We start from the raw sequence: 57,671 nt of genomic DNA on the forward strand, positions 1-57,671 counted from the left end.
TATTACAACCATCACAGGTATCAATGGGGATTAAAAAAGATGACCCCTGTTCAGTACAGGAATCATCTATTGTCTGTTGCCTAAGCCTTCTCTTTTTTAAGTGTCCTTGACAAGGGTACCAGTTTATAACGCTATCAGGAAGGCTGTTCATTTCTTTTTCGCATATCCCATTCTACCACCCGTAGGCATACACCCGGGTTCCGATTCTTGCAATAACGGTCTTCAGTCTTTGAGTGTAGGCAAAATCCAGCGTTTCTATATCGTCCGTTTTATATGCGGATGTCGTGCTCCCCGGTTTTCGTCTAGTGTTGAGCAGCGCAATGATCTCCGCCCCAGTACGAATCCCCATACCGTGAGCAAAGTAGGTTCCGTCCGGAAGTAAGATCGCATTCTCTCCTCGCCATTCCGGCGCCATGGGATTGAAATCGGGGTTTATAAAATAAAGCACATCCCCCGGATAGGCTTCAACCGCCGGGATAATCCGAAGATCGCTGTCATATTTCCAATCATAAAGAAGTAAATCGGCAAAATAAGTATTGAACGCAGGCTCACCAATCGAATCCAGCACGCCTTTATACAGCACGATTACCATGGCCGTAGCGCATTCAAAAGCATAAGCCCATCCGTTCCGAAAAATATCGCGAATGCCCTCGGCCGGCGTTACTCCGCTCCGCAACCTAAAGCCACCGTTTGGTTCCCGGTTCCAAAGCGCCTCATTACACCGCGAATTTTTAAACGTAGCAAATTTAGCGCCGCTGGCATGGAGTGCCCTGGCCGCTTCTACAATCGCGCTTCTCGTCTTTAATTCGAACTCCAGTTCACCAATGGAACCGTAGCGGTAAGTCACCTGGCTTTGCTGTTTGCCCTGCAGAATCTCCTGTTCTACTCCGGTCAATTGAAGCTGCCCGATCCGTTCAGCCTCGCCCGGCGGAAGAATAATCATGTGGTCCACCTCGCAGATCGCCGGAAGTACTTGATTCCGGGCTATATCCTAGTTGGGTTATTGTACGCGGGTAAGGACCGGTGCGTGCCTAAAATGTTCCTACAATCGTTACTCCAGGTTACAAATACTCCACCGGATGGTCTTTCAATCTCCAGCCTTTATTCTCCTCGTAAAAAAATCGCAGGGTAATCGACTCCATGACCTCGTCCACATCGGGTACCCTAAACACAAATTCTTTCCTGTCCGCTTCATCCACGGAAACCTCGGCTAGTTCAGCCTCATCCCAGTTCAATAAGGAGCCCACTTCATAAATCGTATAGACTAGACGGCCGTCCTGCGCTTCAACCACACTGGACTCTATCATTTCTTGTACCAAGGATTCGGTGAAAATCCGTTCCAAATATTCGCTGATCTTCTCCCTCGAATTCAAGTCCTTACAGAAATAATATTGAAAAAACTCCTCATCGGCGAGCCTTTCGTCAAAGGATGCACATTCATTTCCGCCGGCACTAAAGACGGTGAAATAGACATTGATCGCTTCGTCCCTTAGCTGAAGTGCTATTTCATCAGTTAAGGGTGGTACTTCTGCCTGCGGGTCCATATCTCGGTCCATACCTTGCCCTGACAAGGGCTTAAAACTATCGAAAATTTTACCGAGATCTTTCATCATTTCATCGTATTTCCGAGCATCTACGGCCGCTTCTTCCCTGCCCTGATATATAGCCTCAGTCGGACCGCTCGCCACAATGACCATTCCATTGCAAATTCCTACTTTCGAAAACGGCAGGCCCTCTTCCTCTCCTCCGTTATCCCACCATACATCCCATTCTTCCACGGTTCCGTAAATATATAATTCAAACAGCGTAGCCTTCTCAATGTCCCTGTTCTGCGGAAGATAGTAAACTTTAATTACGTCAAAGTCTTCTACTACCTCGTATTTGGAATCGTCCCAGGACTCGGGAAACTCAATTTCAAAGCCTATCTGGTCGTTTAAATATCTTTTGTTCTTTTTCATGGTTTCCGACAGCTTATATTTGGTGATCCCCCAGCTGTCAATCTTGTGATTGGTGGCGGAAGCTTGGAAATAGTAATCATCGATTGAAAATTCATAAACCTCGGTGTTTACATCTTCGCTATCAATGTACCCCAAACGAACCAATTCTTCAGGATCATATAACTTATAATTTTGTCCATATGCCTTTTCCAACCGCTCCGTGCCATCACCAACCTTAATTCCTTTTGGAGCCGGCTCATCATTATCAAAAGAAATTGAATATAAAAGTAAGTCCTTATCAAAAGTAAGGCTTACCTCTTCTGTCCAAATGTATTTATTTCCCCAATCCCATGCATTAAAGTCCCTAGTATTTTCAATTTCATTAATAATTTCGATATCGTTTTCTTCCAGGTGCGTCATTACTTCTTCCAGAGTCATGTCTAAATGAAATAATGCTAGATACTTAGATTCCGTTACATCGTTAGTTTGTTCTGGAGTTTCAGTAGATATTACGGTTTTAGTATTGGCGGATTCATCTTGAGTATCGTGATCAGAGCGGGCTTTACACCCACCAATGGAAATTAGAATACAGCTTAGCAGTAGCAATATTATTAACCTATTCAAAACATCCGCCCCTGTTCCTCACTTTTCCATTCGAATCATGCATCACATTCAATCTGTAATATATATGCTCTTCGCCATCTCTAACAGCAGTTCACGATTTTTGCTGTAGAACGTTGAAGTGACAGCAGCGTAGAGTTGCACTCTAATTTCACTTCCATATAAATGATAATACCCACCATAAGTATGAATATCGTTGCATCTTTTCCTCATATAGGTAAACGCCATCTCAAGCAGGAGACTCTTCTAAAATTTCCAACTTGATGGATAGTCTACTTCAAATCCATATTTATCATTCGAATAATCAGACATTGTAGTACCCGCTGGATCTCCTTCATTTTCTGTAACCTCCGAATCAATATCTTTATTAATCAAGATAACTAAATATAAATATAACAAGAAAAAATGCTCCAATGCGTCTTTTCATGAGAGGGTCACCTACTTGTACCAAACTGCAACAAGAATGTCGTCCCAATATTTAGATCCGACTTCAATTCTAAATGTATCGTCCTGAAACTCTTTATCTTCTAACGTTTCATCTCGTTTATCCTTATGTTTTACATATTTCATTATAGAGTCTACAACGTCACTATCAATTCTTTGGCGCAATACTTCCTCCAAGTCCTTGACTTGCTGATTGTAATCTACGCCTTCGCGTCCAAAATCGATATTTAGTTGAATAATAATTGCTTTTTTCTTTACCTCACCTTCATAATCATCATAAAATGCATTTGCTGTTAATCCTGATTTATAAGCACCATAATAGCTAAAACCCTGTGTCTTTAGTTTTTCACTCTTACCTTCCACGTTTCTAGATGCTTCCCAAGCGTCCCAATCAAACGTCCCATCTGATTTCGTAAAATCAGCAGACTGATTTGTCTCCTCCGCCGCAAGACTTGTCGTTATTTTTACGGTGTAAAGCTCTGGATCCCACTTCACCTTAGTCCCGAGTGCTTCACTAACAAAACGCAAAGGTACGAACGTTCTGCTTTCTTTCCGTTGCGCTACGGTATCCATTTGCTTTGTCTGGCCGTTTACGGTAAAGGCCTTCTTCCCTAATGTAAGAACGATGATATCTTCTCCCAACTCTAAGGTTACTTTCTGAGTTTGACCGTTCCATCCAACTTCTGCTCCTAAAGCCTCACTAACAAATCTTACGGGAACCAGGACTCGATTGCTTTTATCCACAAAAGGCTGCGCGTCTGGGAACGGAATCCTGTTTCCATTTACTTCAACACTTAGAGAAAGCTTAGCAGCCGAAGATAAAGCGGGTATCATAGTAAGCACTAGTATAAGATATATAAAAATAAATCCTGTTTTTTTGAGTTTCATGGTAATAATAATCTCCTTTATTTTTTGAATACAGGTCATCCTCTTCAAAACTATTGCTATTCCAAATTAATCTCTTCATCGTCCAAAATGAACTGTGATAACCGGGTCGAATATAAACGTATATAATACCTCTCAAAATCACTTTTTAAAACTATACCGGGTTAGAAATTCCAACAGCTCAACCGAAGCCTCACTCTTAGGCATCATCTCAAGTGAAACTAATAAGTCATCATAGGATTTGACTAATTTTTCTGAAGCCATAGATAACTTTTCTTCGTCTTCTGTGTATAACACTTCTAAAGAATTATTTTTGTAAGCGTCACGAAAATCCGATAACTTCGTAATTAATTCATTAACCCGATCCTCGCTTAATATCTGACCATTCTCCATCTCCAGCCTTCTAAGGTACATTAAAATAGGGGCATCGATCACACTCCCCTGTCTGCTAGAAAAGTGAGACCACATGGTTCCTCCGCCTTCTGATATATAGCGTAATTCATACCATGCATCGTGTAGCTTCGATATATTTAACCTCAGACTAGTTACAAGTTCTTTGAGCGACGAATTGTTTACTAAGGATTTATCCACTTCTCTTGAAAAGCAATTCCCCACTTTTGCGTAATATTCATCTAATGCTGCCTCAGAGAAATCAGAGGAACTTTCTAGGAATGATTCTTCGATTGCGTTCACAATTTGGTCCATATCTGTTAGTTCTATAATTGAATCACTACAAACAATCGTGGTTGACTCTACATTCTCATTGTTTTCCCTAAAATCTTCACTTACTTCAAATGTCCTCAAGATGGCTTCCACCTCTTTTTCCATGGCTTCATACTCCGCTTTCTCTCTATCGTCACTTGGGTAGTCTTGAATTTCTTGAGTGACAATGACCCAATCCTCATTTTGTACAACCATTTCATACTTCTTTTGCTCCAGGTTACTCATGTCGATCCATTCCACCATATTAAAAGAAGCCAGCTTGATTAGAGGATACTCCTTTTCTTTCCCAAGATATAAAACAGTTTGGCTATCACCTATCTCTTCTAAAGCGATTCTGCCTTTCCAGCTATCTGGAAGAGTGAAAGCTCCATAGTAGTTTTGTATGACATTCGGACTTAGTAGCGTAGGCTCATTATCATAATATCCCCATGAACTGACTTTCATTTTAGCGGAGTCTTCAAATATGTTTTCTGTGGTGAAAATAACACTAACTCCCTCCAATGGATAGGTGATACTATAAAATCTTCTTCCCGATTCCGAATCTGATTGTGCTGTTATCATAGTTTCACCGGCTTGCTTCATGATATCTGAAAACTGCATTTTTCCTCTCAAACCTTTAAAGTTAATAGGACTCGAGTCTTCAATCTCAATATCGCTTACGGGGATTCCCTCTTCTTCGGTTAAATGGAATACTAGCCCTGCTTCATTTAACTTAAGCCATATTGAACCGGTAGATTGATCCTTTCCTGAATCCGGGGTTTCATTAAAATCTTTTTGCAGTGTTTGAATAAGTGTGTCTTCATCCATATCAAAATACTTTATAAACTGAGTAAAAAAATTCGGGGTGTTGAGATCCACTGAGGAATCATACTTTTTACTATCAACATGAACCGCAAGAGATTTATTCGAATCAACCTCTTTAGGTTCAAGTATCTTTTCTTTAGAGTCACATGCAACTGTCATAGTTAAGACTATAAATATTAAAGTTAAAAAATATGCTGTATATTTCATTTTATATTCCCTACCTTTTTTTCCTTTTGGCCATAAATAGTTCCGTCATCTCCAATTATTCGGCGCACTGCTATTGGTTTTTGCTTTGTCAGCCAATAACCTTCTAGTTTTGAAATTTTCACATTGCTACCTTTCTTATTATTTTGACCACTTTCATGTATAATCTTACCGTCTCCTAAATAGAGAGCCACATGACCTACTTGAGATGAGTTGGCACCAGTAAATAAAATAAGATCTCCCTTCTTTAATTGTGAAACGTTGAATTTCTCTCCCATATCCTCTCCCCATATTTTCATTCCTGATTTTATTTGGGTAGCTGTATTAATTCCAATATCAATATCGTCTCCAACCCCTAAGTCTCGTAGAACAGTCCTATAGACAGCTGAAGTAAAATCTGAACAATCCATTCCCTTTGGAGGGGATTTCGGATCTAAATAAGTTGGTCTCTTTTCATCCAAATAATAAGGAACTTTTCCTACAAACTCTTTTGCCAAATTCAAAATTTCGTCCCTTGCATTATCGGCTTTTATGTTGGGCAAGTGGGGCTGGTTTGAGATAACAGGAGGCGCTGTTGATTCAGTTTTACCTTGACCCTCAACATTCATAATAGACAGCAACATGATCGCCACTCCTGGATTGCTATCCTTAACTGGACCATATGTGAATTTTCCGTCAGAATAGTACTTGCCCTCTAGCGGAATATTGGTACCACTGAACACGTATACGCTGTTTACAGAATGATTTAAATAACCAATACCATTGTAAAACTCAGCAAAAGCCATCATTTTAGGAATATCTTTTGAAGAACTGGTTAAACCAACATTATCCCTAACCTTTTTTTTCATATTTATAGCATCTATTGCGGCATCTTCCCAATTTGAAAATAAAATTCCTTTTGGCACATGCGTTGTTTTCTTTCCGAGCGGGTCGCCATTATGCAGATATGTACTAAAATCACCTGAACCTTCCCTCCAATGTATGGCAGCAATTAGCTCAGGAGGTACTCCAGTTTTTACTGATACTTTCTCGTATCTTTCTTTAAATTTCGAATAATGGGATTTAAACTTTTCTAATGAGTTTATCACTTCTTTATTAGTTAAATCCTTCGTAATATAAGGAAGTATTTGTAGATTTCGTTCATACAAAGCTATAATTTTCTGTTTGGATCCTTCAATCTCTTTTATAGCTTTATTCATTTCTTTCAAAGCATTTGCGTCAATTAATTTATTTTCTGATGTAATTGTAATCTTTTCTTCCAAGTTCAAAGCCTTCCCTGCAGCTCCCACACCAGTCCACAAATACTTAAAATCAACCCCGTCAACCATTTCAGGGGAAAGTGAATACTTTTCTTTTAAAATTCTCCGAAGCTTCTCCGCATACTCATGGGCTCCGTTCATCTCATTCTTCATGTTCTTGGCCTTATATTCCCACCAGGCGACTTGAGCACGGCCGATTTCCTTCAATTGCTCGTGAATTTCATCGAGTTGTTTTTGCGCCCAGGCACCCTTAGATCCACCTTCCATAATCAAGCCTAACAAATAATGGTACTGGTTATCTTGCGGCAAAAGTACCGGGATAAATTTATCGTCTTTCATAATCTGAAAGGAAGGATCGTATGAGCATGCCTCTAGCTTGCTTCCTTTATAAAGAGCCGTCAAATCAACTCCCTCCTTATAAAGGTCTTCACTAATTCCGTACCTCTTCAAGATTTCACGCTGATTGAAGGCTTCTTTATGAGCATTATTCATAAGCGGAATATTTCCAAACGTTTTATATACAGCATGTGCTACCTGGGCACGAGCAATCGTATTTCTGGCTTTAAAAATCTCGTCGAGTTTCTTTTTCGCTTCGGTTTGTTCCTCTTCCGTACCTTTAAGAGCTAGTTCATGTAGCCTTTGAACCACTGGATCCTGAAATAACGGATCATCCAAGTAAGCCTTCAATCCTTCTCCAGATAGTCCTCCTCCCTTGATGTAGTAAGAAGACGGAACAGGCGGTATGTATTTTTGTTTCATCGTTTTCTTTGCTTTTTCCTCATCACGCCGATAAATTGTTGCTGCTTGTATTAAAACATCCGACTTTTTAGTGAGTCTGGAAGTGACTGAAGATGCCAGTTTTCGAATCTCTTGAAGGTCTGCATCTACCTTATCTAGAGCCCTTTGTACTTCACGTTCCGGATAATCGCCTCGTATCTCGCGGGTCAGTTGGGTTATATCCTTAAAAAGATATTGCTCCCGATCCCCTATCGTTCCACTCAATTTCTTAAGCATGGCAGATAATTCTTCAAGCTTCGCGGGATCTATCTTAATACTGCTCATTCAATCGATCCTTTCCATCAACCTACATCATTCATAGAAAATAAGACGCGTCATCTGTAAATATTTAAAGTCCAATGCCTGTTCTTCTTATGTCTTAGTTTTTACATATTTCATAAAAATGCTAGGTTTAGTGTAAATGTACCTGCTGAAAGCTCAATCACTCACCTATTCTTATTGAAAACAGTAACTACGATACTTGAGTTAATACTCGAATCTACATATATTTCATAATTATCGTCCTTAAATATTTTTAATGGCAGTTCCGGTTCTTTCTTTTTCTTTGTTTTCACATAATTCATGACTGATTGAACGGTTTTGGCTTCTACCTTTTGGGACAAGATGTCCTCCACTTCCTGAATTTGCATCCCATAGTCGGCACCTCTAGTTGAAAAGGTGATACTTAAGATGAATAGGGCAGTGTGCCCTGTTCCTGAACCTTCCCATATATCTAATTCAGACCCCGTATTTTGTTTCACCTTGAACCCATGAATGGTTTCCTCATAAACTTCATCCTTCGTCTCATCCGTCTCCGGATTCTTAACCTCCTCAACAAACCCCGATGTACTGATATACACCGTGCTTGATGCTGAGTCCCATTTCACGGATGCGCCCAATCCCTCACTCACAAAACGAAGCGGTACGAAGGTTCTTCCGCCCACACGATTCGCTGCAGTATCCATTTGCTGTTTTTCCCCGTTGATGTCATACTCCTCTTTGCCCAGCAACAAGGTCAACGTGTCTGAACCCAGCACAACGGTTACCGCTTTGGTAGCGGCCGTCCAGTTTACCTTCGCATTCAGTGCTTCACTCACAAAGCGCACTGGCACTTGTACCCGTTGGGCTTTATCGACATAAGGCTGTTCATCCGGAAAATAGATGAGTTCCCCGTTGACTTCTACACGCAATTGCAGAGGTGCGGCAGAAGCCATAACTGGGATTACGCTCACCAAGAATAAAATCAAAGCCACTACTGTACCGATTTTTCGTATCATTTTCTCTCCCCCTGAATATTCACTCCTGGAATAAAAAAAGACGCGGCAACAAGCTTATCCTGTCGCCACGCCTAGAGGTTAGTTATTCAAATCATCAAACATCGAGCCGATTACGGTTACTTCAATATTGTCCAGCAAGTCCACCCCTTGAAGGGTACCTAACTTTTTATAGGTATGATCTCCTCTGGAAAGAGTCGTATCTGCTACCCATGCTTTTACATAATACTTGCCGTTCTGCATATTGGCATGAGTATAGATCGCAGTATTCTTTGGATTGATTTGAATCGTAACTTTCGTCGTTTCTGTAATCTTGTACATTTTTTTCTGGCCGTCTTTTACAAATTCACGATAGTTATAATAAGTATTGCTGCCTAAGGTGGAAGAATCGGTGTAGCCCTCCATTACCATTTTCCAAAACTTATGGGTGGTTCCGGCTTTTTGCATGGAGGATTCAATCTCCTCAACTTCCTTCTTAAACCTCTGTTCATTCTTGTCGCTTCGATCCAACACCTCTAACAGGACCTCGCCGTTTACGCCTTTTGGATTCTTGGCCGACAAAATCCCGGGAACCGTTTTAAAGCCGCCGCCTTTAGGATCCAGTGGGTCATTTGCGATATTCACCGCAGTTTTCTTGTTGTTGATATAGATCAGATTGGTTTCATAGCGGAAGGAGTCGATTAGCGTGTTTACCAAATCCTCATGATCCTTGGTATCCGCGTCAGACTGCTTATAAGTAACGGTCTTTACGTTAAAGGTGTAGCTTCCGGCCGGATTGAAATAATAACCGGATTTGATCGGATAAGCATATTTTTGCAGATCACGGTCCGTTGGAAATACTGCTTTATCATAAAGCTTCTTGTTGTTTTTCTTGTCTTTTGCCGCTTTTCTGGCTGTCGCATATTCCTGCGCCATCGTCTTCTCCGATTTCCAAGCGATATTAGCGCTCGCCTGCTGGGTGAATACACGCTGATATTGACCTGGAACGGCAATTCCGTTGTCATTGGCATCAGGCTTTATTCCGTTTGGTGCATAGGGCTTCCCGTTCTCGTCCAAATGGTACATCCATCGGATTACATCGTAATTATAGGGTTCATTTTCCCAGTACATGTCCTTTTTGAATGTTTTGTCCGCGGTGGAGTAATTAATTTTATTTTGAAAGGTCTGCTCCGGGATTTCCTTCAGGCCGTTGTAAACATAAACATCGTATATTTTTTTGTCAGTCCCTGGAACTTGAAACGGAGCTGTATCAGTTCCTTCTACCGTGCGATCAGTACAATGTGGATTCCCCTCTTCATCTTTAATGCAATCCTCTACTGTATATTCATAGTCTCTACTGACAGAGCCTGAATAGGATACTGTCCCATCTCGGCGGATAGGATCTTTTGGATCGGGAGCAGGCTTCTTCCACTTTTTGTTCTCTGGATCATCCCCAAAGTCCTTGCGATGAATCGTAGCTTCGAAGACAGGGCTCCTAGAAATAGTTTCGCTCCACTCATTAACTTCCGGATTGTTCGTTACTTTATGCTCCCTGAACAAATCCGGAGTATCATTCGATACATTAAGCATTCCTGTAGCAGGTCCTGTCCAGGATGCATCAGGAAATGGAAGCTTTAAAGTCGCAGTCAAAGGGTTATTAATCAAACTGAATCTATCTTTTTGCGAAAGGACGTCATAACCGAGCCCAATAGGTTTAATTACTTTGACCGCTATTGGATTAGAATCCAACTTGTTATTTCCTAATAAGGCTTCCTCCGGACTTTTCCCATCAGAATTAACTTTAAATTGGATTCTGACCTCATTATTTGGCATAACGAATTCAGCGAATAACACTCTACTTTGGTTCTTTACTAATTTAATTGTCCCCGAGGAACTTGATGAATGCCCCGAAAACTGTAGACCATCATCTTGTGAGGTTAAAGCTGTGCCTCCACTGGTAATGGACCATTCATATTCAGGAGTCACCGGGTCAGGAAAGGAGGATTGTACGCTTACGGCAACCTTTACTCGATCTCCGGCAACCGCTTCTTTGGGCAGTGAGTCAAACTTGGCGGATATATCTTTATCCTGCAAAATAAACGGTGCTAAAGGGATGTCTAAATAAGTTATTCCTATAGAGCTATCGATATAAATAGTTCCAAAACCCCAAGAATACTCCGTTGGCGGCTGAAGTACGTGAACATAGTGCGTCCAGTTTCCACCTTGGGAAGGTTTAGCACCGTCATCATATACTCTTCTGCCTAAATACTTTTCATTTTTATCGTTATAGATAAAATCGTCATAAGTATGCTTTCCACCATAGTTTATCGTTAAACCTGTAAGAATAGATTGTTCAAAAGTACCATCTTGTAAGTATTTATTACCAGTGTCAGAGTACTGGTCAAAGTCAGTTTGAGTTATCCCATAACCTCTAACTTTCGGATTGATCCATGGTTGCGGAATTAATTTAAAGTCCTGAATTTTTTTACCACTCCAACCAGCGAACCATCTTACACCCTCTGTAGGAACGGAATGTCCGTCTATTGAATAACCGCTATATTCTCGCATTTTTTGACCTTTATGATTCAAATATGCCCCATGGTCACTACCATAAACGATTTCAAACGTATTGGCTTTGGGTTCTAGTTTATCTCCTTCGTTAGTAGCCATATTAAGTCTCTTTTGAATTAGATCGGTACGCAGGTTTAACCTATTGCCATTTAGAGTAATATAATCTTTATAATAGTCTTTCCCTAAATCATAGAGAACGTCCATATCTTCATTAATCTTCTTCAAGACGTCTTTAGGAGAAGAAATTACATTAGCAGAGGTTATAGGTGCATGTAAAGTAGAAAAAGAACTAATTACAATTAATAGCATCAATGTCCATATCAGACTTTTTCTCATAATGAAAGCCACCTACCTATAATGTACAGTAATTCCAATATTGGAGTTTATACTGGAGCCTACCATAATCATATATTTGTTGTCTTCAAAGGTCTTCATTTTTAATTCTTGTTCCACTTTATTTTTAGTTTTCACATAATTCATGATAGCCTTAACCGTGTTTTCATCGATTTTCTGTGATAGAATTTCTTCTACTTCCTGAACTTGCATTTCATAATTTGCCCCATTCTTTGCAAATCGAATATTTAGTGACAAGAAGGCATATCCTTCATCCAGGTATTCCGAATTTTTCGTAATTCTTAATTGAGACCCCGTATTATGCTTTACTTTAAATCCTTGAATTGTTTCCTCTACGATTTCATTTTCCGTCTCCGGCTTCTTAACATCATCAACAAATCCCGATGTGCTGATATACACCGTGCTTACCTTAGAATCCCATTTGACGGATGCGCCCAATCCCTCGCTCACGAAACGAAGCGGTACGAAGGTTCTACCGCCCACACGGTTTGCGGCCGTATCCATTTGCAGTTTCTTTCCGTTGACGTCATATTCCTTTTTGCCCAGTACCAGGGTCAGCAAATTGGAATCCAATTTAACGGTTACCGTTTTTGTAGCGGCCGTCCAGTCTACCTTTGCATTCAGTGCTTCACTTACAAAGCGCACCGGCACTTGTACCCGTTGGGCTTTATCGACATAAGGCTGTTCATCCGGAAAATAGATGCGTTCCCCGTTGACTTCTACCCGCAGTGCCAAAGGAGCCGCCGAAGTCATCATGGGAACTGCACTCACCAAGAATAAGATCATAGCCATTACTGTACCGATTTTCCGTTTCATCATTTACCTCCTATTAGTTTGGAATAGATGCTATTTTTATTTCTATTTTTCAATATCCATCAACTGCAAAGGGCTCATCAAATATATAAAGCCGCGTTTGCCATTTATTTTCCGAATTCATGTTCTTTGCTATAAAGTAGCGTGATAAGAGATGTTCATTGCTTCATCGCATCTCTTATCACGCTATAGGAATTACTTGCCGCGAAGCTGATTTGCGAGATCTTGCTCGCTTTGTTCCTTGATGGTAGCGATTTGATTCACTTGGTCGCTAATTTTGCCTACACATTCAACCAGCTTCATCAGGCTGTTTTTCTTCAAAGTTTTGAATTCATCGATAAAAGTGCTGGATGATTCACCTTTCCACCAAGAAGATACGCCGTCGATTTCCTTTTCAAGCTGATTCAAAAGGGACTCCAGATTCGAACCTTTGTTCTTGATCGAACTGGCTACGCTTCTGGCTTGCTCAGGACTAAACTGTTGGATTCCACCTGCCATTATTTTCACCTCCTTTCAAGCAAAATTGTCTTACCTAACAAAACTATATAAGTTGAATAAAAGAATGCGATGCAGGCAAGGGAGTAAAATGATTCCGAAGAAGCGGAGCGGTCGCCTTTGGTTCCGGATTTCTGCCGACTCAGATTCTATAAGATCAAGAGAAATCTGGAACCAACAGCGATCATAGGAACATTTTACGTACTGGCCCCACATTCATTTCAGTAATTCAACTTATATATCAATACCTCATTGAAATCGAGCGTTTCGGCGAACTGAGCTCGGCTGCCTTTTGTTGGCGGGCCAGATCCGCCTCCGAGACCTTGGAAGCCAGCGTGTAAAGATTGGTTTTCAAGCTTCCCAGCTTTCCAGTCATGGATGTAATTTCTTGGTTGATCATCTTGTACTCGTCCCGAAGCGTATTCCCCGCCTCCCCCTGCCACCAAGACTTGGAGTCGGCGACTGAACTTGCGCAGGTCCCGGACTCACGCCGGATATCGTACGAAACCGAATCCGCATTGATTGCTTTCTTTTGAATATCGCTCGATGATGGCATGACGCCATCCCTCCTTCATGGTTCACTGGCCGAGGCGGGGCATTTCGTTTATGCCAGTACCTTCTTTTTGGATAATGTCGCCGTCCGGATACCCGTGTATTTATTTTTCACGATAAAATAACCGTCTCCAAGTTCCAGTTCTTTCTCCTGGGTTCCGTAAGGGATTCTCGTATTGTACAGATTCTGATCCTTTAAGCTCCCAAGCAGCAAACCGGTTTGTTCCTCCCGCAGCGCCTTACCGAAGCTGTCCCAATTGCTGGCCAAATCGGAGGTTAAGTCGGCTGCAAGCACAGCTATTTTCAAGCCGCGTTCTTGCTTGACGATTCGCTCCAGCAGCTCCTTAAGCGCATACTGGTCTCCGTCGGTAAATTCGCTTACTTTATCGATAACAAATACGATCTGTTTCCACTTTGCATAAAGTGTAGTCAGGCTGCCTCCCGTCTGTCTTGTCGCGACGAGCTCCGAACGGCGTTCGTCGATCTCCCGTTTCAAGTCTTCAACCAGACTGTACATGTCTTCCACTTGGGACAAATCCCGGACATTCGGGTATTCCATCATTTCGAAGAGCCCCATCGAATTGGAATCCAGTGCATACACATCCAACTGATCCGCGCCCAGCTTCTCATTCAACATACTGATCCAGGCAACCAGTTGAGTGCTCTTGCCTGCCATCGAATCTCCGGCGATCATCAGGAACGGCGTAGCCATCAAATCCACGCAGACCGGCTGCAGGTCATGATCAGCCAGACCAATGGCAAGCTGTGGAACCCCTTCATTGATTTCGGCAATATCGATTTTGGACGGCATTACCGGAACTGGCGCCGCAATCGGGATAAGTCCCTTGGCAGCCAATCCTTCAAAGGTAGAGATGACCTGTTCCATCTCCCGCTCCCGGAATTCCGGAACCGCGGTTTGGAATTCCAGCGGCGGTTTACCGCGGACAAGAGCCCGGCCTGCAATCTTCGCCGGTTCCAATCCTTCCGTCCGCCCGACAATCCCGTCATATTCACTCTTATCCGTAAGCTGCAGCGAAACGGCCATTTTGAAATTGACGGACAGCTTGTATCTGACCAGCGCGGCATTCGTAGCCGAAGCTACAAGGAATATGCCGTATTTCAGACCTTCCCGGGACAACATGATCATTTTTTCGTCGATCGTCTCGTACGTTTCTGACAATGCAAAGTAGTTATCAATAATGACTACGATGGCCGGTAATTGTCCGCCCTGGTTCCGGTAATCGATAAATCCGTCGCTTCGGGCGTCCTCGTACAGCTTTTTCCGTTCATCGATGAGGCGGAACAGATAGAGCATAAACTGATTGATTTTTGATTCCTGTTCCAGCGTCATCACGCCGCCGCAGTGGGGCAGGCGCTCAATTTGCTTAAAGGAGCTGCCTCCGAAATCCATAATGTACAGATGGACTTCGGACGGCGAATATTTATGAGCCAGCGACATGCATAAGGTTCTAAGCAGGTAGGTTTTTCCGGTTCCGGGAGCACCGTACACAAACAGATTACCTTCATGGGCAAAATCGATGGAAAGTTCAGCTTGGAGCTGACTTCGCGGATCGTCCAGCAAACCGATGGGTGCGCTCAGCAGTTCATCTACCGGTGCCCAGCGCACGGACGAAGCTTGGAATCCGGCCTCCGACGCGTACAAATCGTCCATGTACACACTTTCCGGAAGCGGTGGCAGCCATGGACCTTTGAGCGGATGAATTCCGCTGCGCTCCGAGAACGAAATAATATGTTCGACCATCGTCTTAAGCTGGCTCGGCATTTCTTTCTTGGCGATTTTCTCTTCTTCCAGCGGATAGATCTGCTCGGCACGACCGTGAAGTGAAATTTCGTAAATTCGCTTCGTGCGATTTTCGCTCTTTTGCATTTCCCCTTCGGGATCGTAATCCGCTCCGGAATAAGCCGACTGGAACAACTCGAATATCTCATCGTTGCCCACTTGGATAAAGGCACGTCCAGGCTCTTTGATCATGGCCGCATCCGGCCGTTTAATCACGTCTTTGCTGTCCGCTTCATCCTGTACTTTCAGACATATTTTGAACTTGGAGTTACTCCAGATTTGATCGTCAACGACACCCGCCGGCTTCTGAGTCGCCAAAATCAGGTGAACGCCAAGGCTTCGGCCAACCCGTGCCGTACTGACCAACTCTTTCATAAAATCAGGCTGATCCTGCTTCAGTTCGGCAAATTCGTCCGCAATCATAATCAAGTGCGGAATCGCCGGCATTCGGCCATTTTCATTACCGCTATAGTACAACTTCTGGTATCTGTCGATGTTGTTTACGCCGTACTCGGAGAACAGCCGTTGCCTTCTCATTAATTCGCTCTTAATGGATAAAAGAGCCCGGGTAGTCTGGTTCCCGCCCAGATTCGTAATCGTCCCGACAAGGTGAGGCATGCCTTGGAACACATCCGCCATCCCGCCGCCCTTATAGTCGATCAGAACGAAAACGACATCATGCGGATGATAATTCATCGCCAATGAAATGATGATGCTTTGCAGCAGCTCACTTTTTCCGGAGCCCGTCGTACCTGCGACCAGACCATGCGGACCGTGACCGGTCTCATGCATGTCCAGGTGAAACAGCGTTCCTCCGGCTTTTGCCCCAATTGGAACACTCATGCCCTTAAACGGTTTGTTCCGCTCCCAACGGGAATACAAATCGACTTCCCCCGTTGTTTTCGCCTTCACCATCTCGAGCAGCGTCAGCGAAGTCGGCAGCGAAAAATTCCCGGAAGAATTTTTGATCCGCAGCGGCGCCAGCTTGCGTACCGCCTCGGTAAGCTGCTGTACATTGACGATATCCGGATTGAACGTCGATTTCTCCCCGGATTCGCGGTCCGCCAGTTCGCCGGTTTTCCCTTGCACCAGGATGACCTGTTTGCAGTTCATCGGCAGATAGGCCTGATTCTTCGCGATATAAACCGACGATAAGCCGAGTGAAGCACACTTGTTGTACAGATATTTGTTGATCGGTTCTTCTTCAAGTAAGGTTGGATCTTCAATAATAAAAATAAAGTGCGGCAGCGGAACCCCGCCGATGTTTCTCTTCTCCCGTTCCTTGAACAGCCCGTTCAATTCACCCAATACCGCATGTGCGATCGCCTTGCCGCAGAGCAGAAATCTGAAGTCCAGACTGTCATTCCACAGATGCGGCAGCTGCCTCAGCCAATTCCATTTCTCGAGGCCCTCTTCGGAAGCCAGAACGACGATACGGACATCATCGTAACCATGATGCGTGATCAGCTGCAGCAGCATTTGCGTAACCACAGCGAACGTCTTCTCGTCCTCCCCGGCAACGCCGCAAATTTCGGAAGCGATTAAATTAATGGACACCGGCACGCCTTGCACCCGATCGAACTCCAGAGCCAATCTCTGAGGTTCCATAAGCAGCGGATCGCTTTCCATAATGATCGCTTGTTTGGTGTAATTGATGCGAAGCGCGGATGGAACACTCCCAACACCCAAGCGGAGAGAAAGGAAATCCGGAGAAGACGGCGTTCTTTCCCAAAGCCGGTTGTCGATCTCCTGGATTCTTTGCAAACAGGCGGCAGGGTCAGGACTCATCTCGTTCATCGCCTTAATCTGCTGCTCTCTCGCCAGTTGAAGCTCGCTTCTGGTGTCGGCGATGAATTGCAGATACTTTTTCTCGCGTTCCTTTTTCTTCTTCTTGTACTTCTTGATTTGTGAAGCAGCCGTAGTCAAAGACACGATTAAAGTCATGACCGTCATGGCGATCGACAGCATCATAAACATCGACTGGGAAGTCAATGCCAGCAGCATCGTAATGACGAGCATAACCGCCGGAGGAGCCAGCAAGGCAAACCAGGCAATTTCCGGCTTCTCATACGCATGAGGCGGATTGGGAATTTCGATTTCCCCGCCCGGCATTTCCGGTAAAAATCGGGGTTGACGGCTGAATTCATATTTTTCGTTGATCATAAATACCTCACGATATCGTTATGACTTTGGCAGCCTGCCCGCCTGACAGGGACATTCGGTACCACTCTTGCCGGCTGCAAAAATAAAGACGATCCTCCAGAATGTGCAGATAATCGGCGGCTTCTCCGCAAATACGGATCTTGCTGCCCGATTCGGGATCGATCCGGTAGATGGAATTCTCATTGCTTCGATTCGCGCAGTAGATATAGCGCCCGTCCGTATTCAGACTGCTAGGGGATATATCCTCGTACACTTGCGTCTCCCCGGAATGCAGATCAAGCAGGGTCAGCAGGTAACGGTTTTTTTTATCCGCAAAGATCAATTTGTTTCCCGTCTTGATCATATGGACTGCTACCAAATCCGATATCAGCTCTCTACCGCTCCCGGTCACGCTGCAGGCCCTGATTCCTTGCTGGGTAACATAGAAGATCCGCTCCCCTTCAACCAAAAAGGATTCAACCGGCTCATCCGTAATCCGAGTTTCGTTCTTCCCGTTTAGGAGACAACGATAGAGCTTCTGGTCTGTCTCGCTAATGTAATAAAGCCAATCCTCGGATCGGGTCAGCCCATACACCGGACGATCCGTAAGCTGCGAGGAAACCTGTGTGGCGATATCCATTCTAAAGAGCCGGTTACCTTGGGCCTGATTGCTGTAGTAGATCGAATCGTAGGAGGAATTCATAAACCAGAACACGCCTTCGGCCAACACCGTCTCCCCCGTCTCCTCATTAAGGACATAGGTTCCGGAATAATTGCGAAGATCGGTTAGGAACAGGCTCCCTTCCTTTTTCAAGGCCAGTCCGCCATTATGCAGATTGCAGTTCATGGTATTCATCCCTTCTACACAAGTGTAAGCAGTGCCCCATCCACAACGCCCTCTTCCTCCAGCGTTCGGGCGGGGTCCAGAATTCGGCCCAAAGGCTCCGCCTGCAGCCGGCTCTCCGGCCCGGTCCACAACCCGAGCGCTTCGGACAGCATGGACAACAGCTCTTCCGGGGTAACGAATACCGGAATCTTAAGCTCTTTCGTCATTTGCGGCCCGGCCTGGAAAGTAATCATGATATAGTCCACGCCGTCACATCCTTTGGGTTAGTTTTTGATGGAGAGGATGAGGGTGCGCTCGGAAGTGAGCTTCGTGGCTACATCCTCTCCTGCCTTCTCGGCCAGTTGAAGATACTTGGATTTGAACTTGTATTCGGTTTCCGCTTTCATTTTGACCGTCGTTACTTTTTGTTCCGTCTCCCAGTCCTCTTCCTCTTCAAATTCGAGAGAAATGGAAAAATCGTTGTACTTGTCGTCATTGGACTTGAATTCTAGGAAGTATGAATTTTCATCTTTGTTGGTCCAAGTAAGATTTAGCGCGTCTTCAAAAGCGCCGGCAAAGTACTTGGCGAAGCTTTCCTCATTGACCGTAGCGTCCAAATCCCTCTGGAATTGATATTCCAGGCTGCGATCCTTCGCAGCGCGTGCCGCGTTCGTCAATGCCGTCCCAATAGAAATTTTCTCTTTGGTAATACTCATGAACTCACTCAGGGGCTGCAGAAGCACGGACACTAGAATGACTGCCAAAATTCCTATCGCAATATTCCTCATGGCTCCTCGTAACCGTCCAGATATTCATAGTAAGGCAAGTCTTTGTAGTGTTTCAGTCCGGTCGTCTTCAAAGTAAATGAAACTGGAATTTCCCGCTCAAGTTCCTTTCCCCACAGCTTGATGCTTAAAGGGTAAACCGCACTGATTTTGACGGTCACCGATTCTCCGCGTTGTCGGTACGGCTTTTCCTCTTCCGACAGTTCTTCGTAAAACGAAGCGTCTCTGCCTTCTGCGGAATGATCGTCCGTATCGCTATCCCGCTTTTTCACGGAGATCTCGATCTGATCCGCCTTCTTGCGATAGATCGGACGATCTTTTAACTTTTCGAGAACATCGTCCTTATACTCTTCTTTTAGATAATTGTCGCTGGCAACCACTTGCGTAACATTGAAGGTTTCAACGATCAATGTCGTGTACCATGGAAAGAAGTAAATAAAGTTCGTAAATAGCATGATCGCGACGGTCACCAACATGGAGATCAGGATTGCCTTGGCAAAGGCTCGCATTTAGTTCACCTGCATCAAGAGTTTTTATTTGATCTGCTCATCGATCAATCCCATAAATTTATCCCAGATTTCCGTAATCCAGGTGTTCAGGAAGCTGTCCTTAATTAACCCGACAACAGCCGCAATAACGACGATAACCGCAACCGTAATTGCAATCTGCTTAACTCCGATATCTCCAGTTTCGTCCTTCCATAACGATTGCTTTTTTGTTTTTACAAGCTCAGGGTTCTTTTTCATTTAAAATCCTCCTCATTCACAATTCTTCTATTGAAACATTTTGATTGAATCCAATACCGTAAATAAATAATAGATAGCAATATAGATAACCAACACCCCGATCAGCACCAATTGGATCCGCGAATTCGTCCGCTGCCTCCGCTCCAGATCCTCCTCCAGTGCTAGAATCCGGTAGCTGTCCACCTCGTTCTTCAGATAAACCATCTGCGAGATGTTATCGTAGCCTTTCAACCGGGTCTCCATCAGATCGCAAAATTTAATGATGTAATGGATCGGTACCCGCTTCTTAAGCTGCTTCAACGCGTACTCTTCGCCGTACTCGATATTGTCGAGCATGACGCCGAGTTCCTCCTGCATATCCCTGTTCGCGTTGGGCAGATAATCCCGGATGACATCGGCCAAATAAATATTGACCGACTTCGAATACTGGTAGTAAACCATGCTGTAGAAGGCGGGGAAGTCGAACGCAATGTTCTTGTTCTTCTTCTCGATCTTCTTCTCCATTTCCGAGACCGGATACATCCAGCCGAGGACGATAAAGATGGCGGTAACAAACCCTAACAATTGGTTCGCGGTCATGAGTACCATAGTGGCAATCACCCCGGCCAAAGCGTAGAATAGCTGCTCCGCCCGAAGCTCCTCCGGCTTCATTGTTAAATCGAGCCGATCGATCATCTTCTGGAATCGGAGTTTCTCCGCATTCCCCAGAAGCTTGCCGACATACTTGGTAGAGAAGTTCCGCTTGAAATTCTGGAACTTCTGGTCGAGCTGCGCATTCTTCCGTTCCTTTATGAACTTGCGATTCCGCTTCTTCTGTTTGCCGTGAACGGGCCGGAAGAAGGGGTAAATAAATACCTTCACCAGATAAATTACAGCTATGAACGCAGCGAGCTTCGCCAGAAAACTCATTTGGCATCACTCCCCGGTCCGAGGTTGCCCTGCAGGGCCTGGGTGCGGGCGAAGCTAATGCAGATAATACTGATCATGAACGTGTTAATGACTTTGCCGAAGGTTCCATACAGCATGAACTCCCGAAAATCCTCGACCGATAAAGCATATAGGAAGAACAGCACGATAATGACCGTTTTGAGCAGAAAATCCCGGTTCATCTTCCGGAAAATCCGGTCTTTCCGCGCATTAATCTCCCGGAGCACCGCATTCTCGTCTACAATGTCCAGGAAAATGTCCGCCATCCCTTTCCGCTCGTTGTATTCGAACACGATCGCCTTCTTCGTGAAGTTGTCGAACTTCGGACCGAGCTGGCGGTTAAGCAGCGTAATCGCCTGCTTGAAGGAGTATCCGTTATTCTCGCAGTTATCGATGAACTGTTGAAAATAAGGCCGGATGCCGGGCTTTATGTATTCGTCGCTCTCCATTACCTTTTTGATCGCGACCAGCACCCCTTCTCTCGCCAAAGGGCAAATGATGTCTTCGGCATCCATGATGCTCTCCATCTTCTCCGCCTTGATCGCCTTGGACTGCATTACGAAATATGTAAGCAGGCCGATAAAGATCGCCACCGTCACAACTACGGCCAAGGTCACATTCTGCATAAAGATGACGACGACGAGCACCACGATCGCAAAGCAGATACATAGCAAGGAGGTGAAGCTCTCCAGCGTAAGCGGCAGGTTAAAATCCAAGATCAAGCCTTCGACCAGCCGGTTGTACTTGGCGTACACATTTTCCTTCCGCTTGACGATCCGCTCTTTTTTGATCCGCTCCAGATAACGCTTCGTGTTGTACCTGCCCAGGTGCTCGGCGAGCGTATCCAGCAGGCCCAGGAAAAACCGTCCCGTTCCTTCAAAGAAACGGACTTCGAACACGGCATTGAAGACGATGAATGCGGTTATACCGAAGAATAAACTAATGATTGAAGTTGTATCCATGGAATCCGTACTCCTCTATGTCATCTTCCCCTGGCGGCGTGGTCAGGAATTCAAACCGGCTGCGCTTGATACCTGCCTTGATCATGGTCTGCTGGACCTTCTCGGAAAGCATGCCGACACGCTTGTGCTTCCCGACGATTTTCAATACCCGATGGGTTCCTTCTTCCTCCAAAACGTCCTCCGAGATGAATTTATAAATCGGGTTGACGATCGGCTCCAACCCCTCGGAACCAAGCACTTCCGAGATAGACGTAACCTTCCGCGTGCCGTCGGCCAGCTTCTCCTGGAAAACGATGAACTTGACGGCGCTGCAAATGTTTCGTAAAGCAAGTTCCGCCGGCTCATTCGAAGCCATCAGATAGGCGGTCAGGAACCGGTAGATCGCTTCCCGGTCTCCCTCGGCGTGCAGCGTAGTGAAGAAGAAGTGACCGGTCTGCGCCGCCCGGAGCGCGGTAGCGAATTCCCCCGGCGTTCGAAGCTCCCCCGGTCCGATCCAATGTGGCGACTGCCGCATCGCGTTGATCAGCAGGTTTTCCATCGTGGCCGGACTGGCATCGTCGTCGTCCGGAACCGATTCGTACTGGAGCACGTCGTTGATGATCCGTCCGTGCTCGTGGTTCCCTTCCCGTCTCAGCAACCGCATTTCCGACGGGTTCTCGATCGTGATAATCCGGGATAACGGGTTGATCTCCTTAACCATCATTTCGTTTAGCGTCGTCTTCCCGCTCCCGGTCGGACCGACCGTAATCCAGGACAGATCCGCCTTCGGCAGAAGAGACAGCAGCTTGAACATGTTTACGGAAAACGACTCGTTTTTGATCATCATTTCCGGGGTAATACTTTTCTTGCTGAATTTCCGGATAACCACCGCAGGCATATCGTAAGGCGAAATATCCGCATGCGTGGCGTTGACGCGATAACCTTCGATCGTTCTGGCATTGACCATCGGAATTTTCGGCGTGAGCCGGACCTTCGAAACCCCGAGCAGCTTGGAAATAATCCGTTCCAGATGCTCCCTGTCGATGAAATGCTGATCCCACGGCAGCGTCTTTCCGCCGGACTCGACAAAAATCTGCTCCGTGCCGTTGATTCGGATCTCATCGATCGCCGGATCTTCCATCGCTTTCGTAATCGGCCCGTAATGGGTGATTTCGTCGATCAACGCCCGCTTCAGATCCACAAGCTCGTAATAACCTTCGACGACCGGACGCTGCGAATCGACGAATTCGTTAATATACGACTTGGTCATTTCCCTTTTTCGCGCGGGATCGTGTTCCCGTCTGAAAGCGTGAGTCGCTACTTTCGTGATATATTTCTGACACAGCTCGAGTGCTTCTTCGAACAGAATCGTGGTGTACTTGTTCTTCAGATCCTCCATGTCTTCTTTTTTGGAAATCTGATGACTTACTTTCTGCTGCATATCGCTGATTTTCGCGCGAGTGAGCATATCTGTTTCGTCCCTCCCTTACTGGTTGCCTAGGATGTCCGCAAGACGCCTCATCCCTTTAAGAAAATGCCTGTTGACCAGCGGGTTATCCCTCACGTACAGCTTGCCTTCGAGAGAAGCGGCGTACGCCGCCTTGACCAGCGGCAGCGCCGCGACGATATTGAAGCCGAACTCCTTGAGTCCCTTGTAATCGTAGTTGATATCCTGCATGTTCATGAGGATGACGCTAGTAAACTTCGCCGTGCTGATTCCGACCGATGAGGCAAAATCAAGCATCCGCACCATATTGCTGGAGGCTTCGATCCGCTCGGTGGCGGTAAAAAAGCCGATATGCGAATATTTCATCGCACCCAGACAAAACTCCAGCGGCGGGTTATTCGGAATATCCAGCAGGATAATATCAAACATACCCTTCAGCGTGTCGATGACCCGTTCCAGATGCTCGAATTCGAAGTCCAGATATTCTTCGATCAGATCATGAGGACTTGGAGATAACAGATACAGCCGTTCATATTTCGTTGCTTGAAACTCTTCCCGGAAATCCACCTTGTCGCTCTTAAGCACCTTGATCAAACCGCTGGATTTCTTGCTCGGCTTGGCATCCAGATAATTGTGCAAATTCGGGTTGAACACCTTCAGATCGACGATACAAGTATTCAAGCCTTTCTGGGCCAGTAAATATCCGAGATTGCTGATGATCAGCGCATTGTCGACCATGTCGCAGGCCGGGATGAATCCGACCACGCTGTAGATCAGCTTGCTCTCCTGCATCTCGGTACCGACCAGATCCTTGGCTGAAATTTTATTCAGAACGTCGTCGAGCTTCAGTCCTTCGTTTCGATCCATGATTCCACCTCTCTTTGCAGGGTAGGCAGCTCATCCAAAATCACCTGGCTGTTCTTACGGCTCAGAATCGTGATCAGGTACTTTTTGCCTTCATATCCGTTGAATTTGGCGAAATTATTGATCTGTTCCCGTGTCCCTTCGAGCAAGAGAGATCTTGGCTGAATGCTCTTCAGGAACTCATCGCTCTTCATTACTTCCTGGCGTTTGTTCTCGCTCAGCTTGAGCACTTCCTTGTAGACTTCATAAATCGAGTGGCTGCTGGAATTGAGCATATCCCGGATTTCGATGCTGTCGAACAGAATCTCCGTACGCACACCGGAGCCGGAAACAAATCCGCCGTTCGGATTGCCCGTCCCGCCGCCGGACTCGTCTTCAAAGGAAACACGAATCCGCACATTGTCTCCAGGCATCAGAATGTCGCCGCCTGCCTCCAAAAAGTTATATGGCAGAGTGAGTACTTCGTGATCCTCTTCGAGCTCATACAGCCATTCGTTCTGCTTTGGCTTCTCATCCATGAGTTGATCCTTGTACAGGACGCTCTTGTCGCGCAGATAATACTTGGTGAATTTATCCTTTACGTTGTCGATATCCTCGGCCAGAATCATATCGTCTGTATATTCCTTCCGGATGATCGAATATTTCTGAATATCCTTTTCTGTCAATGCAACGTACGCCGGGACACCGCCGTCCTGATTGATTCGAAGCACTTCTACCGTGTCTTTGGCCGCCTCATTCGCGTTGTTCAAAAAAATAAACGAAATAATAATTACAGCGATACTGAACAATAATGCGAGTATCTTTTTGAAGAGCTTTCTGTTCGGGGAGACGCTCTTTACCGTACTTAGATCCATTGAGTTATGCACCCTCCATCAATCGTAGAAGCATTTGTCCAAAAGCCTTTTCATACTCGGCCCCGGCGTTCGTGGCAGCGATGTCCGTCTCGATCTGGGAATCGAATCCGGAGCTGTAGGGTACAGCGCCTGCGGTCTTCATTTCGTATCTGAAATAGTCGCTTAAACCTGACGTAAGCAGCTCGCCGACTTTATCGGGCTCGAACAGGCTGTCTTGAAATCGGGACCGATCGTTGTATTTGGTGACGATGACTTTCGATTTAGCATTGAGGTATGACGCTTTTTCCTGATCCAGAACCACTTCCACATTCCGGATCGTGCTGAGTACCGCATGCAGATTATTCGGCACGCACAAACCGAACAAATCCATATGTATCATTGATTCTTTAAACGTTCTGAATAAATCGAGCGGCATATCCAGCAGCACCAAATTAAATTTGGTTCTCAGCACCGAGATTAGACCGATCAATTTCTCCGTCGTATAAAATTGTTCCATCAGCTTGCGGTCGTGAAAAGAGTAGCCCAGTCCGGCAAGCCAGAAGTTATCTTTGACGTTAAATGCGGTAGTCATATAGTCCTGAGGTCTGGCTAGGGTACGGATCAGCGAAGCGCTCATCTGCTCGTCTTTGTTGCTTCGCTCGTGAAACCTGTCGAAATACATGTTTGTGCTCCGGTATTCCGTATCCATATCGAGGATAATCGTGCTGAGTCCCCGCTTGCTGGCTTCGTGCGCCAAATTGACGACCGTCGTAGTCAGGCCGCTTCCCCTATGTCCCGTGACGGCAACCACCCGGCTGATTCCCCGGCTGACATTGAACAGATCTTTGGTCAGACGATCCGTTGCTTCCAGTTCTCCGCCCGTTTCCGGTTTTGAGCGAAACCGGTCGAAAAACGACCTTTTCTTCTCCGTTTGTCCTGTTCCGGTTTGATCCGTTGCTGCAATTGGTCTCTTATGTTCTGTCTTTGAAGATGTATGTATTTTGGCATCGTTCTTATTACTCAATTGATCCAGAGCGATTTGAAAAACATCCGGCGGAATCCGCAGCTTATCGCACGTTATCAGTTTGAGGTTATTGAATCTTTCGGTCAGCGGAGCGAGCTCCATTGTTTTGAGATGATCCCTCGTCAAGAGTACGACGGGTATCCCCGGTTTTCGTCCGGCCTGAATCCACTCGAACAGGTTTGTCAGATGCTCCCGATCCTGTCCGCCTTTTTGGGAAAACGCCTCATCCGTGATAAGGATCCCATCTACGGCTGGATTTTCATTGTGAAGATAATCCGCCAAATCCCTTAATTCTAGTCCGTTGGAATTAACGGGCTCCCACTTTCGAGTGAGATAATTTTGGATAATTCTATGTAATTCTCCTGACACTATTAACAATTTCATAATTTCACCTGCTAAAGAAGTAGTTCCCAATAATTTAGTAATATTTACCTCTCTTTCGGAAGTTATTATACTAGTAACCTATAGCCCACACAATACCTCCAATGGATATTTAACCCTAAAGATGGACTTTGACCCTGCAAAGTAAGGACCTGAGACTTATTTTTTTTGAAACTGAGAAAAAAGTAGGATTTAACTAAAAATACGCGAGATAAGTTGCTTGTAGAGATGCTTCTTTAGAATCATTCCACTCTCTTGATGCATCTTATTTATAGGCTGAAGGAGGGGCAGCAGTTAGAAAGCCGAATATACAAAAAAGAGAGTGCCTCAGCACTCTCTTTTATTATTTTTATATGGGGCATCTCCGCTAGCTATCCATTGTTGTTTGCAGTGGTGAACTGGCTGTTATACAGACCGGCATAGTAGCCGCCTCGGGCAAGCAATTCGTTATGGCTTCCGCTTTCCGCCACATCGCCGTCCTTCATATAGAGAATCAGGTCGGCTTCACGAATCGTTGATAGCCGGTGGGCGATCACGAAGCTCGTTCTTCCTTCCATCATCTTCTGAAACGCTTGCTGAATACGAATTTCGGTCAACGTGTCGATACTGCTGGTCGCTTCGTCCAGGATCAACATCGGCGGATTCGCCAGCATGACCCGGGCGATCGTCATGAGCTGCTTCTGTCCCTGGGACAGGTTGTCTCCGGTCCCGCTGATTTCCGTGTCATATCCGTCCGGAAGCCGCTTGATAAACTCATGGGCATTGGCCGCTTTGGCCGCTGCAACCACTTCCTCCTCGCTGGCCTCAGGATTTCCATAGGCAATGTTGTCACGTACGGTCCCGCCAATCAGCCAGGTGTCCTGGAGAACCATGCCGAATCTGCGACGCAAGCTATCGCGGGACATCCGGTTAATATTGACGCCGTCGATCGCGATTTCTCCGGCATCTACATCATAAAAACGCATAAGCAGGTTGACCAGTGTCGTTTTTCCGGCTCCGGTCTGGCCCACGATCGCAATCCTCGTACCCGGGGGCACGATCAGATTCAAGTCGCGGATCAAAGGACGATCCGGCTGATAAGAGAACTTTACATGGTTGAACGAAATGGTGCCCTGGCCTTGCGGCAAATCAGGCTCGGCCCTACGATCCGGCGTTTCCGCCGGTTCGTCCAGCACCTGAAATATCCGCTGTGCCGATGCGGTCGCAGACTGAAGCTGAGTAATGACACCGGTAATTTCATTGAACGGCTTCGCAAATAAATTGGCGTAAATCAGAAAACTGGATAATGCCCCGACCGTAATTCCGTTTCCGATGACCATAACACTTCCGATCAAGGCAATCACGGAAAAGGTTACATTGTTGACCAGCCGGGTCGCAGGATTGGATAACGAACTGATAAATTGGGATTTTACCCCTACCTGATATAGCTCTTCATTTTTTGCTGAAAATCCGTCATAGGAGCGCTCCTCGTAATGAAAGGTTTGCACCACCTTCTGCCCGCCAACCATTTCCTCCACATATCCATTGAGCGTTCCCAAGATACGAGCCTGATCGCGGAACAGCTGTTGAGACCTCATCGTTATGAATCTGGCCACATAATAGGCGGCCGGGGCGGACAGCAGCACCACCAGCGTCATCAGCGGACTGGTATAGAGCATCAGCCCGATCGCCCCTGCAATCGTAACAACTCCCGTCAGCAGTGTGGAAAAGCCCTGCAGCAATCCGTCCGAGACAGCGTCCATATCGTTGACGAAACGACTGATACTGTCTCCTTGCGGGTGAGTATCATGATATTTCAACGGTAAAACGTTCATCTGATCAAACATTTCACTGCGCAGATCATTTACGGTTTGATACGCCAGACGATTGGTCAAATAAGTTAGCAGCCACCCAAATAAGCTTCCGACGGCATAGACGAGTCCGAGAAGGGTAAGCAACCTGAACACTTCATCGAACTCAACGTTTCCCTTTCCGATCATATGGTCAATACTCCGCCCGATCATGTAAGGACCGATCAAGCTCGAGGCTACGCTGATCATCGCACTGACTACCGCCCATATCGCATAGCTTCTATATTTACCTGCGTACTTTAATAGTCTTTGCCAGGTCTGTCTCGTGTTCATCATCCCGCCTCCTCCTCCGAGTCCGAGAGCTGGGAAGCGCAAATTTCCCGGTAAGCCTCGCAATCTTGTCTTAGCTGCTCATGAGTGCCGATGCCGGCGATCCGGCCGTCCTCAAGGACAATGATATGATCGGCCTGCCGGATCGTGCTGACCCGCTGTGATACCAACAGCACGGTCATGCCAAGGCTATACTCCTTTAGTGATCTGCGCAAAGCCGCATCCGTTGCAAAATCCAGCGCACTGGAGGCATCGTCAAGAATCAGAATCTCCGGATTGGCAGCGACGGCGCGCGCGATCGTCAGCCGCTGCTTCTGCCCTCCGGACAAGTTGATCCCGCCTCTTGATACAAGCGTCCCGTATCCATCGGGAAGTTTGGCTATAAACTCGTCAGCCTGGGCAACCGCGGCCGCCCGCTTTACCTGATCCTCCGAAGCATGCTCCGCCCCCATACGGATATTGTCTGCGATCGTTCCGGAGAACAGCAGCGCTTTTTGTGGAACGACCCCGATTTTACTGCGTAAGTCGCTCAAGTCGTAGTCTTTGACATTGACACCGTCGACTCGTATTTCTCCGCTCATCACGTCATAAAACCTCGGAATCAGATTGACGAATGTGGACTTGCCCGAACCTGTCCCCCCGATAATCCCTACTGTCTCTCCCCGATGGATTGCCACGGATACATCTTTCAAAGCGGGCTCGCCCGTCGCATTATAGCCGAACGTCACATGATCAAAAACAATCGCCGGGATTTCCGGTTTTGAAGCTTGAGACAAGTTCAGAGGATGCTCCGGATTCGTGACGGAAGCCGTCGTATCCAGAACCTCGTTAATCCGGGCAGCGGAGGAAGCCGCTTTTGTAAAAAGAATAATCAAATTGGACACGACGATCAGGGCCAGCAAAATTTGCGTGGCATAATTGATAAAAGCGATGATTTCACCGGATGACAGCGTGCCTGCATGAATATGAATTCCCCCGACCCATAAGACCGCAATAATCGCGGCATTGACCACGAGCGTGGTAACCGGGCTCAGCAAAGCGGACACCCGCCCCACTCTTATGGCGGTTGCGGTAATATCATCGGACGCTTCACGGAAACGCTTCTTCTCCGCCTGCCTCTTGGCAAAGGCGCGTATGACGCGAACTCCGCTCAGATTCTCGCTTAATACGAGAGCGACTTTGTCCAGTTTTTTCTGATACAACCGGTACAACGGAGCCGATTTCGTAATGATCAAATACAGGATCACCGCAAAAACGGGAGCCGCCGCAATCAGCACGAGCGACAAACGGAAGTCAAGCAGCATGGCCATAATAATCGCTCCGATACAAATAAACGGGGCGCGAATCACGAGGCGGATCAGCATCGCTACGGCAACCTGCATCTGATTTACGTCATTCGTAATCCGGTTAATGAGCGAGGGTGTTCCGAACCGGTCAAGCTCGGCAAAAGACAATGTGGATACGTGTTTGAACAGCTTGTTCCGCAGTGTCGTTCCAAATCCTTGCGAAGCCCGTGCCGCGTAATGCTGACAGATCAGCGAACTCCCGAACCCCAGCAGGGACATGATCACCATGAGCCCGCCCATTTTCATCACATACGAAGTATCCCTGTTCCCGATTCCGTGATTCACGATCAGAGCCACGATCGTCGGCAGCAGCAGCTCCAGAATCGCTTCCAGCAGCTTGAACAAGGGCCCGAGAATACTTTCTTTTTTATAAGCCTTCAAATAAATCGCAAGTCTAAACAAGTTTGATCACCCATTATCATGAAGTATTTATGTAGATTTGACTTTTAGAGACTGACTTATATGATTATGGCATAGGCTTTCCCATATTAATAATATTGCAATAATATCTTTTACATATTAAAAAAATATACCAGAGAACAGAGGCAGCCCATGGATATTAGACAATTAAGATACTTTTTAACCATTGCGGAAGAAGGGCAAATCACTTCTGCCGCCAAAAAACTGCAAATGGCCCAGCCTCCGCTCAGCCAACAGCTTAAGCTGCTTGAAGAGGAACTGGGCGTAAAGCTGGTGGAACGAGGATCGCGCAGCATCCAGCTCACCGATGCCGGAGAAATGCTGAGACGGCGGGCTCAGCAAATCGTGGACCTGACCGATTCCGCGTCGAGAGAGATTAGCGATTTTGCCAAAGGACTAAACGGCACGCTGCCGATCGGCACCGTTTCTTCCTCGGGCTCCACCTTACTCACGGATAGATTGTTTGAATTCCATAAAACGTACGCCGGCGTTAAATTTGAAATCCATGAAGGGAACACGTTCAGGATTATCGAGCTTCTTAAGAGCGGAATCATCGAGGTGGGGATTGTCAGAACCCCGTTCCATACGGCAGGCCTGGAAACCAAATATGCCGAACCCGAACCGATGATTGCCGTCATGCATCCGGATTACGACTGGAATCAAGCACAGGAGAGCATTTCAATTCAAGAACTCCGCGAACGCCCGCTCATTATTTATCGCAGATTCGAGCAGCTTATCCGGGATACCTGCCTGAAGTCCGGCTTTGAACCGGAAGTGTTCTGCAAGAACGATGACGCCCGGACTACGCTGCAATGGGCCAATGCCGGTCTGGGTATCGGGATTATGCCCCGATCCGCCCTCAAGTTGGTCAGCCACGACAACCTGGTATACAAGGTGATCCAAAGCGAAGCCTTGCGAACCCAAATTGCCGCGATTTGGACGAAGGATCGTTATTTGTCTACGCTGGCGCAGAAATTTATCGAGAGCTTCGGGAAGGAGTAAGGGGCGCGGGCGGGAGCTGAATCCCGCCTATTTCCCGGGCCATCTACGAAAAGTTGAAAATGTGCAATCATAACCGATTTGTTCACTCTCTCCGCCAAGATGTTGTTCACGATCCTCCTCCGTCTTCACTGGTCTGTTCACACTGTGAAGTTTATAATTTGGGAAGCAGTGTTCCATTAAGAATAATCCTATTGAGGAGGAGACGTGAATGAAGATCAAGGCCGTACGTAATCAAAGAGCGATGTTCAGCAAAATTCTGATCAGCATCGTGTTATGCACTTCCATCACGCTTCTGGTTTCAACATCCATTTATTACACCTACTACGTCAAAATCCAGAAGGAACAAACCTTCCTCTCCGACCTCAGCCATTTGACCCAAACCAGCAAGGAAGTCGTAAACTTGACGGAAGCGGCACAATCCTTGTCTTTTCAAATCTATCGAAACAGCACGATCTCCAAACTGATGTTTTATGAAAATCCCGATATTTACGAAGTGACCGCCGCCATGTCCGAGCTCGGCAACTATTTAAGCTCCATGCCTTATATCGAATCGATTTACGTCTACAATCCGAAAAGCGAACACATTTACATCGCTTCGTCCAAGGGACAAAACGGGGTGTTTGCCGAGCAGGAGCTGAAGGATACCGGTGTTCTGGATATCCTGGGCCATTACCGGGATTATAAACCGTTCACTCCGATTCCCCGGATCTATTCCAATGGTGCGGAGGAAGACGATCAAGTCCGGGCCTATACCTTTCTCTGTTATGATGCCATCGGTTGGGACCGTTCGATCAACTCGGCCGTAATCGTCAACATTTCCGCCGCTTGGATTAACAAGGAGATCACCACCAACCTTTTCCCTGAAAGCGCTACCTTTATTTTGGATGATCGGGGGAAGATTCTTTCCAGTCAGAGCCTGGAGGAACAAACGCTCTCGCCGGTTGAATCGGACTGGTTCAACGTTAAAATCCGGGAGCGAGAAACCGGTTCTTTTACAGCATCTTACCAGGAATTGCCATCGCTAGTATCGTATACATCCCCCGACGATCTCGGCTGGCAGTATGTACGGGTAACCCCCTATCATCTGATCACCGAACAAACGGAACGTATTTTGCAGGCAACCTTGCTGATTGCCGGGGTCATTTTGCTGGCGGGGCTGCTCACCTCCTGGCTGATTTCGAAACGGCTTTATCTGCCGATCGATCGAATCGTCCGGGAAATGAACGTACTGGAGGCCGACAAACGAAACAGCATGTTTACGATCAAGCAAAATTCGCTGCGCGATCTTGTTCTGGGCCAGAAACCGCTGCACCCGTTGGACCAAGTGGAAGGCTTGCAACGGCTTGGCATCCATTTCACGTTGAATGAGGATTATCGACTGATAGTGCTGCGTATCGACCGTTACGCCGAGTTGCCGGAGGATCGTTCGTCCTACCTTCTGGCTTATAAATTCGCGATTATGAACATTGCCTCTGAAATTTTCGGGCAAACCTATCGCGTGGAGACCGTTGATATGAACGATGACAGTCTGCTCGTGCTGCTGAATATTATGGACCCGGCGGAGGACCGGGATACGGAGCTGCTGGAAACGCTGCTGCGCCAAGTCCGCGAAGCCTGCGCCGATTATCTCAAAATCAGCCTGTCGGCAGCCTACAGCCCCGTCGACCGCAACCCGGCGCAATTACCGCGGCTCTATAAACAGGTGCGGGAAGCCTCCAAGCACCGCTTCTTCTATGGCCGCGGCTGCATTATTAACGCCAAAGCTATCCAGGAGCTGCAGGGTAATGTGCACCATTATCCGACCGATACGGAAAAGAAGCTGACCGACGCGTTGCTGAGCGGAAAGACGGAGGAAGCCCGGCGCTATTTTTCCGAAATTGTCCGCGGGACCACGCTGAATCCGTACCATGTGGCACAATTGTCGGTATCCCGTTTATCGGTAACCTTGAAGAACGTGATCGACCAGATTCAGAAAAGCAATCAGTTCCGTTTCGAAGCGGAGTGGGAGCCGCCCGCCCTGGATTCTTTTGAAATCATCGATGATCTGGAGCACTTCTATTTCACCCTGTTTGATGAGTTGAGGAACAAACTCGCGGAGAAAAAGAACACGAAGCAACACGAGCTTATCTCGGAAATCGACCGGATTATCGACCAATCCTTCCACGATCCGAATTTCAGCCTGAACCTGATCGCGGACAAATTGGGTCTCTCTCCGGTATACGTCAGCCGTTTGTATAAGCAGGCGACCCTGACCGGAATTACAGAGGTCATCCTGACGAAAAGGCTGAACGAGGTGTGCAGGTTACTGGAGCAAACCGATCACTCCATTACCCTCATTGCGGAACAAACGGGATTTACAAGCAGTTCCTATCTACACCGGATGTTCAAACGCAGCTTTGGGTCCACCCCCGCAGATTACCGGCGCTCCAAACGCCCCGCCGCCAGCAACGGATGATTGTTTAGGGGCTTGTTAGCGAGTGGGTGGGTTGGTGGATGGCATGAGTTTGGGCGACTTGGTTAGTTGGTTGTTGGTGGGTTGCACGAGTTTGGGCGACTTGGTTAGTTGGTTGTTGGTGGGTTGCACGAGTTTGGGCGACTTGGTTAGTTGGTTGTTGGTGGGTTGCACGAGTTTGGGCGACTTGGTTAGTTGGATAGTTGCACATGTTTAGGTGACATAGTGGTAGCTTAGTTATATGAGTTTGGTTGATTAAGGTGAGTAGAGTGAAGAAGCCTCGGGAAATTAACTGTAATTCCTACAGTTAATTTCCCGAATTCAGGCTCTTTAACTAAATTAGATGTAATTCCTACATTTAATTTTGGTGAAGTCGCCAATTCCAAGCCTTAGACTAGAAATTAGCTGCATGTTTTACAGTTAATTGGTCCCGAACCTCCTTTAAGCCTATAATTAGCGGTAGGTTTTACAGTTAAATTTACTCTCGAGGCCGCGCCGCTCCGTGTCAGGTTACTTTACCCCACTTCTCATCACCGCACTTCACTTCTATACCAATTCATCAATTAAACTCACTACATTTAACCACACTCCACTCAACCTTACCTCATATCACTCCACTTCAATTCGAATCACGTCACATCACTTCCCATCAACCAAACTTCACTTCTACAGCAAATCATCAATTCATTTCACCATACCTCATCACTTCCAGCACTCTCGCGGGGAATCGTCAAACCATACCCAAACTAAAAACAGACGCCGAAGGTTTCTCGGCGTCCGTTTCCTGTATGTGTCTTTTCCTATTGAGTCTGTTCCTTATTAAACTTTGTTTACTTGATTCCCGATTCGCTCACATACTGCTCCCACTGTTTCGTCCATTCCTGCTGCACTTTCTCCAGACCGGCCTGCTTCGCTTTCTCCATAAAAGTGGCTAAGCCTTTATCGACATCGTCGACCAGTCCTGCCTGAAGCGGGTACAAGTACTGCTTCTCGACCTGCTCCAAGGCCGCTTTCTCGGCCTGGTAGGAGGTGTAATCCTCCGCGAAGCTCAGGAACAGATCCGGTTTCTGGATTTTATCCAGCTCGGCAAAAATCTCTTTAACCCCGTCAAAGCTCTTGTCGAAGAGCATATACTCCGGGTTCCGCCAAGCCCAGCCGTTCATCGCTTCCCGCGGGAAGCCGTTCGACTGGCTTGTGCCGATCATTTTATAATACCCGTCCTCCACGGTGTAGTTCGTACCCTCGATACCGTACTCCGTCAATTGGTTGTAACGTTGATCAAGCACCAGCTTTTCATAAAAAGCCAGCGCCCGTTCCGGGTTCTTACTGCTCTTCGGAACCGCAAAGCCATTATGGATCGGATGCACCGGCGTTGCATAACCCGTCGTCTCGCCGAATGGCGTATAACCTAGCTCCCAGTCCGGATGGGAGGCTTGCACGGCGATCACCGACTCGTTGAAACGCGTAGGATTGTCACCGAAAATACTCGCCGCTTTCCCGGACGTCAGAGGATCCTGCATCGTGTCTTTGATGTTGAGCACGTTTTTCGGAATGAATCCCTTATCCGCCCACCGTTTCATTATTTTCAACTCTTCTTTATGTTCCTCGGAGCCCCAGAAAGAATAGACTTCCGTCGGATTCTCGTATTTGACCCCCATTCCGTAAGGGAGCGCGCCGATCATTTTATTCAGCTCGGTATAAATATAATGAAGATTGTTTTTGACGTCGCTGTTGAGCGAAACCGGCATCATATCCGGCTCGTTCTGCTTGATTCCGTCCATGTAAGCTTCGAAGCTCTCCAGATCCTTGGGCACCGGAAGATCGTACTTTTTCCGCAGGTCCTCCCGCCATACAAAACCGTTTGTCACGTATTCCTTATAGGTCGAAGGAATCGTATAAATTTTACCGTCGACCTTTACGCCGTCCCACATCGATTGCGGAACAAACTTCTGCAGCTCCGGCGCCGCCTTCGGAAGCAAATCATCAAGGGCCAGGAAGGCGCCTTTCTTCGCATAGGACTGATAGGAAGTCCAGTCCGCCGTGAAAATCAGATCAATCGCCTGGCCGGAGGACAGTAGAAGCTTGTATTTCTGGTCCCAATCCGTCCAGCTCGTATAATTGAATTTTACCGTCGTATTCAGCTCCGCTTGCGCCATTTTATTGACCTCGGCCATCACCTTGTCCAGATCTTTAGGCGCGTCGCCGAGCATGTACACCTGCAGCTCCACCCTTTTCGAAGTATCGATTCCCGTGTCAGCCGTCTGCCCTGCCGCATTAGAGCTACCATCGTTCCCGGACTTCCCGCCGCTCGAATCGTTACCGCTTCCCGCATTGTTGCCGTTCCCCCCGCCGCAGCCCGAGAGCAGCGCCATGATCAGAACCAGGGTCAACATCATCAACGAACCTTTGCTTAAAGACTTTTTCTTCATCCTGAATCCTCCCTTTTTATCGATGATTGCAATTGCTCTATGTCAGCCGAAGGTCCGGTTGCTTGTGCCGCATTCGCTCAGCCCCGCACTTCGGTTCTAACCTTTTACCGCTCCGATCGTCAAGCCCTTGACAAAATACCGCTGAATAAACGGATACAGAAACAACACCGGCCCCGTAACCACGATCGCCATGGCCATTTTCGTCGACTCCGTCGGCAGATCCCCGGCCAGACTTACTCCCGTCCCGGCCCCCATATTGGCGATGAAGGATGCCGAATTGATGACATTGTACAAATGAAATTGCAGCTGGTACTTATGTGTGTCGTTAATATACAGCGAGGAACTGAACCAGTCGTTCCAATAATGCAGGGCCAGAAACAGTCCCACCGTGGCGATACCCGGCATGGACAACTGGAGAACGATCCTCCAGTAAATGCGGAAGTCGCCAGCTCCGTCGATTTTCGCGGATTCGAACAATTCTTCAGGTACGGCAGTCCGGATAAAATTTTTCATCAATATAATAAGAAACGGGGTCATCAGGCCCGGAAGAATGAGCGCCATGTAACTGTCGGTCAGGTGCAGATATTTCGTGTACAGGATATACCAGGGTACCAGTCCGCCCCCGAACAGGGTTGTAAAGTAAATGTAGAACGAGAAAGCGTTCCGATATTTAAAGTCTCTGCGCGAAAGCACATATCCCGCCATGGTCATAAAGAACAAGCCCAGCGTCGTGCCTACAGCCGTAGTGAAAAACGTGACTCCATAGGCCCTAAGCACATCCTCCGGGAAGCGGAATACCGTTCGGTAGCCTTCCAGCGAAAATGTAGAGGGTATCAGATGATACCCGTCCCGGATAATCGAGTCATTGGCCGTCAGAGAGGCCGAAATAATAAGCAGGAATGGAAGCAGGCAGGCTATGGAGAACAGAATCGTTACCGAATAGGACAACCCTTGCAGCAATCCGTAATACTTATCTTCTTTGATTCTCATTTTGCGCGCCCCCTTAGAACAAAGCGTACTCGTCGTTGATTTTGCGGATGATCCAGTTGACCGTCATGATCAGAATGAAGCCGAACAGGGATTGATACAGCCCCGCGGCCGTGGCCATGCCGACATCAAACGTCACCTTGAGCGACCGGAACACGTAAGTGTCCAGAATATCCGTCGTATTGTAGAGCACCCCGTTATTGCCGATCAACTGATAGAACAAATCGAACTGGCCCTTCATAATGCTGCCTAGCGCAAACAACAGAAGCATGACGAAGGTCGTCTTCAGCATCGGCACCGTGATGTACCAGATCCGCTGGAAGATGTTCGCCCCGTCGATTTTTGCAGCTTCATAATACTCCTCGCTGATCCCGGTAATGGTTGCAAGGTAAATGACCATGCTGTAGCCGAGATTTTTCCATAGATAAAATAAAATAATGAGAAAAATCCAAATCACCGGCTTGTTGTACACGTCGACTGGCTCGGCGCCGAACTGTGCAAGCAGTGTATTCAGGAATCCGCTGTCATAGTTGAACACGTTGTACACAATGACGCTCAGGATGACGAACGAGACGAAATAAGGCAGGAACATGATCGACTGCGTCAATTTTTTGAACCATTTGATCCGCAATTCACTCAGCAGGATCGCGCAGACGATAGCCAAAACATTCCCCAATACAATGAAAGCCAGATTGTAGCCCACCGTATTCAGCGTTAATCGGAACAAAGTACCGGATTTCCAGAGAAATTCAAAATTTTTCAGGCCGACAAATGCCGAATCGAACAGCCCCGAGTTGAAATCAAACTGAGTAAAAGCATAATAGACACCGACCATAGGAAAATAGGAATTGATCAAAAAATAGATTAATGTCGGCAGCAGCATCAAAAACAAAATCCGGTTCCGCGACAACTCTTGTAAAAAGTGCCTCATGGCATCCTTTCTCCCTCCTGCAACGTTTGAGACCACTATAGTAAACCCCCTGATTTCCGTGTAGTGAAGCTTCCCGGCATTCCTGTATTTTCCGTAAAAATACGAGGTGAACAATTCGCACATTTATGCAGAATTCCGGCTTTACAGACGAAAAGACCCGGGCACAGCGCCCTAACAGCATCCGTTAAATAAGGATATAGCTGGATTTCTTACTTTCCTCTCTTTCGTAATAATAAAAAAGGGTAATGTTTCCTGAGGATCATAATTTGGAAGGAGAGCTGCTAGTGTTTAAGCAATGGTGTAAGCTGGCTTTAATTTCCCTAATATGTATTGGAACTTGGTCCGGAGGGACCGGCGGCAGCGATGCCGCCGCGGCGGAGGCAGAGGCGGCGGCCAAGCCGGCTGCGGAATGGAGCAGGCTGTATGGAACGGATGCTGCGTCTTCAAACGGTAGGTCCGTGATTCCCACAACCGATGGCGGATACATCGCCGTAGGGGAAATCGTGTATTTGTCTGCCTCCGGATATGCCACGGATCAAAAGATCTATGTCGTTAAGCTGAACAAAGACGGTGAAATTACTTGGGAGACAAAAATACAAGCCGATGCGGCCACGGAGAAATCCGGGGGCACGGCGTATAGCGCGATCGAGACCCGGGATGGGGGTTATCTGATTAGCGGGGTAGTTACCGATGTCTCGGGCAAGTCGCGGATCGTACCATTGCTGGCCAAACTGGACAGCCAAGGAAACGTCGAATGGGACAAGAGCTATGACGATTTATCCCCTTCAACGGATTTGCACGGAGAATCGATTGTTGAATCACCGGACGGCGGATACGTGATCACCGGCTTCAGTGCCAATTCTTATGCCGTGTCTTCCGCCTATTTGCTTAAGGTGGACGAGGCGGGGAATGAAGTCTGGTATAAAACATACCGCTTCGACGCCGATATGCAATATTTTAATGAGATCATGACGACACCGGACGGAGGGTATATAGCTGTCGGTGAACTCGATAGCATGATTACCTCCCAGCAGGACGGTTCCGTCATTGTGAAGCTGGACGCCCAAGGGGAAGTGGAATGGGAACAAACCCAGACGCTTCCTAGTTCGGGGCGAACCCTCCGCTCGATCGAACCATTGCCGGACGGCGGCTTTATAGTTAGCGGGATGCAGCGGGAGGAAGGTGAACAGATTGCCATTGTAATGAAGATAGACGCCTCCGGGGAAACGATTTGGGAGAAGACCTATAATCTCGGTACGGACAATGACTTTCTGGGACAACTGGTCACGATGGAGGACGGGTTTGCATTACTGGGGCGGCATGCTTACGGAAGCTATCCCGATACAGTGACTGAGTATCAAGTGCTCCGTCTGGATGAAGGCGGCGAGATTACCGGTACGTTTATATTTGAAGAGCCTGGCCTCGTTAATGTCGGCAATGGAGCTTTGGCTTCGGACGGCGGTTTGTTACTCTCCGGACAAATCCGGGAAAATAACAGCTATCGGATGCAGATTATCAAGGTCCTTGGAAATGGGGAGACGCTGCCGGAAGATCCGGAATTGTCCGGGCTCTTGTTTGGCTCGGCCGAGGCTGATCTGGCTATCGGTGAGCAGAAGCCAAGCGTTATTACAGCGGTTTATAGCGACGGCGGCACCTTCGATGTATCCGATTCAGCGACCTATGCCTCTTGGAATCCTGAAATAGCAACCGTGGATGACAGAGGTCTGCTGACCGGCCTGTCCGCCGGCAGCACGGTAATTACCGCAGGGTATGGCGGGATGGAAGCGCAGCTCATCGTACATGTCACGGACGGGACTCAAGGCCCGAATCCGGTCAACGGGCAATTCTACCTGGATTCGGAAGATTACTCGCTTTCCATTGGCAGCGAGCTCGATATTCAGGCCTGGTTTGCCGATGAGTACGGGAATGCCCGCCTCGTAAACGGGGAGACCGAATTTACGATCGCCGATACGGCTATCGCCACGATTGACGAGCAGGGCTTTATGACCGGACTGACTCCCGGCCGGACCACGTTGACAGCCGTTTATCAAGGAAGAAGTTACACTTCGACCGTCTTGGTAGTCCGGCCTTATGTTCCGGCTGAGATCCCTGAGAATTAAGATCGCGATAGTATTTGCGATTCTTTATACAAATCAAAAAAATCCCCTGTCCCCAGGGGATTTTTCTATGTCTTTCCTTGTTTATTCGCCCGCTCTTTGCTCCTTTGTCTCCCTCTCCTTAATCATTTCCAGAAATTCCAGAATGATATCGGAAACGGCATCCTCGGTAGGCGAGTGAATGTATCGGCTGACCCGCATGATATCTCCCTTGTAGAGATCGATCAGTTTCAGAACGGCATCGGGATCGTTTTGTTTCGCTTTTTCAAGTAAGTTCAGGAACTCATCATCCGGGACAACTCTTGGATCATTTTGCGTTTCCATTTGTTCACCCCTTGCTGAGTCATATTCAATTCCAGGGCAACCTCGCGCTCAGTCTTATCTTGCAGATAAAGCTTATAAATGATCGTACGCCCCGTATTGGAAGGCAGCGCATTGATCAACTGACGGATCAACATTTTGTTGTCAGAAGATGAGGCAAAGCTGGATATGGCCGGTTCGAATCCGTTGAATGAACATTCCCGTTTTTTCACGACTTTGGCTTTGTACTGTACCCTCCAGGCGATACGGTAGACTTCCCTCCGATACTGCTCGTACGCGGTCGTTTGTTCTTTCAAAATTACCTCCCCCTTCCATATTTCATCTTCTAAGTATAGGGAAATATGAGGGTTCGTCTTACAACCATTAATATGTGATTTAATTTTAATTATAACATTTTTTCTAATTATTGGTTGTAAATGGTGGATTATTTTTTCTCTATATAAGTGAAAGGGAGTTTTCAAAGAAAGGAGGTCCTTAAATATGCAGGTTACGGATATCGTATCGATGGTTGCGAATGTCGGCTTCCCCGTTACACTGTGCTTTATCCTAATCAAATATGTGCTGCAAACGGTCGGAACCAAGCTGGATCATATGAATGATAAAATAGCTGCGCTAACGGAAGAGATTCGAAGTTTGGAAGACGGCAATGACGGCGGCGGTACAGCGGATCAAAACGGTGCTAAGCATAGATGAATGAAGGTCTGTCTATCGTTCCTAAGCCGGTATCCCCTCTTCTATTGTATGCTCTTCCCTCCTTGTCCAATTACTTCGTCCTGTTAAGTTTCATTGACCTTTGGAGTAATCGTGTTTGCCATTCAAATCAAAAATGGCAGCCGCCCATTCTGTTCAATTACAGAAACGAGGCCGGCTGCCATTTATTATGACTTATTCAAAAGGATACTTCAGTCCCCACTGTGCCCGAATCGCGTCAAGCAGCTTCAAAATGCCCAGCGACTCGTCAAGCGTAATGGCCGGACTCTCCGTAAGTCCTTCAAGCAAGCATCTGCCCACTTCCTCCGCTTCGAACGAATATCCTGTGGACAAACGTCCGTCGGTAAACTTTTCTTCCTCTTGTCCGGTTACCCGGAGAACCGCTTCGGTCGCATTCAAGAATGAAGGAATGTGGATCGTCCCTTCCGTTCCGTGAATGTAAGCGTCATTCGTCAAATCCAGGCGAACCGCCCCGTTCAGCGTTGCCGTTCTGCCCTTGCCGTAATCCAACAGAATGGAAAACTTCTCGTCTACCCCGGTTTCGCCGATATCGGCGGAGCTCCATACTTTTTCCGGCTCGGTTCCAAAAATCATGGAAGCAAAAGACACCGGGTAAATACCTGCATCCAACAGCGCTCCGCCTCCAAGCTGCGGATTAAGCAGCCGGCCCTGCGGATTCCAATCGCTGCGGAAGCCGAATTCGGCTTTAACCAGCTTAACCTCGCCGATCCGCCCTTCTTCCAACCATTTTCTTACTTGCACGATCGGTGGAAGAAAACGCGTCCACATCGCCTCCATCAGGAACAGATTTTGTTGCTTGGCCGATGAAATCAGCTGCTCCAGTTCGGCGCTGTTCACGGTAAACGGCTTCTCGCATAATACCGCTTTACCCGCATTCAAGGCGGTCAATACATTCTCCCGGTGATAAGGATGCGGGGTCGCCACATAAATCGCGTCGATGTCCGGATCATTCACCAGTTCCTCATAACTGCCGTAAGCGCGCGGCAGGCCGAATTTCTCCGCAAACTTTGCGGCGCTTTCCTTCGTACGTGAGCCTGCGGCCAGGCCCTCGCCATTGCCGACATGGGCCAAATCCTCGGCGAATTTCTCCGCGATCCAGCCTGTGCCCATAATTCCCCATTTGATCTTCTTAACCGTCGATTCTCCCATGGTTGGCTCTCCTTTTGCATACTATATAATTTGAATTATATTAATTCTACCAAATTAAGAAGGCCAAAAACCAATATTTCACTGCAACTATTCAAAAGGATAACGCAGGCCCCATTGAGCACGCATCGTATCCAGTTGTTCCATCACCTTTAAGGATTCATCGAGTGGCATCAGGGGGCTTTCCGTTTCCCCGGCAAGAATGCATCTGCCCACTTCTTCAGCCTCGTACTCATACCCTTTTCCCAAGCGATCGTCGGTATAAGTATCCACCACTTCCCCGTCCTTATATAGGGAGACAGAGGGAGCTTTATTCATGGACGGCAGCGAGATACATCCCTTTGTTCCGTGGATGACTGCTTCATTTCGCAAACCGAGCCGGATGGCTCCGTGCAAAGAAGCAACTTCCCCCGTGTCATAGGTCAGCAGAGCCGAAAACTGCTCGTCCACCCCTGTCCCGCCTATCCGGGCCGTGCTCCAAATTGCCCGCGGTTGAATACCGAATATCATCGAGGCGAAAGCCACAGGATAGATTCCCACATCCAGCAGCGATCCCCCGGCAAGCTCCGGATTCAGCAGCCTTGTCTCAGGCTCCCAATCGGCCATAAATCCGAACTCGGCCTGCAGGAGACGAACTTCTCCAATCCGGCCGGACCGGATCCATTCCATGGCTTTGCGTACTGGGGGCAAGAAGCGCATCCACATGGCCTCCATTAGGAATAATCCGCGCTCTCTGGCGGTCGAGATCAATACTTCCAATTCACGACTGTTTACGGTCATCGGCTTTTCACAAAGCACAGCCTTGCCCGCCCGCAAACTGTTCAGCGCATTCTCCAAGTGGTAACGGTGCGGTGTTGCGACATAAATGACATCAATATCCGGGTCATTCACCAGTTCCATGTAACTTCCGTAGGCACGGGGAATTCCGAATTGGTTGGCGAAGAGCGCCGCATTCCCGGGCTTGCGCGATCCTACCGCATAAGCGACCCCATTCGTCGTGTGGGCCAGGTCGGCCACAAATTGCTCCGCGATCGTGCCGGTCCCCATGATCCCCCACTTGGCTATTCTTTGCTTCGGCTCTCTCATAGGTCTCCCCCTTTGAAGTAGGTTCTAAAAATCATGTACCCTTTATCCGGGAAGATGAAATAAACGACCTCTTTCCTAAATAAAGGCATCTTTCACTTTGATTCATTCCGTCCGAATCCTTTATACTAGAGGTTGAACAAAATGAAGTGCCGGAGGCGGATTATGCTTACCTTTGAACAAAAGCTGCAAATATTGGATTCTTACCCCGAACTGGACAGAAAAAATGTATCGCTCGGCCGGGTAAATTATCAGTACGAACAAAGCGTTCACGACAAGAAAACCGTAGCCTATCATTTGCATCCTAACGGTAACGGCTTCGTCTATGCAGGACTGCTGCAAGGCTATGACGTCGATGATAAAGGTTACGTCAATATTCGGGATTTCACCGAGGAAGATTTGCGCAATCTTGTAGCCAAGTCCATACATTCTCTTTCCACGGGCGGGAAAGCGCCGGAAACGGCGGTAGTGCCCGATTATATCTCCAAGGACTCTCCCGGCGGCATCTGGACCGATGGTGACGGAGGAACGCTCACGCTGAAGTATGAGGATGACCTTTGGTACATCTACTCCGGCATCAATCTGGAGATGGTATTCGAAACGCGGGAGGAAGCGGGTGAATACTTAACGGAAGAAGGCTTTAAGCCGCAAAAAAAATAACGATAATAAACGCAGCTCCGCACTTACGGGGGCTGCGTTTTTTAGAGGTTGTTCAAAAAATCATCTTTTGATCACGAAGTGTCTCAGGTTGCTTATTCGACATCGAATCTTGAACTCAGGCGGGCCTTCCGGTGCTCACGTAGGTTTTGCCTACGCTCCGCTCCTCTGTCCCTCCTTCATCCAACCTTCTTGGTGCTGAAAAGTCGACTTTTTGAACACACACTTTTAGTATTCGCAAAAAAATATTTTTAGAAATGTTCAAAAAAATGTTTGATTTTAGTCACAAAATGTTCAATAATTAAGTAAGACACAAATTGTTCACAATTATCCATTGCGAAACAAAGGAGCTGACTACACATGTGGGAACCAGGGAGCAGTAAAGTTAAAAGCGGCGCATTCGGATGGATTATCGCATTAGGCGTTTTCTACGCCGTCTTCTATACCGTATTCACTCTCTATTCGATTCACGGCCAATAACCTTTCGCTTTTGTAAACGTTGTCACAATTCAATTTTGATAAGCCTGCCGGCCCTTGCCGCAGGCTTTTTTGCATCCCATGCCGCCCCCATGCGAAAACGAACAAAGACGGCTGGCCCCAGCATACCCCGGGTCCAGCCGTCTTGCTTAATCTTGCTTATTGCGCGCTGTCTAGCGCCTCTTGTGGTACTTCAATGGAAGTAATTTCGTCGTATTTAGAAATGTTGCTGTCCATTTTCATATCCAGAGACACGCTTTGTCCTTCTACATCCATATCCATCGACATTTCGACAACGGACTTGGTCGGCAAGTACGTTTCTTTATTCACCGCATACGAAATTTTGATTTCTTTAATATTCATTTGCTCCAGCATAGCTGCTGTTTGCTCGTTTTCTCCGCCAGCTTGGCTCATCAAAGACTTGGCCAGCTCCTTCAAACCGTCGCCGGAAAGGTCTGCGGAAAGAACGAACTCATCCCCCTCTTCAACCACCTTGGCATCGTTCGAAATCGATTTAAATTGTTCCAATTGTGCTTCAGGACTAGCCGATTGCTCAAGACTCGCCATCAGCTGATCACGGGTTTCATCCGGCATCTTGACCCAGTTTCCATCCACTTTGGAATAGATCCCTTCCTGAGTAATGTACTGCTCGATGTTCTGGCTGCCTTGATCGCCCATGGACATATCCATGACTTGATACATCGCCAACGGTTCCTTCACCATATCGATTTTCATCGTCATATCGACTTTCTGTTCCTGCTTCTGATCGCCTTGCGCCATTACGATATTTTGGTTGACCTTGGCATCCATGGAAAAGCTCTTGAGCTTTTCGCTTGCTTCCGTCGCTTTTTTGATCAACTCTTCGACTGTAGGAACTGCCGTTTCTGTATTTGCCGGTGTGTTATCGGCTGTGTTTGCTGCCCCCTGATTCGATTCGTTTGCTGCGTTGGCTGCTGCGTTAGCCTCTCCGCCCTCCAACGCTTTTTCCTTGCCACATGCTGTAATTCCTAGTACCAATACTGCTCCCAATAGTGCTGCTGTCCATTTTTTCAACTGTATATCCTCCCAATGTTATGTAGTCCCAGTGATATTACCCAAACAATAACCTCGTGTAACTGGGCGAAAAGACTTATTTCGACAACATTCTCGCTTCCCCTCATTTGGTAAAAATGTCCTATTGCTTCCGTAAACCCGGTCATTCCTCCTCATCTGAGTTATAATGATACAATGACGTCTTATCCGGAAATGTTCCGCTCACGAAAGGAAGAAATTCGATTGAAAAATTTACTCGTCACCGGTTACCGTGCGCACGAACTCGGCATATACAACAATAAGCACGAAGGAATCCCTTATATTCGGCAAGCGATCGCGGCGCGCCTGATTCCCCTCATCGAAGAGGGATTGGAGTGGGTGATTACCCCGGGCCAATACGGCGTCGATTTATGGGCCTGCGAAGCCGTATTGGAGTTAAAAGAAACTTATCCGCAGTTGAAGTGTTCGATTATTACCGCCTTCAGCAATCAGGAGGAACAATGGAAAGAGGAAAAGCAAACCTATTACCGCGAGCTTATCCGCAAGGTTGACTTCTATGGCTCCGTCAGCAAAGAGGGTTATCAGGGCGTGTGGCAATTCAGGGCCCGGGATGAGCTGCTGTTCCGGAAAAGTGACGGTATTCTGCTCGTTTATGATGAAGATGCCGGCGAAGCCAGCCCGAAATTCATTAAGGAGCGTGCCCTGAAAAAGCAGATGGAGGAAGGCTATGTCTACCTTCAGATTGGACCTGAGGACATTCAGGCGGTTGCGGAGGACCGGCAGGTTTGGGAGGATTATCCTTCGGACTACTCTTCGGACTACTCTTCGGAATAACTTCCGGAAAGGTCCTTCAACCTCTTGGAATGCAAACGTTTGATCATTAATTCATCTATTAAATCGCAAAATAATGAATTTTCTCTGCCGTTTTTTCGATTTCGTCAATATTTTTGTCAATTTCTTCTTCCTTTTTGCATAATATGTGCTAAAATAATTCTCGAAATCGCTTTCACATCGGCAAGCTACTTTCTAAAAGACAAACGTTTGCACTAACCTATCATATCTTGCTTCGTCCGAAAAGAAATGGCCGATGTATCCATGAATTTACGAGGAGGCTTACCTAATGAACGAAAAAAACTTGCCTACTGTAGCTTATTTCAGCATGGAGTACGGACTTCATTCCGATTTTAAAATGTATGCGGGCGGTCTGGGAATTCTGGCCGGAGATTACATCAAAGGCGCCAAAGACATAGACGCGCCAATTGTCGCGATCGGGATCAAATGGAAGCAAGGTTATACGGATCAACGGATTGATGCTAACGGCAAACCTTATGACACCTATCACAATTATGTTTACGATTTTCTTGAGGATACCGGGGTAAAAGTTACCGTCAAAGTCCGCAATACCGATGTGGTCTGTAAAGTATGGAAAACCGAGCAGTTCGGCAATAACCCGCTATATCTGCTCGATACGGACATTCCTGAGAACGGCGATGCCTGGATTACGGGCCAATTGTACGGTTGGTTCGGCGAGGAACGCATCGCGCAGGAAATCGTGCTTGGCATCGGCGGCGTAAAGGCAATGCGTGCCCTGCAAATTCCGATCGATGTCTACCACTTCAATGAAGGACATGCCGCGCTTGCCGCTACGGAGCTGATCCGCGAGAAAATGTGCGCAGGCAAAACCTTTGAGGAAGCCTGGATGGCAACGCGTGAAGAGGTTGTTTTTACAACCCACACTCCGATTAAGGAAGGCAATGAAACTCACCCGCTCGACCGGCTTGAATACATGACAGCTTACAACGGATTAACCCGGGATCAAATGGAACGCATCGGCGGAAATCCGTTCAATATGACGGTCGCCGGACTACGTCTGTCCCGCATTTCCAACGGAGTAGCGGAACTTCATGCGGATACTTCCAACAAAATGTGGAAAGAGGTTTCCGGCCGTTCCGAAATTATCGGTATTACGAACGCGATTCACACGCCGACCTGGGTGGATGATCGGATGACCCGTGCCTACGAGGATGGCGGGGATTTGTGGGCTACCCATATGGAGATCAAACGTGAACTGATTCAATTTATCGAAGAGCGTTCCGGCATTTCCCTGAACGAGGACCATCTGCTGATCGGCTTCTCCCGTAGAGCGGCTCCTTACAAGCGGAGCGACTTGATCTTCTCCCAGCCGGAGATTATCGAACCTTACCTGGAGTCCGGCAAAATCCAGATCGTCTTTTCAGGCAAAGCGCATCCGCTCGACGACACCGGCAAAAAGATCGTCAGCAATCTCGTGGCGATGATGAAGAAGTATCCTAAGAGCGTCGTGTTCCTGGAGAACTACGATATGACGATCGGCGCGCAGCTCACTCGCGGCTCGGACATCTGGCTTAACAATCCGCGCAGACCGCTGGAAGCCAGCGGCACGTCCGGCATGAAGGCCGCTATGAACGGCGTGCTCAACTGCTCGATTCTGGACGGCTGGTGGCCTGAGGCCTGCATCGATGGGGAGAACGGTTGGCAAATCGGCGACGGCTTCGAGACGACCGACTTCGAAGTGCTGGATCGCCATGACAGCGACGCCCTGTACGACACGCTGCTGAACCGCGTCCTGCCTACTTACTATGATAACCGCGACAAGTGGGTTGAAATGATGAGAAAGAGCATTGAAACCACCCGCGAAGCGTTCGCCACCAAGCGGATGCTTGAAGAGTACTTTAACAAGATGTATATTAAGGCCTAATCCATTTACAGATAATCCGTATATGCATTTACGGCAGCCAGGCTGTGCGGTTCCTTCGGGAGCCGCGGCCTGGCTTTTTGATCTGAAATAGAGGTTGGATGTGGGAGTTAAACTTAGCACCGCAAAACCGAATACTTGATGCGCCATCGCTCCCCTCCTGTTTTCAAACTAGCTTCTCACTTCGCGATATGATGATCACTACTTCATTGGATATTTCCAATGAGTAAAGGCCAAAAACATATAATTATCTAACTTTCGGTGATTTTGATTGGAAATATCCAATTAAACTTGCTTCTCTGGTGAAATATCAACTTGTTCATTGGACATATCCAATAGGGATTAAGACGATGGACGGAAAGGTGGTTGGGTAGGCACAGTTGAGCGTTTAACAGAAACGTGGAGCAAATGGATACCGACTGGACCAGCTAAGTATTATGTTACAGGGCTCGCAGCATTCGAACGGCAAGTTCAGCCCGGCAGACACTCCTCCAAGTTGAGCAACATGCAACCCTTACCCCCCAAGAATAGCGAAAAGTCCAGCTTCCCAACACTGCTTACTCCCTGCTCCGATTCAGACGGTTAAAGAAAACGGCGTTTGTTCCGATATACCTTTAGTAAACAACAACAACTACATAAAAGGAGAAAATCATCAGCATGAAAAGAACAGTCATCCCTGTATTTCTGGCTTTCCTGGCATTACTCTGCCTCGTTCCATCGGGCTTCGCCGCCGCACCCGCCGCAGCGCCCAAGAATGTGGTCCTGATTGATGCCAAAAGCGGCAAGTCCTTTGTGCCGTTATCCTTTCTGAAAGGATTTGCCGGTGCTTCGGTACAATGGACCGAAGCCAACAAACAAATCGATATTACGGACGGCGAAAAGCAGCTGACCCTGTTCGTCGGCAAAACGGCCGCGCAGAAGGACGGAGCTCCGGTCACGATCTCGGACGCACCGTTCAGCGAGAACGGAACAACCTACATACCTTTGCAATTTATAAGCGAAGCGCTTGGATACTCGCTTGAATGGAGCAAGAATCCATCTGCGGTAAGCATCAGCCGCGACAACACCAACGCATCGCTCCCGGCCATCACCCGTGGAAGCGTAACGAATGGCGCCGCGCCGATCGTAAGTGCCCGCAAAACATTTAAAGTCGGCAGCAAATCGATCTCCGCCCAGATGGTCACGATCTCACTCATGCATCCGAAAATTAAACTGGATGTCGTTTTAGCCGAAGACACGGCCGGAAAAGTAGAAAATTTGAGCAGCATCGCCAAACGCAGCAAGGCCACCGTCGCGATCAACGGCACGTTTTTTGACGCATACACCAAGGACAGCTATAAAGCACCTTACGGGTATATCGTCAGCAAAGGCGAACTTCGAATGAAAGCTTCCGGCGACAAACGCACCATATTCACATATGATAACAACCTGCTCGCGAACCTGATCCCGGGCGCGGACTTTAATGAACATTTCAACCAAGGCTCCATTCAAGGCGCATTGCAAGCGGGACCGCGCTTGCTGGTGGATGGCAAGGTTTCGCTCGACGTCAAGGCTGAAGGGTTCAAGGATCCAAAAATCCTGACGGGCGGCGGCGCCCGCAGCGCATTGGGGTTGACTCGCGATCACAAGCTGATCCTGCTGACCACCAGCGGAGCAACCATCCCCCAATTGGCCGAAATGATGAAGCAGGCCGGGGCATATCAGGCCATGAACCTGGACGGCGGTGCTTCCAGCGGACTTTACTACAACGGGAAGTATCTGACGACACCAGGACGGCAAATCAGCAACGCGCTTGTAGTTAAGTATCAATAAGAACGAAAATAACAAAAGAGGGATATCCGCGATGTATGCCATTGATTAAGGCACCGCCTGGATATCCCTCTTTCTCTTCCCATATTCCTTAGGCTAAAATGAATCGGCCGGGAACTTCAGCCCGATTTGGCGCCGGGCCTCTTCCATGATTTCCGCAACGATCAGCGAGTTGGCCAGCGAATTTACGCTGCTGTCCCGCTTCCCCGATTCCACGAGTTCGATGAACTCCCTTGCTTCATAAAACATCGATTCCTGCATCTGCGGTTGGCGTAAATCCTCTACTGTCCCGTCTCTGTACAGGATTTTCACGTCATAAGGCTGATTTACCTTATCGATGATCAAGGTTCCGTTCTCCCCTTGAATTTCCGCCGGTGCGTAGGAATCCGCGATTTTGGAATACATAACGACGGCATCCATATCTTCATAACGCATCAGGATGCTTCCCTCACCGTCCACGCCCGAGGACAGCATAATGCTTGTCGCCTGAACTGCCTCCGGCTTGCCGAACAACGTCACCAGCGGATAAATGCAGTAAATCCCCAGGTCCATCAAGGCCCCGTTTGAAAATTCAGGATTAAAGGCGTTCAATACATTCCCCTGTTTAAACGCATCGTAACGCGAAGAATATTGGCAATAGCTCGCAAAATAGCGGCGTACCCGCCCTATTTTGTACAAATTGTTCGTAATCACCCGGAAGTTCGGCATCAGCGTGGATTTCATCGCTTCCATCAAAAGCACGTCATTGTCCCGCGCCGCTTGGATCATCCGCTGCGTTTCCGCCACGTTGGAAGCGAGCGGTTTTTCGCACAGGACATGCTTGCCATGGTTCATGCACAATATCGCCTGCTCCGCATGCAAAGAATTGGGACTTGCAATATACACGGCATCGACCACATCGCCGGACACCATTTGTTCCAGATCGGTATACACCGACGGATTGCTGTTATATTTAGCGGCAAACGCCTTACCCTTCTCTTCCGAGCGCGAATATACGGCTGCCAGATTGAAATGCTCCGTCTCCTCCGCCGCTTGAATAAAGCGTTCCGTAATCCAGTTCGTTCCGATAACTCCAAATCGAAGCACTGAATGCATCCCCCTTTTTCTTAATATTCTCTATGTATTCTCTCATTAGGTGACACTCCGTGTCCACATACTTGTCATAAAATACGTCAAACTTCCCACGATCTATAGACTAGTTATTATTTCCACAATGAAGCAGGTAATACCGCCGATTACGCTTGCCTTTCGTCCATCAACTAAACTACAATAAAATTAGGCAAGAGCTAAATGGAATGAGGTGATCCGAGTGAATGGAGATAACCAAGATACGACGGCTAAATATATGATCACGGGAGACTCGATTTCCAAAGGAGTCATTTATGACGAGACGAGAAATAAATACGTGCTCCTTGAGGACAATTACGTGTCTCTTTTACAGGATAAATTGAAAGGCGCGGTCCGGAATACGGCCCGATTCGGCAATACCTTGATCAAAGGCATGTCCAATTTAAAAAAAGACGTGCTCAAGGATAAACCGAACATCGTGCTGATCGAATACGGCGGGAATGACTGCGATTTTCACTGGAACGAAATTGCCGATAATCCCGATGGGGACCACAGCCCCAAGACGGATTTTAATATGTTTGAGAAGATGCTGACCGAAGCGATCCAATTTTTGAAAAGTCAGCAAATTACCCCGGTATTGATGAGCCTGCCGCCATTGAATGCGGACAATTATTTTAAATGGGTCAGCAAAAACAATCCGGAAGCGGAGAAAAATATTCTGAAATGGCTCGGCAGCGTCACTAAAATTTATTGGTGGCAGGAGCGGTATAACTCTACGATCCTGAAAGTATCGGAAATGACGAAGACCAAATATATCGACGTGCGGGGAGCCTTTCTAGAACATCCCGATTTCACGAAATTCCTCTGCTCGGACGGGATTCATCCGAACCAGGCCGGTCATAAACTCATTTGCGATAAGGTGCTCGAATTTGTGCGGAGTAATTATAATCACTTGCTGCGGGACCAAAGCGACTTGGCTTTAAATAACTGAATGATGCACAAGCTATAAAACCTCCGGATAATCTGCTGAACTTGCCCTTGGAAAGGCGAGTAATGCAATTTTATCCGGAGGTTTTCGTTTAATCCCTGGTGTTATAGCTGTTTTCTTTTTTGCAGCTCTCGCCAAACTTTTTTGTTGCTGTACTGCTTATCCGTGCTGATATCGGCGCCGAACCAGTCCGGCGGATTGAAGCTTGTCGCTTCCGCCTCGGATTCGAATTCAACCTCAAGGACCATCATGTCGATCTGACGGTAATCGTCGATTTCGATCGTATACTCATTCCATTGGGCCGTAGTCCGTTTCTTCACCAAAGGAATTGCGCCCCGGCTATGAATCATCTGCTCATAAAGCCCTGCCGAGATGTCATATTCCACTTCCTCCCGAGCCAGGCCGAAGCCCCGTTTGAAGGTATGGGTATAAGTCACCGCTCCGGTGCCGAGGTCCTTGATTTTGCGGACCCGCAGTTCCTGATCACCGTCCAGTGCCAAATAGGTCTGATCAATGACCTGCTCCTTGGTCAGGAGGAGGGTACCTTCCTCAAACAGCGCTTTCGGATATTCCGGAAGCAGAAATTTCCGTTCAATTTCAAGCGGCATGTCTTCATTCTCCTTGCTGATAGGTTTCTGTATCCAGTGTATCATGACATTAACAAATGCGGCAAAGACCTCGTAAAGACGAACAAGCGATACGTGATTATTACACCCCGCCGCTTCCCATCCCCGGCAAACCGCCTGGTGCTGATTTCGTCTTTACCGCGAAACGAACCTCGGTTCCGATTCCTTCCCGGCTTTCAATCGACAATCCTTCGCCGTACAGCGTCATCAGCCGGGTATGAATATTCCTCATTCCCACCCCGGAATGGCCGTTCGAGTCCGTCAACAGCGAAGCGGCCCGATCCGCCGGCATTCCTGTTCCGTTATCCTGTACGATGATCCACACCCGGTCCCCTTCTTCCCGGACGGCGATGTGTAACAGCCCCCCGGCTGATCTCCGCATAATACCGTGTCTGACGGCATTTTCGACGATAGGCTGGATCGTGAGCGGAGGAATCAACAAATTCACATCGGCCGTAACCTCCATCTCCACCTGGAGACGATCCTGGAACCGTGCCTGCTCCAGCATCAAATAGGAATGAACCAGCGTAAGCTCTTTCTCCAAGGTAACTAACTGATCCCGGTTTTGGAAATCAAAGCTTCCCCGCAAATACCGGCTTAATTCGAACAGAAGCTTGGACGCCGCATCCGGCTCGGAGGGCAGGAATGATAAGACCGTATTTAACGCATTGAACAGGAAATGGGGCTTGATCTGTGCCTGCAAAAATGCCATCTCCGACGAAATTGCCGCTTGCACCGATTTGCGCAGCTCCAGCAGAGTACGCACCCGGGCCCTTAATTCATTAGCATCGACCGGTTTGCGCAGCAGATCGTTCACCCCGGCCTGAAAGCCGATTTGGGCGTCATCCGGCAAACTCCGCGCGGTCAGGAGCAGCACGGGCAGTTCAAACAGCGAATGCCTTGTACGGATGGTCTTGCACAGTTCGATTCCGGTCATTCCAGGCATCATCCAGTCGGCTATGACGAGATCGATCTGCCGATCCTCATTCAGCCGTTCCAGTGCTTCACTTCCGTTATAAGCCGAAATGAGTGAGTAATGCTCCACAGACAACAGATTGTGCAGGACCCGCTGGTTCATAGGGTCGTCATCCACCAGCAGAATAACAAAGCGCTCCGTTTGAGGCTCATCCGCAGATGTTGCAGCCTTCTCATCGGATACATTCCCGGTGAACTGCCGGGGCTCTATTTTGACAGGCGGACCAGGACTGTTGGCGGCCAATGCTGGAACGGTAAAATAAAACACCGAACCCTGTCCCGGTTCGGACTCGGCCCAAATCTCTCCACCTCCAAGCTCCACAAGCTTCTTGGAGATACCGAGACCAAGCCCGTACCCGCCGCTCTCACTTCCTGCCCCCGTCTCTTCAAACGTTTTGTTGAAAATATCAGAGAGCTGTTCTTTGGTAATGCCGATTCCCGTATCCTCCACGGCGACGGTAACTTGTCCATTTTCGGCCTCCGCATGAATCCGGATAATCCCTTGATCCGTAAATTTAACCGCATTTCCGAGCAAATTGTACAGGATCTGCTGAAGCCTGTCCTCATCCGTATCCAGCCATGGCAGGTTCTCGGGCAGGTTCTGTTCGAACACGATATTTTTAGAACCGGATATATGAAAAATGACTTCCATGACCGAGCGGGTGACCGCCCGCAAATCTACGGGCTCCCGCCTGAGCTCGATATCCTCGTGCTTCAGCTTCACAAAATCGAGGATGTCGTCGATCAACACCGACAGCCGTTTTCCGGTCGAAACAATCATCGACAAATCCTTGGCCTGCTCCGGTTTTACTTTACCGGCAGCTCCTTCAAGCATGGATTGGGCAATATTGATGATCCCGTGCAAAGGCGTTCGCAGCTCATGCGAGGTGTTCGCCATGAATTCGTCCTTAAGTCCGTCCAAAGTCAGCAATTTACGGGACAAGCTCTCCACCTGGCTGAAGGATCTGTCAAATCTCCGGGCCATCAGCGTCGCCTGCATAATGACGAACAGAAGCATCAAGCCAGGGACGAGCCCGTGGCTTTCATACCCCAACAGGCTGGCTAAATAAATTAGGATCGTCATTAAAAGACTCATCACGCTAACCAAAGAGAACCCGACGTCTTCATTCCGTCTGACGATACTCCGGAACATGACGTAAGAAATATATGTAACGCAAGTTATGGAGAAAAGAAGCAGCCCCGGTTCCAATACGGAGAACATGATCGGCGGCAGGCAGAGCGCGATACTCACGGTCAGGATGGTGATCCAGTTGCATAACCGGATCGCTATTTTATGAACCGCATCAGGAATGACAGTCGCCACATAATGAAGCAAATAATAATAGATCAAAGCCGACAGGATCATCTGCAGCTTCAAGAACCAGGAATAAGGCATACCGGGCCAGAATACCGACAGCAGCTTTTCCCCGTGCGTCAGTACATACAGTATGGCTGTAAGGCTGAACAGCGACAGATGAAGAAGCGAAGCCTCCTTCCGAAGCAGGTACAAGCCCGCAAAAAACAAGGCCGGGATAAGGAAGCCGGACATGGTCATCCAATCGGATAGTTGAGCCTGATCCCTGCTCTTCATAACGGACTCCTGATCGCCAAACAAGATGGACGTAAAAACCCCGCCCGAGGAGTAGATATGATTGGAAACCTGCACGATAATCTCGAGTTCGTCCCCCTTTGCTACGGCAAAGCCGGTATAAGGAATGTTATTCGAGACCTCCTCTTGCCTGGAGCGGCCGATCTTTCCGCTCTCCCCCACTTCTTGGCCATCTATAAAAATACGATTCGCGGTCCGGATATTTCCCGTACGAATTCCGTAAATTTCCCCTTCTGTCCCGGCATGCCTAATCTTCAGGCGAAACGTCGCATATCCCTCAGCGGATTCTCCCCCGTCGGCGCCTATGTACGCATTCCATTTTCCCGGTAAATCCGCCATCCCGGTCAGCTTGGGTTGAACGGATTCAGGGCTGCTTTCGGGAGCAAAATCACCCGGTGTCAGCAGCTGACCGCGGTAGAATTCCCATTCCCCGTTCAGTCTGACTACTCCGTCCTCGCTGAAGTTCCAGTCTCCGAGATCCAACACACCGCCATTGGCATTTGGTTGAAAGGCAATCGCCCTCTGCTGCTGGATTAAAATGTAGGCGGGAATCAAAAAAATCAGCAAAATGGCTCCCACGATAAATATAAGTCCTTTTTTGTTCATCCCTGTTCGCTCCGATGGTCCTGATGTCTATTTCGATTACTGTTACTGTTATGTTATTTGGTGTCGCTTAGCTTGTCCTCTAAAAAAGATATAGCCTTAAACAGGAAAAGTAAATCCATTTTTAAGAAATTTGCAAGAAACGTGGAAATGCCGGGACGATACCATTTAAGATGATATCGTCCCGGCATTTGATTTTCGCTTTATTCCACTCCCTAGGGACTCGTAAACGTCCCTAGGCTTATGTTGATGTAACTCGCCAACTTGTTATCGCCGACCTTGGTGACATTGAACGACGCCACGAAATCGCCCTGCTGAATTGCTTGGGACAGCATTTCGCTGCGATAGCTGATCATCACTTTGTCGGTACCGACGCCCATGTCCAACTGCACCGAATCGGCGGGAATCATATCGGTGATCGCGGTGAGAGCCCCTGCGACACCGCCGACATACCCGTATTCGATCTTGTAAGCCCGGTTTGAAGGAGGGTGTATCGCTGCGGTCACGGAGCCTCTTTTAAATGACGCCTGCTTCTCGTCGCCCGAATTGTACCCATACTCGTCCTTCAATACGGAGAGCGTATCCCCGATACCGCCCGAAGCGGTCAATTGATCCGGCAAGTCAGAGAGCTCTGCTTCAGGCTCCACCTCATCCGGGATTTCGTCGCTGATAATTTCGTCAAGGACATCCGGGGTATCAGCCGGCAGGTCCGCCAATGGCTCCAGCTTTGGCTCTAACTCCGGCTCCTTCACTTGTTCGGCCGACTGTTCGGAGGCAACGGCAGTCACCTCCGGCTCATCCACGGCCGCTGCAGCCTGATCTCCGGACGCCTCGATGCCGGGATCCTCGGCTGTTGCGACAGGATTATCTTCCTGAGCAGCCTGCGCCGTTTTATAGTCGCTCACAGCCTGCATACCTCCGAACAACAGAATGCAATAGCTGATTCCCGCCATTACGGCATATAGGGCGATTCCGCCCTTTTTCTTCTTTTTCAGGGCATACACAAATGCCGGGATACAGATCAAGAACAGCACGAATCCTAAAATAGCTATGATGGCCCACATCGTTCAGTCGCTCCAACTCTCTCTAGTAATTTATGTATGTATAAAAATAACCCGCCCCCGGGACAAGCCCGTGACGGGTTATTACTAATATAATTGTTTTGGCTGATCTAGGCCATCACTTTGCAAATATTGTTCGTAAATTCTACAGGATCCTCGATCGGCAGCCCTTCGATCAGCAATGCCTGATTATAGAGCAGGCTGGTGTACAAGCCCAGTTTATTTTTATCATTCTCGTAAGCCTCTTTCAAGGACTTGAATACGTCATGGTTGACGTTGATTTCCAGCACTTTATCGGCCTTAACTTCCTGACCGCTCGGCATCGCGTTCAACACCTTCTCCATCTCGATCGAAACATCGCCCTCGGCGGACAAGCAGACCGGATGGGTCTTCAGACGTTTGGAAGCCTTAACCGCCTTCACCTTGCCGGAGAGGAGCGTGTTCATTTCCTCGAACAAATCCTTGTTCGCGCTCTCCGCCTCTTTATCGTTTTGCTTGTCTTCTTCCGACTCGATGCCGAGATCGCCGCTGGAGACC

47 protein-coding genes (1 of these 47 running past the window's edge) are annotated in these 57,671 nt (G+C 47.7%); 10 read left to right on the plus strand and 37 right to left on the minus strand.

Going from position 1 to position 57,671, the window contains the following annotated elements:
• A partial coding sequence (locus KB559_RS15135) for an IS3 family transposase (protein ID WP_211020181.1) occupies window positions 1–84 on the plus strand: 84 nt, incomplete at its 5' end.
• Between the two features lie 88 nt (window positions 85–172).
• Here KB559_RS15135 and KB559_RS15140 read toward each other — a convergent pair.
• The 24 genes from KB559_RS15140 to KB559_RS15255 form a co-directional block, all read right to left on the minus strand.
• Window positions 173–943: a protein-glutamine gamma-glutamyltransferase gene (locus KB559_RS15140; RefSeq protein WP_211022778.1), complete on the minus strand. Its 771-nt coding sequence runs from the start codon at window positions 941–943 to the stop codon at window positions 173–175.
• 118 nt (window positions 944–1,061) lie between these two features.
• Window positions 1,062–2,561, minus strand: coding sequence for a DL-endopeptidase inhibitor IseA family protein (locus tag KB559_RS15145; RefSeq protein WP_211022779.1), 1,500 nt, complete (start codon window positions 2,559–2,561; stop codon window positions 1,062–1,064).
• A 435-nt stretch (window positions 2,562–2,996) separates the two neighbouring features.
• The gene (locus KB559_RS15150) at window positions 2,997–3,890 is read right to left on the minus strand and encodes a copper amine oxidase N-terminal domain-containing protein (RefSeq protein WP_211022780.1); all 894 of its coding nucleotides are present in this window, start codon (window positions 3,888–3,890) and stop codon (window positions 2,997–2,999) included.
• Between the two features lie 138 nt (window positions 3,891–4,028).
• Window positions 4,029–5,621: a hypothetical protein gene (locus tag KB559_RS15155; RefSeq protein WP_211022781.1), complete on the minus strand. Its 1,593-nt coding sequence runs from the start codon at window positions 5,619–5,621 to the stop codon at window positions 4,029–4,031.
• Complete coding sequence (locus tag KB559_RS15160; protein WP_211022782.1) at window positions 5,618–7,939, minus strand: NlpC/P60 family protein; 2,322 nt, start codon at window positions 7,937–7,939, stop codon at window positions 5,618–5,620. The genes KB559_RS15155 and KB559_RS15160 overlap by 4 nt, the downstream gene beginning before the upstream one ends.
• Window positions 7,940–8,100: 161 nt before the next feature.
• Window positions 8,101–8,931: a copper amine oxidase N-terminal domain-containing protein gene (locus KB559_RS15165; protein ID WP_211022783.1), complete on the minus strand. Its 831-nt coding sequence runs from the start codon at window positions 8,929–8,931 to the stop codon at window positions 8,101–8,103.
• A 78-nt stretch (window positions 8,932–9,009) separates the two neighbouring features.
• Window positions 9,010–11,814, minus strand: a complete 2,805-nt coding sequence (locus tag KB559_RS15170; RefSeq protein WP_211022784.1) for a hypothetical protein — start codon at window positions 11,812–11,814, stop codon at window positions 9,010–9,012.
• A 12-nt stretch (window positions 11,815–11,826) separates the two neighbouring features.
• On the minus strand, window positions 11,827–12,648 hold the full coding sequence (locus KB559_RS15175; protein WP_211022785.1) for a copper amine oxidase N-terminal domain-containing protein: 822 nt from the start codon (window positions 12,646–12,648) through the stop codon (window positions 11,827–11,829).
• A 192-nt stretch (window positions 12,649–12,840) separates the two neighbouring features.
• Window positions 12,841–13,143, minus strand: coding sequence for a WXG100 family type VII secretion target (locus KB559_RS15180; RefSeq protein ID WP_211022786.1), 303 nt, complete (start codon window positions 13,141–13,143; stop codon window positions 12,841–12,843).
• Between the two features lie 238 nt (window positions 13,144–13,381).
• Window positions 13,382–13,696 carry a WXG100 family type VII secretion target gene (locus tag KB559_RS15185; protein ID WP_211022787.1) on the minus strand — a complete coding sequence of 105 codons (315 nt, stop codon included), beginning with the start codon at window positions 13,694–13,696 and terminating at the stop codon, window positions 13,382–13,384.
• Window positions 13,697–13,744: 48 nt separating this feature from the next.
• Window positions 13,745–17,656 carry a type VII secretion protein EssC gene (gene essC, locus KB559_RS15190; RefSeq protein WP_211022788.1) on the minus strand — a complete coding sequence of 1,304 codons (3,912 nt, stop codon included), beginning with the start codon at window positions 17,654–17,656 and terminating at the stop codon, window positions 13,745–13,747.
• A 7-nt stretch (window positions 17,657–17,663) separates the two neighbouring features.
• On the minus strand, window positions 17,664–18,482 hold the full coding sequence (locus KB559_RS15195) for a DUF5050 domain-containing protein (RefSeq protein ID WP_211022789.1): 819 nt from the start codon (window positions 18,480–18,482) through the stop codon (window positions 17,664–17,666).
• A 14-nt stretch (window positions 18,483–18,496) separates the two neighbouring features.
• Window positions 18,497–18,727, minus strand: coding sequence for an EsaB/YukD family protein (locus tag KB559_RS15200; protein ID WP_211022790.1), 231 nt, complete (start codon window positions 18,725–18,727; stop codon window positions 18,497–18,499).
• Between the two features lie 18 nt (window positions 18,728–18,745).
• Window positions 18,746–19,177, minus strand: coding sequence for a hypothetical protein (locus KB559_RS15205; RefSeq protein ID WP_211022791.1), 432 nt, complete (start codon window positions 19,175–19,177; stop codon window positions 18,746–18,748).
• A 68-nt stretch (window positions 19,178–19,245) separates the two neighbouring features.
• The gene (locus KB559_RS15210) at window positions 19,246–19,755 is read right to left on the minus strand and encodes a hypothetical protein (protein ID WP_211022792.1); all 510 of its coding nucleotides are present in this window, start codon (window positions 19,753–19,755) and stop codon (window positions 19,246–19,248) included.
• A 24-nt stretch (window positions 19,756–19,779) separates the two neighbouring features.
• Complete coding sequence (locus KB559_RS15215; protein ID WP_211022793.1) at window positions 19,780–19,992, minus strand: hypothetical protein; 213 nt, start codon at window positions 19,990–19,992, stop codon at window positions 19,780–19,782.
• Window positions 19,993–20,019: 27 nt separating this feature from the next.
• A complete protein-coding gene (locus KB559_RS15220; RefSeq protein WP_211022794.1) occupies window positions 20,020–20,901 on the minus strand; it encodes a hypothetical protein in 882 nt (293 codons plus the stop codon).
• Window positions 20,898–21,881, minus strand: coding sequence for a hypothetical protein (locus KB559_RS15225; protein WP_211022795.1), 984 nt, complete (start codon window positions 21,879–21,881; stop codon window positions 20,898–20,900). Before KB559_RS15225 ends, KB559_RS15220 begins: the two co-directional genes overlap by 4 nt.
• Window positions 21,859–23,328: a TadA family conjugal transfer-associated ATPase gene (locus tag KB559_RS15230; RefSeq protein WP_211022796.1), complete on the minus strand. Its 1,470-nt coding sequence runs from the start codon at window positions 23,326–23,328 to the stop codon at window positions 21,859–21,861. Before KB559_RS15230 ends, KB559_RS15225 begins: the two co-directional genes overlap by 23 nt.
• An 18-nt stretch (window positions 23,329–23,346) precedes the next feature.
• Window positions 23,347–24,174: a CpaE/TadZ family protein gene (locus KB559_RS15235; protein ID WP_211022797.1), complete on the minus strand. Its 828-nt coding sequence runs from the start codon at window positions 24,172–24,174 to the stop codon at window positions 23,347–23,349.
• Entirely contained in the window at window positions 24,153–25,025 is an 873-nt protein-coding gene (locus tag KB559_RS15240; RefSeq protein WP_211022798.1) for a hypothetical protein, read from the minus strand. Before KB559_RS15240 ends, KB559_RS15235 begins: the two co-directional genes overlap by 22 nt.
• Before the next feature lie 4 nt (window positions 25,026–25,029).
• A complete protein-coding gene (locus tag KB559_RS15245) occupies window positions 25,030–26,412 on the minus strand; it encodes a helicase HerA domain-containing protein (RefSeq protein ID WP_211022799.1) in 1,383 nt (460 codons plus the stop codon).
• 368 nt (window positions 26,413–26,780) lie between these two features.
• On the minus strand, window positions 26,781–28,532 hold the full coding sequence (locus tag KB559_RS15250; protein WP_211022800.1) for an ABC transporter ATP-binding protein: 1,752 nt from the start codon (window positions 28,530–28,532) through the stop codon (window positions 26,781–26,783).
• A complete protein-coding gene (locus KB559_RS15255) occupies window positions 28,532–30,277 on the minus strand; it encodes an ABC transporter ATP-binding protein (protein WP_211022801.1) in 1,746 nt (581 codons plus the stop codon). The genes KB559_RS15250 and KB559_RS15255 overlap by 1 nt, the downstream gene beginning before the upstream one ends.
• A gap of 150 nt (window positions 30,278–30,427) precedes the next feature.
• Between KB559_RS15255 and KB559_RS15260 the strand changes: the two genes are divergently transcribed.
• Both KB559_RS15260 and KB559_RS15265 read left to right on the plus strand, forming a co-directional pair.
• A complete protein-coding gene (locus KB559_RS15260) occupies window positions 30,428–31,297 on the plus strand; it encodes a LysR family transcriptional regulator (protein ID WP_211022802.1) in 870 nt (289 codons plus the stop codon).
• Window positions 31,298–31,505: 208 nt separating this feature from the next.
• Window positions 31,506–33,752 (plus strand): helix-turn-helix domain-containing protein, encoded by a 2,247-nt coding sequence (locus KB559_RS15265; RefSeq protein WP_211022803.1) that lies wholly within the window; start codon window positions 31,506–31,508, stop codon window positions 33,750–33,752.
• A gap of 827 nt (window positions 33,753–34,579) precedes the next feature.
• Here KB559_RS15265 and KB559_RS15270 read toward each other — a convergent pair.
• From KB559_RS15270 to KB559_RS15280, 3 genes are all read right to left on the minus strand, one after another.
• Window positions 34,580–36,178 (minus strand): extracellular solute-binding protein, encoded by a 1,599-nt coding sequence (locus tag KB559_RS15270; RefSeq protein ID WP_211022804.1) that lies wholly within the window; start codon window positions 36,176–36,178, stop codon window positions 34,580–34,582.
• Between the two features lie 96 nt (window positions 36,179–36,274).
• The gene (locus tag KB559_RS15275; protein WP_211022805.1) at window positions 36,275–37,168 is read right to left on the minus strand and encodes a carbohydrate ABC transporter permease; all 894 of its coding nucleotides are present in this window, start codon (window positions 37,166–37,168) and stop codon (window positions 36,275–36,277) included.
• A 13-nt stretch (window positions 37,169–37,181) separates the two neighbouring features.
• Complete coding sequence (locus tag KB559_RS15280; protein ID WP_211022806.1) at window positions 37,182–38,096, minus strand: ABC transporter permease; 915 nt, start codon at window positions 38,094–38,096, stop codon at window positions 37,182–37,184.
• Window positions 38,097–38,380: 284 nt separating this feature from the next.
• On the opposite strand from KB559_RS15280, the gene KB559_RS25480 reads away from it, so the two are divergent.
• On the plus strand, window positions 38,381–40,216 hold the full coding sequence (locus tag KB559_RS25480; protein WP_211022807.1) for an Ig-like domain-containing protein: 1,836 nt from the start codon (window positions 38,381–38,383) through the stop codon (window positions 40,214–40,216).
• Window positions 40,217–40,297: 81 nt separating this feature from the next.
• Here KB559_RS25480 and KB559_RS15290 read toward each other — a convergent pair whose 3' ends face one another.
• Entirely contained in the window at window positions 40,298–40,537 is a 240-nt protein-coding gene (locus KB559_RS15290; RefSeq protein ID WP_211022808.1) for a helix-turn-helix domain-containing protein, read from the minus strand.
• Window positions 40,489–40,830 carry a sigma-70 RNA polymerase sigma factor region 4 domain-containing protein gene (locus KB559_RS15295; RefSeq protein ID WP_211022809.1) on the minus strand — a complete coding sequence of 114 codons (342 nt, stop codon included), beginning with the start codon at window positions 40,828–40,830 and terminating at the stop codon, window positions 40,489–40,491. Before KB559_RS15295 ends, KB559_RS15290 begins: the two co-directional genes overlap by 49 nt.
• 184 nt (window positions 40,831–41,014) lie before the next feature.
• On the opposite strand from KB559_RS15295, the gene KB559_RS15300 reads away from it, so the two are divergent.
• Window positions 41,015–41,227: a hypothetical protein gene (locus tag KB559_RS15300; RefSeq protein ID WP_211022810.1), complete on the plus strand. Its 213-nt coding sequence runs from the start codon at window positions 41,015–41,017 to the stop codon at window positions 41,225–41,227.
• A gap of 192 nt (window positions 41,228–41,419) precedes the next feature.
• Here the strand turns inward: KB559_RS15300 and KB559_RS15305 are convergent, their stop codons facing one another.
• Together KB559_RS15305 and KB559_RS15310 are read right to left on the minus strand one after the other, a co-directional pair.
• Window positions 41,420–42,415: a Gfo/Idh/MocA family protein gene (locus KB559_RS15305; protein ID WP_211022811.1), complete on the minus strand. Its 996-nt coding sequence runs from the start codon at window positions 42,413–42,415 to the stop codon at window positions 41,420–41,422.
• 87 nt (window positions 42,416–42,502) lie between these two features.
• Window positions 42,503–43,498: a Gfo/Idh/MocA family protein gene (locus tag KB559_RS15310; RefSeq protein WP_211022812.1), complete on the minus strand. Its 996-nt coding sequence runs from the start codon at window positions 43,496–43,498 to the stop codon at window positions 42,503–42,505.
• Between the two features lie 162 nt (window positions 43,499–43,660).
• Here KB559_RS15310 and KB559_RS15315 point away from each other — a divergent pair, with 162 nt between their 5' ends.
• Window positions 43,661–44,155, plus strand: a complete 495-nt coding sequence (locus KB559_RS15315; RefSeq protein WP_211022813.1) for a hypothetical protein — start codon at window positions 43,661–43,663, stop codon at window positions 44,153–44,155.
• A 633-nt stretch (window positions 44,156–44,788) separates the two neighbouring features.
• Here the strand turns inward: KB559_RS15315 and KB559_RS15320 are convergent.
• Complete coding sequence (locus tag KB559_RS15320) at window positions 44,789–45,682, minus strand: DUF6612 family protein (RefSeq protein ID WP_211022814.1); 894 nt, start codon at window positions 45,680–45,682, stop codon at window positions 44,789–44,791.
• A 222-nt stretch (window positions 45,683–45,904) separates the two neighbouring features.
• Here KB559_RS15320 and KB559_RS15325 point away from each other — a divergent pair, with 222 nt between their 5' ends.
• The 3 genes from KB559_RS15325 (at window position 45,905) to KB559_RS15335 (ending at window position 50,207) form a co-directional block, all read left to right on the plus strand.
• On the plus strand, window positions 45,905–46,495 hold the full coding sequence (locus tag KB559_RS15325) for an SLOG family protein (RefSeq protein WP_211022815.1): 591 nt from the start codon (window positions 45,905–45,907) through the stop codon (window positions 46,493–46,495).
• Window positions 46,496–46,781: 286 nt separating this feature from the next.
• Entirely contained in the window at window positions 46,782–48,398 is a 1,617-nt protein-coding gene (glgP, locus tag KB559_RS15330) for an alpha-glucan family phosphorylase (RefSeq protein WP_211022816.1), read from the plus strand.
• Window positions 48,399–49,052: 654 nt separating this feature from the next.
• Window positions 49,053–50,207 carry a phosphodiester glycosidase family protein gene (locus tag KB559_RS15335; RefSeq protein ID WP_211022817.1) on the plus strand — a complete coding sequence of 385 codons (1,155 nt, stop codon included), beginning with the start codon at window positions 49,053–49,055 and terminating at the stop codon, window positions 50,205–50,207.
• 93 nt (window positions 50,208–50,300) lie between these two features.
• On the opposite strand, the gene KB559_RS15340 is transcribed toward KB559_RS15335, so the two are convergent.
• Window positions 50,301–51,290 carry a Gfo/Idh/MocA family protein gene (locus KB559_RS15340; RefSeq protein ID WP_211022818.1) on the minus strand — a complete coding sequence of 330 codons (990 nt, stop codon included), beginning with the start codon at window positions 51,288–51,290 and terminating at the stop codon, window positions 50,301–50,303.
• Window positions 51,291–51,513: 223 nt separating this feature from the next.
• Here KB559_RS15340 and KB559_RS15345 point away from each other — a divergent pair, with 223 nt between their 5' ends.
• Window positions 51,514–52,263 (plus strand): SGNH/GDSL hydrolase family protein, encoded by a 750-nt coding sequence (locus KB559_RS15345; RefSeq protein WP_306434214.1) that lies wholly within the window; start codon window positions 51,514–51,516, stop codon window positions 52,261–52,263.
• 101 nt (window positions 52,264–52,364) lie between these two features.
• Here the strand turns inward: KB559_RS15345 and KB559_RS15350 are convergent, their stop codons facing one another.
• The 4 genes from KB559_RS15350 to htpG form a co-directional block, all read right to left on the minus strand.
• On the minus strand, window positions 52,365–52,868 hold the full coding sequence (locus tag KB559_RS15350) for a CYTH domain-containing protein (RefSeq protein WP_211022819.1): 504 nt from the start codon (window positions 52,866–52,868) through the stop codon (window positions 52,365–52,367).
• 100 nt (window positions 52,869–52,968) lie between these two features.
• Window positions 52,969–56,076 carry a hybrid sensor histidine kinase/response regulator gene (locus KB559_RS15355; RefSeq protein ID WP_211022820.1) on the minus strand — a complete coding sequence of 1,036 codons (3,108 nt, stop codon included), beginning with the start codon at window positions 56,074–56,076 and terminating at the stop codon, window positions 52,969–52,971.
• Between the two features lie 212 nt (window positions 56,077–56,288).
• On the minus strand, window positions 56,289–57,137 hold the full coding sequence (locus KB559_RS15360) for a hypothetical protein (RefSeq protein ID WP_211022821.1): 849 nt from the start codon (window positions 57,135–57,137) through the stop codon (window positions 56,289–56,291).
• Between the two features lie 107 nt (window positions 57,138–57,244).
• Window positions 57,245–57,671: the 3' portion of a molecular chaperone HtpG gene (htpG, locus tag KB559_RS15365; protein ID WP_211022822.1), read on the minus strand. Its footprint extends 1,454 nt past the window's final position; only the last 427 of its 1,881 coding nucleotides appear in the window; the start codon falls outside the window, past its right edge; the stop codon is at window positions 57,245–57,247.

The organism is Paenibacillus sp. Marseille-P2973 (assembly GCF_018101095.1).
GTDB classification, from domain to species: domain Bacteria; phylum Bacillota; class Bacilli; order Paenibacillales; family Paenibacillaceae; genus Fontibacillus; species Fontibacillus vini.

Excerpts from the sequence above, each read along its gene's own strand:
- KB559_RS15205 (WP_211022791.1), bottom strand. The coding sequence starts at position 19,177 with ATGAGTATTACCAAAGAGAAAATTTCTATTGGGACGGCATTGACGAAC.
- KB559_RS15335 (WP_211022817.1), top strand. The coding sequence starts at position 49,053 with ATGAAAAGAACAGTCATCCCTGTATTTCTGGCTTTCCTGGCATTACTC.
- KB559_RS15165 (WP_211022783.1), bottom strand. The coding sequence starts at position 8,931 with ATGATACGAAAAATCGGTACAGTAGTGGCTTTGATTTTATTCTTGGTG.
- KB559_RS15175 (WP_211022785.1), bottom strand. The coding sequence starts at position 12,648 with ATGAAACGGAAAATCGGTACAGTAATGGCTATGATCTTATTCTTGGTG.
- KB559_RS15230 (WP_211022796.1), bottom strand. The coding sequence starts at position 23,328 with ATGCTCACTCGCGCGAAAATCAGCGATATGCAGCAGAAAGTAAGTCAT.
- KB559_RS15185 (WP_211022787.1), bottom strand. The coding sequence starts at position 13,696 with ATGCCATCATCGAGCGATATTCAAAAGAAAGCAATCAATGCGGATTCG.
- KB559_RS15265 (WP_211022803.1), top strand. The coding sequence starts at position 31,506 with ATGAAGATCAAGGCCGTACGTAATCAAAGAGCGATGTTCAGCAAAATT.
- KB559_RS15150 (WP_211022780.1), bottom strand. The coding sequence starts at position 3,890 with ATGAAACTCAAAAAAACAGGATTTATTTTTATATATCTTATACTAGTG.
- KB559_RS15275 (WP_211022805.1), bottom strand. The coding sequence starts at position 37,168 with ATGAGAATCAAAGAAGATAAGTATTACGGATTGCTGCAAGGGTTGTCC.
- KB559_RS15240 (WP_211022798.1), bottom strand. The coding sequence starts at position 25,025 with ATGGATCTAAGTACGGTAAAGAGCGTCTCCCCGAACAGAAAGCTCTTC.
- KB559_RS15215 (WP_211022793.1), bottom strand. The coding sequence starts at position 19,992 with ATGAAAAAGAACCCTGAGCTTGTAAAAACAAAAAAGCAATCGTTATGG.
- KB559_RS15315 (WP_211022813.1), top strand. The coding sequence starts at position 43,661 with ATGCTTACCTTTGAACAAAAGCTGCAAATATTGGATTCTTACCCCGAA.
- KB559_RS15210 (WP_211022792.1), bottom strand. The coding sequence starts at position 19,755 with ATGCGAGCCTTTGCCAAGGCAATCCTGATCTCCATGTTGGTGACCGTC.
- KB559_RS15350 (WP_211022819.1), bottom strand. The coding sequence starts at position 52,868 with ATGCCGCTTGAAATTGAACGGAAATTTCTGCTTCCGGAATATCCGAAA.
- KB559_RS15290 (WP_211022808.1), bottom strand. The coding sequence starts at position 40,537 with ATGGAAACGCAAAATGATCCAAGAGTTGTCCCGGATGATGAGTTCCTG.
- KB559_RS15355 (WP_211022820.1), bottom strand. The coding sequence starts at position 56,076 with ATGAACAAAAAAGGACTTATATTTATCGTGGGAGCCATTTTGCTGATT.
- KB559_RS15250 (WP_211022800.1), bottom strand. The coding sequence starts at position 28,532 with ATGAACACGAGACAGACCTGGCAAAGACTATTAAAGTACGCAGGTAAA.
- KB559_RS15310 (WP_211022812.1), bottom strand. The coding sequence starts at position 43,498 with ATGAGAGAGCCGAAGCAAAGAATAGCCAAGTGGGGGATCATGGGGACC.
- KB559_RS15235 (WP_211022797.1), bottom strand. The coding sequence starts at position 24,174 with ATGGATCGAAACGAAGGACTGAAGCTCGACGACGTTCTGAATAAAATT.
- essC (WP_211022788.1), bottom strand. The coding sequence starts at position 17,656 with ATGATCAACGAAAAATATGAATTCAGCCGTCAACCCCGATTTTTACCG.
- KB559_RS15260 (WP_211022802.1), top strand. The coding sequence starts at position 30,428 with ATGGATATTAGACAATTAAGATACTTTTTAACCATTGCGGAAGAAGGG.
- KB559_RS15180 (WP_211022786.1), bottom strand. The coding sequence starts at position 13,143 with ATGGCAGGTGGAATCCAACAGTTTAGTCCTGAGCAAGCCAGAAGCGTA.
- KB559_RS15300 (WP_211022810.1), top strand. The coding sequence starts at position 41,015 with ATGCAGGTTACGGATATCGTATCGATGGTTGCGAATGTCGGCTTCCCC.
- KB559_RS15155 (WP_211022781.1), bottom strand. The coding sequence starts at position 5,621 with ATGAAATATACAGCATATTTTTTAACTTTAATATTTATAGTCTTAACT.
- KB559_RS15280 (WP_211022806.1), bottom strand. The coding sequence starts at position 38,096 with ATGAGGCACTTTTTACAAGAGTTGTCGCGGAACCGGATTTTGTTTTTG.
- KB559_RS15305 (WP_211022811.1), bottom strand. The coding sequence starts at position 42,415 with ATGGGAGAATCGACGGTTAAGAAGATCAAATGGGGAATTATGGGCACA.
- KB559_RS15195 (WP_211022789.1), bottom strand. The coding sequence starts at position 18,482 with ATGAACTGCAATCTGCATAATGGCGGACTGGCCTTGAAAAAGGAAGGG.
- KB559_RS15170 (WP_211022784.1), bottom strand. The coding sequence starts at position 11,814 with ATGAGAAAAAGTCTGATATGGACATTGATGCTATTAATTGTAATTAGT.
- KB559_RS15225 (WP_211022795.1), bottom strand. The coding sequence starts at position 21,881 with ATGGATACAACTTCAATCATTAGTTTATTCTTCGGTATAACCGCATTC.
- KB559_RS15160 (WP_211022782.1), bottom strand. The coding sequence starts at position 7,939 with ATGAGCAGTATTAAGATAGATCCCGCGAAGCTTGAAGAATTATCTGCC.
- KB559_RS15270 (WP_211022804.1), bottom strand. The coding sequence starts at position 36,178 with ATGAAGAAAAAGTCTTTAAGCAAAGGTTCGTTGATGATGTTGACCCTG.
- KB559_RS15245 (WP_211022799.1), bottom strand. The coding sequence starts at position 26,412 with ATGAAATTGTTAATAGTGTCAGGAGAATTACATAGAATTATCCAAAAT.
- glgP (WP_211022816.1), top strand. The coding sequence starts at position 46,782 with ATGAACGAAAAAAACTTGCCTACTGTAGCTTATTTCAGCATGGAGTAC.
- KB559_RS15220 (WP_211022794.1), bottom strand. The coding sequence starts at position 20,901 with ATGAGTTTTCTGGCGAAGCTCGCTGCGTTCATAGCTGTAATTTATCTG.
- KB559_RS15140 (WP_211022778.1), bottom strand. The coding sequence starts at position 943 with ATGATTATTCTTCCGCCGGGCGAGGCTGAACGGATCGGGCAGCTTCAA.
- KB559_RS15360 (WP_211022821.1), bottom strand. The coding sequence starts at position 57,137 with ATGTGGGCCATCATAGCTATTTTAGGATTCGTGCTGTTCTTGATCTGT.